Here is a 55,074-nt window from a genome sequence, read left to right on the forward strand (position 1 = left end):
TATCAGGGCCAGTAGCTCAGCTCGGTTAGAGCGTCCGCCTGATAAGCGGGAGGCCGGTGGTTCAAGTCCACTCTGGCCCATAAATTTTGCTTGTAAAAATGAATATATATAGTAATATATATATATTTAATGTTGGGAAGGTCCCGGCAGAAAGTAAAGTAGAAGGTTCTTAATCAATAGCTAAGAGAACCAAAAACCAAAAGGAGGGAAAGGTATGAGAAAACTTCTTATAGGAGTGCTTCTTACCCTGACAGCAGTCGCCGGTTACGCGACACAGTCAAGGATTAATGTCCTTAACATGGCTGGTTACATGTCGGACATCATGTCCTGCTGGTCTAACCCCGGCTACATGGTAGTCTACCACAATGATTTAGGCAAAGACGCGGTCGGAATGGAATTCGGATGGGACAATCCCGCGAACAACGCCGACATGAACAGGTGGGGATACGTCCACTACGGAAACGCCAACCAGTACCTCGGCGTCGCCGTCAACCGCCCCGGCTTCCAGGGAATGCTTCCCATGAACCAGTGGGGTCTCAATCCCGCCGGTATGATGGCTGGTTCCATGGACTACATCAACGACACTCTCGTAGCCCCCAACAACCTTCTCGACATCATCTGGTCGAAAAAATGGGGACCGAAAGCCGGACTCGGAATCAACCTCAACTTCGGCATGTGGGGATATTCTACAAAGACAGCCGCTTATGAACCCACGCTCAACTCAATGAAATTAGGACTCCTCATCGGCTACTCCACCATGCCCATGGACATCACAGTTGGTTTTGACTACCTCACTTCCAGTGCTGAAATCAAAGCCATCGGTGGCGGCGTAACCACCACAGACGATATGGACAATTCCAACATGGCAGTCGATCTCGGATTCAGATACAAAATGTATCCCAGCCAGACGACAACAGTTATTCTTCCTCTCATCGGCGTGAGCTATGAAACAGGAAACGCGAAGTTCAACCCCAGCGGCGTCGACTTCGATCCTACCTACGACGGAAACGAACTCCAGTTCAATATCGGAACCGGAATAGTCTGGACAGGTGCGACCTGGCAGGCCGGTCTCGCTGGCGAACTCGGTTACTCAACCGAAAAAATGACATGGGAAAAAGATCAGGCAAACGACCGGGACGGTGAAATGACGGAAAACACAATCACCTTCCCCAGGGTCAAAGCCGGTGCCGAATCCCAGGTTTTCTCATGGCTTACAGCCAGAGCCGGAATGACCTACCAGCTCAACATGGTCACCCAGAAATGGTCTGAGACAACCGCCGGAACCACTGTTGAAACCGAAAGAAGTTCAAAATTCGAAAAGAACATGAACGTTCAGGTCGGCCTCGGCGTCCATTTCGGACCAAACTTCACGATAGACACAGAAGTCAGCGAAGACCTTCTCTACAACGGACCATATCTCATCTCCGGAGCCGCCAACGGCACCAACCCGATGAACCTTCAGGTCTCGGCTGTCTATCATTTCTAATTTAGTTCATTCTTTTAGGCGGGAATTCTTTTCCCGCCTTTTTTTTTATTCATTTCATCTTTCGGAATTTTCTCAGGAAAATAATTCATCCAGAAATCTTTCTGCATCAGAGCTCTTGCCCTCACCCGAAGTTTAAAATAAATATTATTAGAAAAATTTTATCGGAATTACCCTTCGATAAGAAATATGTGTTCATTTTTCTCAGTGCAGGAATAAAGCTATTCTACTTCGTGGTAGAAATATTTCTTCTTCTATCTTTTGATATCAGAGAAAAAAGAATTTTCAGAACTACTGGTTTATCCACTCTTCACGGCGGATATATTTGAATTTATTTCAAATTTTTTCCGTCTATATTTTCTTTCTGGTCCTGACCTTTTCTTTTATGCGCTGAATATGCCCTCTTCCCATTCCCTTGACTTCGCACCCTAGTTCAAAAAGCTCTTCAATTTTCTCGTCGGAAAGTATTCCGAAACAGTCGATAACAGCGACAGGGCCGCCCGTCATCGACACAATGTCCTCGGCAGAGAGAATAAGGTACTGTTCGTGGGGTACTGCAAGAATCAAAGCGTCGGCTCCTTTGAGAGACGGGGCGAGATCTTTTTCTACTGCAATGTTTTTCAAATCTTCCTGATTTCTGAAAAAATGCCTTCTCGAAGTCTGAGCGGAAGGGTAGTCTTCCTGTTTTTCTATTTCATACCAATGCTCGACGTAGGGGTCGTGCACCCGAATATCCGCGCCCATCTCGGCGAGTTTTCTCACTATGAGTTCGCTCCCGCTGTATCTTGTGTCTCCGACATCCTGCCTGTAACTCGCTCCGCATAGAAGAATTTTCGCGCCAGCTGTATTCTTGCCCATGTTCCTCAGTGCGTCTCTTGTCAGCTCTGCCGCGTGAAGGCCTCTTGTGTCGTTTATGTCTATCGCGGTCGGAGTTATCTTGAAAACATCGTCCCCGTCTTCGAATCCGAGAATGTGTTTGTAAGACCAATATCCGAGACCGCCGTCTTTAGGAAGACAGTAACCTCCAATACCCGGCCCAGGAAAAATTATGTTGTTGTGGGTCGGCCTCACCTTTATCGCCTTGATGACTTTGATAAGATCGACTCCGTTTCTCTCGGCGAATAGACTCCATTCGTTTATAAAAGCGAGAATTGCCGCTCTGTAGGAGTTTTCAACGATTTTCGTCGTCTCCGATTCTATCGGTTTGTCCATGACTGTCAGTGGAAAGTCTTTTGTGTTCAGGACTTCTTCAAGAAATTTTACCACTCTCCTCTTCGCCTCTTCGTCGCAGCCCGAACAAACTCTCCAAAAATCTCTTATGCTCTTTACGTATTCCCTGCCGGGCATGACCCTTTCAAAACTGTGAGCGAGCACCGGTTTTCCTTCGATTCCTCTTTTCTCGAATGCCTTTTTTAAAATTGGATACGCGACGAACTCGGTCGTACCGGGCGCCACGGTCGTCTCGATGAGAACAAGGCATTTTTCCGGGATTTTTTCTCCAATCAAACCGAGCGTCTCTTCGAGGGCTTTCATGTCTGTCTCGCCCGACTTCATGTTGCTGAGTTCTCTTTTGATGAAATCGCACTGCACGTCCACGATTACGACGTCCGCCAATTCAAGACAGTCGCTGTTGTATGTCGCGACGAGGTTTTTCTGATCCAAAACGCATCTTTTTATCAATTCGTCGACCGTGGGGTCTTCCGCTTTCACGGGAGATTCACCTCTGTTTAAAACTTCAATTTTCCAATAACTCCTCACGCTCGGTCTCTGACATCCGATTACGAATTTTTCGGGTTTTCCCAGCTTTCCCTTCGAATCGGCTACGATAGCGGCCATGACTGCGCCTACAAAACCGACGCCCATAACCACCACGATTTCTTTCCCTTCTCTCCTCGCCTTTTCTACAAGTTCTTTTATCTTCTTATGCTCATTTTTGTAATCTTCATTTTCAGGAAGAAGAAATTTTTCTCCGTTAGGGCTAATCGAAAAATTCTCTTTCTTCTGGCCTTCCATTATACCTCCGACTATTTTAATGTTTTTTTGGTGAACCGATTATTTATTTTCCGAAAACAATTTTTTAACAGGTTCCCGGGTCAATAAAATTATCGTGAAAACGCCCAGAACTGTGCCGTAGGGCATCATAAGGCACAATATTCCGGCGATGACAAGGCAATAACCGTATTTTTTGGCATTTCTCAAATACCTGCCGCTGAGAAAAATCAAAAAAGCAAGAGTCCAACCCAGAATGACCACAAAACCGCCAATTATTATGAAAAGAATACCAACTGCGGCTGGAGGAGCTTCATCCTGATTTTCAAAAAAACCGTTTGCGGAAAATACAAGAAGCAGAATTCCTATCGTCACATGAATCAACGGAAAACTCGAGACAAAAGCCGTAAAACCACTCATGATGAAATGGAAAATTGAAAGTGTCTTCAGGTTGTTCATTTCTTCTTGCAAAATACACCTTCTTTCATGAAAGAGCCCGGCTCATGATTACCCTTAAAAATCCAATATTAGCGTTTTCATCGGCGACGATAGCACCTGCTTTTTTAGGTGTTTTCATTGAAATGAAAGTCTGGTTGCCCGAGGATATTGAAAAATACATGGCGGTCTGTCCTCTCTCTTCTTCCAAATACGGCAGAACTTCGAAAATTATGCCTTTTAAAATATCTTCTTCACCAAGTTCGTTTTCGATTTCTTCCCTAGAGACGCCATCAGGGAAAATATACGCTTTTTTGACCCCGGTCTGCTGTCTTATTGCATCTATGCTGGTCATAATTTTTCTCTCGCCATTTCATGAATTTTCGTCATTTCAATTTTTACCAGACCCGTCTTTTTCTTTTCGCATAGAGCTGTCGCTGAAAAATCTTTGTCGATAAAACCGAGTATCGCTTCATCTTCGAACTCAGCCGACCAATATGGTTTATCCATTGATAAGCTTTTCACGTTCTCTACAGCCCCCCTGACCAAGTCCGAAAATGTCTTGTCTCCGTTTTCATAGAAGACAGAACCTCTCTCCATCAGAATGTATATGATTATTTTTCTTTCGAGCATTGATTTAATCTGGTTCTCGCAATCAGATAGATCAATGTCCGCGCTTTTTTTCTCTTCTTTAAGGGTTCTAACTATGACGTCGAGAGCTTCTTTGTTCAACCCGGATTTTACCGGTTGATTTGCTTCCTCTATTTCTGTTAATTTTCCTATTTCAACCGGTGGTGTTTCTTTTTCCTGAAAACTGAAATCCGGTTCTAAATCTTTCAATATTTCGTCGAGTTTCTCGTCTTCGGCTTCCGGTATTTTGCTCTCGGCCTCCAATTGCTTGGTTTTTTCCAAAAAATCTTCCGGGGGAGGAGGCAGGGGCAAATCTTGCCAATTTTTCTTCACCGGTCTTTTTTTATTATCTTCTCTTTCCTCCAAAACTTCCACCTTTCTCATTATGTGAGAAATCAATTTATCAGGATCTGAATTTCTGACAAAAAATTTGTCTTCGGGAAGACCGTAAACCCTGATTTCATTGTACGAAGGCGAATCAGGGTCCAGAAGGAGGGATTCATAAAACGCGATTTTCGCCAGATCGATTTTTTTTTTTGGACAAGATATTTTCCCATAGAATGCCAAGCGGAGGAGTCAAATGGATCTTTTTTAAGAGCGTTTTCCAGCTCTTTGATATCTTCTCTGCTATTGTCCATTGTATCGCGTCATAAAATTATACATATATATACCATATCGCCGCTTTCATTTACAAGCTTGCATTTACGTCATTTAAACTTTTCGTCTCTGAATTTTTGAATCCATATGTCAATGCTGTCAAGAATCTTTTTGACCGGCTCCTGGAATTTTCTCTGCTCGTATGGTTTCAACGAGAAAAAATATTTTTTCAGCAGTCCCTCAACCCCTGCGGTATTTCCATGGTTAGAAGGTTTTTCCGCCAAAATCTTTTGGATTTCATTCTCGATGTCGTATCCTTCTTTTTCCGGTTTTCCGATTATTTCAGTTAGAAATTCCCTCGAATCCTTTTCAGAGGCGGGTTCGAATATCTTTGATGTTTTATAAACTCTGTATTCAGCGTTGATAAAAGTGCCATTTGATTCAAAAAGAGATGAACACGGCAGGAAAACATCTGCCTTGACTGCTGTCTTCGTCAGAGATGTGTCGCATACCACCAAAAACTTTGTCTTTTCAAAATGCTTTTCGAGGTCTGCGTCAGAAAGGGGGTCCTCCTTGAAAACGAACGACGTTTCAAACCCTCCTTTTTCCATCAGCTTGGAATCCGGCATTTTTACGAAATCTCTTTCTCTCAAGTTCTGGTACGCGATGCTGTTTGAGTGAGACCCTAAAAGCAACAATCCATTTCCCGCCGAAAACAGTTTACCTGTCAGTATAAAATAAGCGCAAATCAGGTTTAAAGCATTTTTTTTGCCGTATTCGTCGAAGTTTATTACAAACACTGTTTTTTTATCAGGGCAAGCCAAAGCATCCGAGATTTTCTTCAGGTTTCTTCTCAAAATTCCGGTCCTGCGAACTGTTTCCTCCACAGTCCATTCTTTCAAAGATTTTTCAAATTCCCCGAAACCTGAAGTCAGTCTATCCGCGCTTTCGGTTTTCAAAAATCCCTTTTCCATCAATGCGTTCATGGCAGCCGCCATGATACACCCGTCTTCTTCGACAAAAAATGAAACATCGGCTTTTTTTGCCAAGGAACCTTTTTTACCTGGGTTTATGAGGAAAACCTGCGCTCCCTCGGTTTTTCTTTTGTTTATCTTCATCGCGGCTACAGGGTTGTATTCTTCAATGTCTCCTACAGACACTATAGTTTCCGCCCTTTCGAGGTCTTCAAATGTAGCGGTAGAACGCCTGTAAGCTTTGGGCAATTCATCCAGAGATCCGAAACCGGCGGAATATAGGTCTGATAAACTTCCGAAAAAACCGGCTCCGAATTTTTGGGATACCGACTTTAAAAGAAGCATTTCTTCGATGCTCGATTTTTGAGAGAAAAATACACCGCTTGTTTTTCCGCTGTGTTTCTTCATCCCGGAAACCGCTGCTTCAACAGCTTCTCCCCAACTTGTCTCGACAAGAGACCCGCTTTTATTCACCATCGGCTTTATAATTCTCGATTCTGCCTTTGCGTATTCATGTCCGAACCTTCCCCGTAAACAGAGCAGTCCATTTGAGGGGGCACCGATCCTTCCGTTTCTGTCTGAACCGATTTTCCAACTTCCCATGGGGCCTATCTTGACCAACAGGTGACACCCCACAGAGCAGAAAGAACAAACAGACTCTTTTTCCTCAACAATTCTCGGTACCGGTTTTTTCCCCGCTTCGACATACGCTATCGCCCCTGTCGGGCAGACGTCTATGCAGTTTCCGCAATTGATGCAATCCGTATTCAGCAGTCCCGGTCCTGGAATCGGTAGAACTTCGGTGTTGAAGCCTCTGTCTACGAAGCCGTAAACAGCCGGACCCACTATGTCGTTGCAAGTCCTGACGCATCTGCCGCAGAGAATACATTTGTTTTGGTCAAGAAGAATAAAAGGATGCGTCCTGTCCACTGGCCAAATTTTAACCTCTCCCAGATACTTAGTTGTGTCAACGTCGTATTCCGTGGCGTAATCCCTTAAAGCGCACGAATCCTGGACTGTGCAGCCGCATTCAAGACAACGGGCGGCTTCTTTTGGAACGTCTTTTTCGTCTATTCCCTTTTCTACTTCCCTCTCGTCGGATATTCTCTCTACAGGGTCTTCTTCCAGCATAGCGCTTCTTTTGAAAGAGTTTGCGAAACTGTAATAAAACTCAGGAGCTTTGCCGAAAACTTCCCGCTTTGACACAAATTTCTGTTTCGCTATCCTCGTTTCACCCGAAAGGTATTTGTCCATGGCTCTTGCCGCTTTTTGCCCTTGAGCTATCGCGTCTATGACGACAGCCGGGCCGAGCACGACATCCCCTCCGGCGAAAACGCCTTCCAGATTCGTATGAAGGGTTTTCTCCTCGGCTGCCAAGGTCTCCCTTTTTGTTTTTTCAAGGTCTATCCCGAAAAGGTCGGGTTTTTGACCTATCGCGGAAATTAAATAATCGCATGCCATATCGAATTCTCCGCCTTTTACGGGTATAGGTCTTCTCCTGCCTGAATCATCAGGTTCTCCGAGCTCCATGGTCTGGCATCTCAGAGCTTTGAGCTCTCCGGCTTCTCCGGTATTGAATCCCAAAGGAGCAGTGAGAAACATCGTTTTAACACCTTCTTGTTCGGCACCGTGAACTTCGATGGGGTCAGCCGGCATTTCGTTTTTCGTCCTTCTGTAGACGAGGGTGACTTCTGTGACGTCTTTTTCCCTTATGGCGGTTCTCGCGGCGTCTATCGCCGTGTTTCCTCCCCCCACTACTATGACTTTGCCTTTAAGCATAGGTTTTTTAGTTATCTGATGCTCCCTGAGATAATCAATTCCCGCTACGACTTCTTTTATTGTCTCTTCGCCTTCAATTCTCATGTTCTGACTCGACCAAGCGCCGAGGCCCAAAAATACCGCTGAAAAACCGTCCTTTTTCAAGTTTTCGTATGTAAAGTCTTTTCCGAACCTCACTCCCGTTTTTACCTTAATTCCGAGGTCCAATATAAAACCAATTTCTTGGTCTAGCAAATCCTTCGGCAGTCTGTATTCTGGTATGCCGTAACGCAGCATCCCTCCTAGTTTTTCCATCATGTCGAAAATCGTGACTGAGTAGCCTTCTTTCGCGAGAAAATACGCGGCTGTCAACCCTGCAGGGCCTCCGCCTATCACCGCCACCTTTTTCCCTTTAGGAGTTTTTGGAGTTTCCTTTACATGGCGTTCCCTTTCATAATCAGAAGCGTATCTTTTCAGGTAGTTTATCCCCACGGGTTTCTCGTCCACTTCTTTTCTTCTACAGTTTAATTCGCATTTTCTAACGCATATTCTTCCGCATATAATCGGAAGCGGATTTTTTTCCCTAATAGTCTTGACGGCTTCTGAATATTTTCCGTCGGATATCATGGCTATGTAAGACTGGACATCGACGTTAGCGGGGCATCCCTCGGAACAAGGAGCTACGCAGTCCGCGTAGTGGTTTGATAGCAAAAGTTCAAGAGCCATTTTTCGAGTCTGGTATATCCGCTCGTTGTTCGTGGTGACTTCCATCCCCTCGGCGACCGGAGTCGAACAGGAAGGGACGAGCTTGTTCAGCCCTTTAACTTCCACTACACATAAAAAACAAGAGCCGTATGGAGGAAGTTCGGGGTCGTGGCAGAGTGTCGGAATATCGGCTATTTTGTTTTCTCTCACTGCTTCGAGAATAGTGCTGCCCTGCCGGGCTTTAACCTTTTTTCCGTCTATTGTCATATTGACAGTGGTCATCATTTTCTCCTATTCTTTATAAACCGCGTCTTTTGGACAGACTTCCATGCATTTTCCGCAGGATATGCATTTTTCAGAGTCTATCACGTGAACTTTCTTAGGTGCTCCGGATATAGCTCCCACGGGGCATTTTTTGGCGCAGATCGTGCAGCCAATGCATTTATCTGGGTCTATGACGTATTTGACGAGAGCCGGACAAACCTTCGCCGGACATTTTTTATCGTAGATATGCGCTTTGTATTCATCGAGGAAATATTTCAAAGTTGTGAGAACTGGATTCGGCGCGGTCTGGCCTAATCCGCAAAGAGAAGCGGATTTGATCTTTTCCGCCAATTCATAAAGTTTCGGTATGTCTTCCTCTTCTCCTCTGCCTTCGGTGATTCTCGTGAGTATTTCCAGCATCCTCTTGGTGCCTATTCTGCAGAAAGTGCACTTGCCGCAGGATTCTTTCTGGGTGAAACTCAGGAAGAATTTCGCGACGTCGACCATACAGGTTTCCTCGTCCATGACTATCATACCCCCTGAACCCATAATCGCCCCGGTCTTCACGATTTCCTCGTAATCTATCGGGGTGTCGCAGAGTTCAGCCGGAATACAGCCTCCGGACGGACCTCCCATTTGAACCGCTTTGAGTTTTTTGCCGTTTTTAATGCCTCCGGCTATGTCGTATATGATTTCGTTTATAGTCAAACCCATCGGTACTTCTATGAGCCCGCTTCTTTCAATCTTTCCGGCTAGAGCAAAAACTTTTGTGCCTTTGCTCTTTTCGGTTCCCATGGATGCGAACTTTAAGGCTCCGTTGGTTATTATCCACGGAATATTGGCGAAAGTTTCCACATTATTTATGTTGGTCGGTTTACCCCAAAGACCGCTCACGGCGGGAAATGGAGGCCTGACTCTCGGCATTCCTCTTTTGCCCTCGATAGAAGCTATCAAAGCAGTCTCTTCTCCGCAGACAAAAGCTCCAGCGCCTTCCTTGATCTTGAGGCTGAAATTAAACGAACTCTTGAGTATGTTGTTGCCCAGGTAACCCCTTTCTGTCGCGTCGCTGATAGCTTTTTTAAGCCTTTCAATGGCTCTGGGGTATTCAGCTCTGACGTATATGTATCCTTCTTGGGCTCCCACTGCGTAGGCACAGATCAGCATGCCTTCCAAGACAGAATGCGGATCGCTCTCGAGGACGCTCCGGTCCATGAAAGCTCCGGGATCGCCCTCGTCGGCGTTGCAGATCACGTATTTTTTTTCTCCCGGGCTCATCTTCGTAAACATCCATTTCTTCCCAGTCGGGAATCCACCTCCGCCCCTGCCCCTCAAGCCGCTGATGGTCACTTCTTCTATCACTTGTTCAGGGGTGTAGTCGAAAAGGGCTTTTTCCAAAGCGGTATACCCACCTTTGTCGATATAATCGTCAATATCCTCCGGGTTAATTATTCCGCAATTTCTCAGAACAATTCTTTTTTGTTTGGAAAAAAGATCCGCTTCGCCTTTTTTGCCGTAATCATAAACCACCAAATCTTCGACGGTTTTACCTTTGAGGACATCCAATTCGAAAATCTTGGCGGCTTTTTCAACATCCACCTCTCCGTAAATGGTTTTTGAACCGTCGTCGTGCCTCACTTCTACAAGCGGTTCTTTGTAACACATTCCTATACAGCCGGTTTTTTCCAGTTTGACTTCGCTCCAAAGATTTTTCTCTTCGACGAGCTTCAAGAGATGGTTCCAGACTTTTTCCGCACCGGCGGATATTCCGCAAGTCGCCATTCCGACCAGGACTGTTTTCATTTCTTTTCTCCTTCGTTTTTCCTGTACGAATCGAGTATTCCGCGGATTGAATCAGGCGTCAGTTTTCCGTAGGTCTCATCGTCGATCATCACCGCGGGGGAAAGGCTGCAACAGCCCAGGCAGGCTACCGATTGAAGGGTGAACAGTCCGTCGTCCGTGTTTTCATCTTCTTTGACGTTGAGATGCTCTTCAACGGCTTTCATGATTTCGTTCGCTCCGTTGACATGGCAGGCTGTCCCCTGGCACACTTTGATTATGTGCTTGCCCACTGGTTTGAGCCTGAATTGCTTGTAAAAAGTGACTACGCCATAAATACTGCTCTGCGGTATTTTTGTCGCTTCAGAAATCATAGATATAACTTCTTTTGGAACGTAAGAGTAGATTTCCTGGGCGGCTTGCAAAAGAGGAATCACGGCTCCTCTCTCGTTTCCGTATTTTCTGAGCTTTCTGCTGAACAATTCGTCTTTGATTTCTTTCGACGAAGATACCATCTGACCTCCATAGTTTTACAATTTCTGGGCGGCGATGTATAATCCCGCTGAACATGATTTACAGAATAAAAAATATTCTCTACCTGTTCAGAGATTTTTCAAAGGAAACAAACGGAGAAAAAGCGCAAAAAATTTCTTTTGCTGTTTTCATGTTGCTTTTTTTCGCCGCTCCCCTGTTTTCAAAACATAGACCTCTGACAAGTGGTGGAATTTTTGTCTGTGCCTTCATTGCCACATCGTGTCTGGTAATTATTTCACACTTTTCGGTGCTTGACAACATCCCTCGATCCATAATTTTATCGCTGATTTTTGCCCTTTTTTGCGCGGTTTCATCACTGTTTTCAAAAGAAATCGAGCTTTCACTGACCCAGACTTCTTATGTGTTTTCCTGGTCCGCGGCTTTTTTGTGCGGGTTCATTTTCAGGAAGAAAAGAAAAGTTATATTGTCAATTTTAATCTTCTCTGCAACAGCCGTTTTGGCCTATTCGGCTTGGCAGTATTTCGTTATTTTCCCCGCAATGAAGGAGTTTTTCGCTGCAAACCAGAATTCTTTGACAAAAGCCGCTTCCGTCATTTCTTACGGCAGAGTTTTTTCCTCTTTCAGGTATCCCAACTCTTTCGCGGGTTTTATCTTGCTCGTATCCGGTCCTATTTGGGTTATGATTGAAAAATCAGGCAAAACACTGAAGATTTTGCTAAGCGCGGTATGGTTCTCTCTTGTTTTTTTTCTCTACCTTACTTCTTCAAGACTCGCTCTCGCCGTAGGTTTTTTCGCGACCCTTGGAGCTCTTTTTTATTTTTACAAAAAAGACAAAAGGATGTTGTTCTTCATTCTGATACCAGCTTGTATAGCCATTTTCGCCGCCGGAATAACGAACAAATCAAGGACTGTACTTCCAACGACTGAAGTCCACGATAGAATAGCGACAATGGGGACGGACGCGAGTTCGAAAATATCGACTTTCAGAGGTTCCGTCATGATGACCCTTGACAACCCCGTTTTCGGAACCGGTCCAGGAACTTTCAAAAGAAACTACCCCCGTTACAGGCCTGAAGGCCAAAGCGACGTACCTTCTTCAGCTCACAATATTGTCCTCGATTTATCAGCCACAGCGGGTATCATACCGTCGGCATTATTCACTTTTGTTCTAATCATGATTCTTTTGGAGTCATTTTCTACCCCTCTTCTTTTTATTTCTTTTCTCGCTCTTGTGGTTCATTCTCTCGGAGACTGGGACTTTGAAAACATTGGATTGACGCTCGTGTTTTTCTCTTTGGCGGGAGCTTATTCAAAGCCGGTTCAGCTTCGCAATAGTCGTTTTTTCAGACTCGCCTTTCTCGCGCTCTCCATTCCTGCCCTTTTCTTTTCAGTTAGGTCAGGATGGGCGGGTTTTTTCTATGAAAAGGCTCATTTCTATTTTTCATTTGGAGAGCCCGATTCAGCTCTCCTATACAGCAGAAAAGCCATAGATATAAATCCTTTCAGAACCGACTACTATTTTCTCGGAGCTCTCTCCTCAAGGGATTTGCCACGCGCCGAAAATCTTTTTATCGAGGCCGCAAAGCGTTCGCCCAATTGGTTTGAACCATATTACCACCTCGGAATGATAAGCCTTTCAGAGAAAGATACATCATCAGCTTTCGAATACTTTCTAAAGGCGAATCTGCTTTTTCCGTCTTCAAAAGAAATAAAAACCATTCTGGATTCTACAGGGCGACATCTTCAAGACACATGAACAATTGGATTAAATTTCACCCTTCTATTCTGTATAATAGACATGATGACATCCCGTAATTCACGTGTACTCGTCGCGATATTAAAAAACATAGAGGACTTGGATATAGCCAAAAATCTTCACTGGTACAGGATACCGGTGGAAAGCGCTGAAAAGTGGCTTTCCCGTCACTGGCCTCCGTATTGGCTCGCTTTTTATCAGCCAAAAATTTTCAAAGGGCAGGAATTTTCGGTTAGGTACTACGCTAAAGTCCTTAGAATCGAAAGAGCTAAGAGATGGCAGCTTTTCCCGCAAAAACGAGTGTTGGTGAATTCAGAAAAAGAGTATGACCAAATCAGGGTTTCAAAACTTTTGGAACTTGAAAGACCGATCATTAGTTTGAGGAAAAGAAGAATAATTTTCATCAACACAACTTATTTCAAGCTTCTCAACGCTTTGGAAATCAACGATTTGTATAGAGGCAGCGAAATAGAGGAGGCACTTTGGCGAAGATTGAAAAATTCCGGAATAACTGCAGAAAGACAGGAACTGATCAAGGTCGGCAAAAAGAACTATTTTCTCGACTTCGCCATTTACTGCAGAAATGGAAAGATTGACGTCGAAGCCGACGGCGACTTTTGGCATCACAATTCAAAAAAAGCCCGAAACGACAACGAAAGGAACAACGATCTTTCTTCTTCTGGATGGCATGTTCTGCGCTTCACCTCCGAGCAAATTTTCAAAGAGAACGGCATAAAATGCGTAGAAAAAATCGGACAAACCATGGAATTTTTAGGGGAAAAAAATGTGCTTAAGAAACCCGCGAGACCAACGATTACAAAAAAACTGGAAAGGGGGAAGTGAAATTGAAAAGAACTCTCTGTTTATTAACTGCTGTGCCGCTGTTTTTCGCCGCCTTCTGCAGCAAAAACACCCAAGCCAGGGCAGATACTTCCGCGTCTGACAGCTCTGTGGAAGCTACTGTCCCAGAAGAGCAAATGTCGCCAGGAAAATTAGGCGATAGCATCGGAATTGTTTATTTAAAAGCTATTGAAGACGTAACGCTTATGATAGAGGGAAAACCGAACCCCGGCCAAATCAGACCCGACGTCGAGGAGCTGAAGGAAAAGTACATCCAGATTCTCGTCTCGCTTGGGAATCTTCGAGAAGCTTTCGACGAATCAGACAGAAAACTGGTAGATCAGGCGATAGTGTTGAAGTTGAACTCTTTGGCAAACGTCGACTGGTATGAAACATACACTCAATGCCTGCAATCGTACACTTCTGACCATGATTTCTATGACCTCTTGCTGAGTTTCAACATAATAGGCCAGTACGCGAATTACGATCTTCTGAAAAAACAGGAACCAGAGGAAGCGCTTAGGCTGGGTATAGAGTAAAACCACCCCAGTGTTTTTTGTTTAAGGGGAACGGGGAATTTGCAGGTATAAAAGCGATTTTTAGATCAGCCTTTTTTTTCGTTCAAAAGTTTTTTGTATTCATCAAGCGCTTTTCTTCCGGTCTCATTTATCGAATAAACACCTCTGCCCTTTCTGTCAAACCAACCGTAAAAATTGTTGTACAATACGCTCCGGGTATTTTTGGCGCAACCCAGCTCAACGAGTTTACAGGGCTGAGACACCCCGAATTCTTCGAGAAAAGACGCTATTTTTAGCGCTTCGAGCCTGTACACCGTGTATTTTTTTGCCCTGCCTGAACTGCCCGAGACGTTGAGTTCCGCACTTCTGTTGTCGATCTCTTTTATCAAGTCAAACAATTTCTTTTTCGATTTCCTTCCCTTGTAAGGTGCCGGGTGCAACAGGATTTCGACCTTCGCGCCTTTCTCTGCCAAAAACACCGCTATAAACCCCAATTCAAGCCTTCTCAACAGCTTTTTGACTTTTCTGAAACGGTGATCCCACTTTGAGCCTGATTCGAGTCCAACAGCAAGATATACCGATTCCGTGATCTCTTTGCGCCTTATACCCTGGACTAAAAGAGAGACGGACAGCTTCGTCTTCGTCTCGATTATGACGACTTCATCTCCTTTTCTTGCGACGATATCACAGTCAGTCACTTCAGAGCTGACAGAATACCCTCTTTTTTCAAGAAAATTTTTCAGAGGTCTGTAGAGTTCCGTCTCTCTCATTTCACACAAAAAACCATATTTTCAGTCCTAAATCCACATCCAATATTTTATATGTACAAAAACCGTAGCTTACCATGCGACGATTTTCTGAGGACCGTCCCCTATTGCCCACCTCCCTACAATGGAGTCACCCTTTAACTGCACGACGCTGTCGGCTCCGAAAGACGCTACAAAGACGCTCCCATTCCAGTATTCTACGTCCATGACGCCTTCGGGGACAAGTATGGGGTTTGACTGTCCTCTCAAAATTTCACCGCTTGAGCGGTAGAGAAATACGTTTCCATGCCCGCTCCAGCCACCCGCGGCGACATAGACGCTGTCTCCGCCAGCAGAACTGAGCGCTCCCGGAGTACCTTCGATCAAAAAACTGTCTTGGACTGTCAAACTCAGAGGGTCAATGACGTATATTCTACCGTTGGCGGTCACTCCCCAGTCACCTGTGCAGGCAACGTGTATTTCACCGCCTACCCGGGCGAGGTACTGCGGGTTTTTCCCGACCATTATGCTGTCTGTCACCGAGTCCGTTGTCGTGCTTACCACGTAGACATATCCCTGTCCGAAACTATAGTTCGTGTTGTCGAAAGCGGTGCAGGCGACAAAAGCGCGTTGCCCCGAGACAAGAACGCCTTCCGGAGATTTTCCTACCGTAATTCTTTTTTTCACCTCAAAAGGATTTGAGGAGACCACGATCAATTCATTCGACATGAAGCATGAGACGTAAGCCTTGGAACCTTCGCAGTCAATAGAAAATGGGTTGACAGTGGAACCTAAATTCACCGAACCATCGTGGATTATTCCGGCGCTTCCCTTTGAGTATCTGTCCAGCGTCGATGATGTTGAATTGACGACGTAGAGGTATCCTCCCATTGTGTCTGCGTCGTTCGGTACCTGACCGGTTCCGGCCGCGTTAGCTACCACGCTCCAATCCGAAGTTTTTATGAGTGAAACTGTTTCTGCCAGGTTGTTTATTACGGCAAGATAAGTTTCTGTCGGCTGTGTTCCAGGTCCGGTGGGGTCGCTCGTTGATTTCGAGCAGGAAAACGCCCCCAGGGCTAAAACCGCCAATAAAATAATCTTCTTCACCATGTCACACTCACCTCCGTTTTGATTGTCCTGCCCTCGACGGGCATCTGCTCGACGATGTAATACCTCTCGTCGAATATGTTTTCTAAATGCAGTGAAAAACTTAAAACCATTTTTTTTAAATCTATCAAACGTGTAACGTAAATATTCGTTACCCTGTAAGGTTCGAGCGAAGTTCTGGATAAACCGTACGGATCGGTGTTCGCCTCCCTCGTATAGCGCCTTGCGATTTGTCTGAACTCAACTTCAGAAAAAAAGTTTTCCGATTTAAAACCAAAAGCGGCTGAAAACCTGTAGACCGGACGGTAGGTGAGATAGTTTCCGCAGTTTATATCTTTGTCAGTTCTGTTTTTGACGCTCTGCAGAGAAATTCCCGAAGTCAAAAACACTTGCCTGTTAAAATCGAGCCTCGCGTAAAAATCGCAACCCAAACCATCCGCTTTTCCAAGGTTTTGAGGCTGATATTGGCCTTTGAAATTCCTTCTCCAGACTATCATGTCTTCGAGAATGCTATAAAAAGCTCTGGCGGAAAACAAAAAGTTCTGTCCTTTTTTCAAATCAAAATCCAAGTTCAACGTATGGGATTTTTCTGGTTCCAAATATGGGTTCCCAGCGGAATATGCGCTCTCGACGGTGTGAGTCTGGGAAAAATTCGGAAAATAGGCGTTGTGGGAAAACCCTATACCTCCTGACGCGAAAACGGCTCCTGGCTTTGAGAAAACATTCAAGAAAGAAGAATACGTCATCAAGAAATCTTCTTCAGATTCATTTGACGTAAAAACAGGCATTGCTTCAAGTTCAAGCCTCATTCTCGATTCGCCTATAAAATCTGTGAAAACAGCTTTTGCGGATATCGAATGATCGTATCTCTTCGCGTAAACCCGAGGCATTGATTCTCTTAGCAAATCCTCGAAAAAATAGTCCTGCCTCTTGAACATTCCGCTGAACACTATCTCCAATTTGCTTTCGAATTTTCTGGAAAGTGACAGGGAAAGTTCTGTCGAGTTGCTGCCTGTCTTTGAATTTTCCGGAAAAAAATATCCGCTGTCGCTCTGTCCGGGAATCGCCTGTCTTTGGGGACAGAGGTATTGCCTTGAATTCATACCGTGAGAGACCATGGCAACGTAAGAAATATTTCCAAGAGATCCGGTAAGACTCGCCCAAGCCGTGAGGTTTAATTCTGAAAGTCTTGAAAGGGTCATCACGGATCCGTCGGCTTGACCGGGCACACCCCTTTTCCTCCAATTGCTTAACAAAGATATCTCCAACGGAGTTCCGTCTCCTAAAAACAGCTTTACAGCAGAGCCAATTTTTCTCGAATCGTTGTTTTCAACCGCGCCTCCAGGATAACCTTCCGCCGGGTAGCCTCCGTTATAGGACTCGCATGAAAAATCCAAAGAGAGATATCTTTCTTTGAGAAATACATGGGGTAGCGCGTGAATCTGAAGAGAATAGAAATCGAAAGAACCTGCCGAGGTCCTGACTTTATTCTCTTCAGAGTTCGGCTTTTTCAAAAAAATATGCAGCTGACCGCCGGGGTCAGAACCCGCTCCCGGGTTTTTGATAATCACTATTTTTTCGACTGATGAAATGGGGATTGAAGAAACATCGAAATTCCCTGAAGAAGGGTCGTTTATTCTGATTCCGTCGATGTATATCCCAACCCTTCCGGCGGAGGGTCCGCTGAGGTACACGTTCGCATAATCTCCGGGATTCTGTCCCGTTACCGTCACTCCGACTATATCTTCAATCGCTTCCGAAACATTCAGGCTTCCCGACCTTTCCAGCTCTTCCCTTCCTATCACTATGCCGCCGTGATATTCGTCCGGACTGCCGAAAACCGTCATACCGGAGAACTCTATGGGCTCGCAATCCATGAAGATGAAAAGATTCTTAGCCTCGGTCTGCTCGATGGAAATCGTAATTTCAAGGCTCTTGTATCCGAGTCTCTGAAAACGGAGGGAATGAACTCCCGACTGTACATTTTGGGCTGAAAATTCACCGTCTGCACCAGTCAGGCATACAAGATCACCGTCGAGAAAAACCGTCGCCGCGTTCAAGGGAGTGAAATCGGCTGCGTCTTTCACCACTCCATGAACCAAAGCGCCTTCAGCTGAAAGCCTGACGATTGCCGCAAACAAGAAACCTAAAAAAATAAACCCCTCCAGTTCATGGAGAGGTCATGCACAAGCTTTTGTGCCCGCACACGAACCCCCCGTCGTCGCGAATTCAAATTCTTTCGGCGCCAGGTCTTCTGACTCTCGCATCTTCCTCTGGCGAACCTTCCCGGATTGCCCAGTGGTTTTTTCGCCTTCGTCCGCGATCACAGCGGCGGGGACTGTCTCCGTTTATCGGAACTTCCCTTGTCGCCGAAGAATTTTTAAGGCAAAATTAAAACATTTGTGATAATAAATGTCAATGATTAAAGGCGGTTTTTTTGTCTAAAGTAATTTCAATAACCAATCAAAAAGGCGGCGTGGCGAAAACCACAACAGCTGTGAACCTCGGAGCGTCATTAGCAGCCGCGGAAAAGAAGGTTCTGATAATTGACGCAGACCCCCAGGCAAACGCCACTATAGGGCTCGGGGTTGACTCAGCCCTCGCAAAAAACCTCTACGATATATTTTCCGGAAAATACGCCCCACTTGAAACCATAATAAAATTCGACTATCTGCCGGTCTTCCACCTCATACCTTCTTCACAGCACCTATCGGCGATGGAAGTCGAATTGGCCGGGGAAAACGACAGGAACGATTTTCTGAAAGAGGCTTTGAAAGAACTAAGGGACATTTACGACTACATAATACTCGACACCCCTCCGACCCTCGGTATTTTGACAGTCAACGCCCTTGCCGCCGCCGACAGCATTTTAATAACAATGCAGCCGGAATTTTACGCTTTAGACGGATTGAGCAAATTGATGAGGACTTACCAGCTCATCAACCGCGAGCTCAACCCTTCGCTGGCTATAGAAGGCATTATTTTCACCCTCGTCGACCCGAGGTTGAAACTGGTCAAAGAAATAATGGACGAGGTAAGGGAACATTTCCCGGAACTCGTGTTTTCAACCTATGTTGCGAGAAACATAAGGCTCGCGGAAGCTCCGAGTTTCGGCAAACCGATTCTCCTGTACGACGCCGAATCTACAGGGGCTAAAAACTATGTCTCTCTCGCTTTGGAGTTTTTAAAAAGAGAAAGGCTTGAATATGAAAAAAAGACTTGGTAAAGGTTTTGACGCCCTTATAGGATCCGCAACTTCTCTCAAGACTTCAGAAGACGAACTCGTCGAGTTAGACGTAAACATTTTAAAAAAAGGAAAGTTTCAGCCCCGGACTTATTTCGACGACGAAGCTCTTGAAGAACTTTCAAAGTCAATAAAAACGGACGGTATAATCGAGCCTCTCATTGTGCGTCATTCATCCGACGGCGCTTACGAGATAATATGCGGCGAGAGAAGATTTGAAGCCGCGAAAAAAATTGGCTTGAAAAAAGTACCGGCAATCGTGAAAGACGTCCCGGATTTGAAGGCGCTTGAAATATCGATGATTGAAAACCTCCAGAGAGAGAACCTCAATCCAATCGAAGAAGCAGAGGGCTACCACATAATGGCTAACAAATTTCACCTAAGCCAGCAAGACATATCTCAAAGAGTCGGCAAGAGCAGGTCTACTGTTGCAAACTCAATGCGGCTCCTCGATCTTCCGGAAGAGGTCAAACTGCTCGTCAGAAAATCCGGCATATCAGCAGGTCACGCGAGGACGATTCTTTCTCTTAAAGAGAAAAAACTCATGATAGTGGCGGCTCAGAGGATAGTCGATAAGAATCTCTCCGTGCGAGACACAGAAAACTACGTCGAGGAAATAAAGAGAACCCATAAACCTATCAAGAAACAGAAAAAAATTCACTCAAACCCTGAAATATCTTCCATCGAGAGCAAAATGTCCGAAAAAATCGGCAACCCCGTGAAGATAAAAATGTCGGGTAAAAAAGGGCGTATTGTAATAGAATTTTTTTCACACGAAGAACTCAACCAAATAATGGAAAAGTTCGGCGTCACCGAACTTTCATAGCATATTGTCAGGAGGGCTAATGAAAAAAACCGAAGAACGACTTAAAGAATTTTGCGAGATCCCTGGTCCAACCGGTATGGAATCCGCCGTGGCGAAAATGTTCATTGAAAAAGCGAGCTCTTTCTCCGACGAAACATACATTGACCACATTGGGAACGCAGTTGCCGTGAAAAAAGGTAAAGGTAAAAAGAAAATTATGGCCGCCGCCCACATGGACGAAGTGGGGTTAATCGTGACGAAAATACTCAAAGGCGGATTTCTCCGAGTCTATCAAGTAGGAGGGGTTGACAGATCCATTCTGCTGGGACAGGAAGTTGTAATACATTCTTCCGAAGGTGAAATCGAGGGCTTCATAGGCTCCAAGCCGCCTCATCTGATGTCCGGGGAAGAGACCAAAAAGCCACACACATGGGAATCCCTGTTCGTAGACACCGGCTTGGATGAAAAGGAGATACTGTCTAAAATATCGGTTGGTGATTTCATTTCCTACAAAGCGAAAAGCGTCAAGCTACTCTCAGATAATTTTTCATCCAAATCCATCGACAACAGATTCGGCGTCGCCGTTTTGGTGATGGCTCTCGAAAGGCTTTACAGGACTGAAACCGACTGGAGCTTTTACGCGGTAGGTACTGTTCAGGAAGAATGGACAGGGTTGGGCGCGAAGAGCTCTGCTAATATTATTAACCCGGACGTTGCCGTCGCGCTCGACGTCACGCACGGGAACCTGCCGGGTTTAAAGGATTCCGAGACTTTCAATCTCGGAAAAGGCATAACACTCTCTGTAGGGCCCAACATTCACAGGGGGGTTCTGTCCAAAGCGAAAAAAATATGCGAATACGAAGAAATTCCTTTTTCTTGCGAAATAGCTCCTTACGGAACAGGAACGGACGCCTACACTATACAGCTCGTTAAAAACGGCATCCCCTGCATTGTCGTATCCGCTCCCGTCAGATCAATGCATTCGCCGGTGGAAACCATTTCGGGTAAAGACGTGGAACGTGCGTCAAGACTTCTCTCGTCTCTTGTCAAAGAAATTGAAATTTCCGACCTCGACATAGACATTCCGGAAAAAGAGGAAAAGGAGTAGGCAATGTACCTTGAAAAACTTTCAAATTTATGCGGTGTCGCCGGTTATGAGCACAACGTGAGGAAGTTCATTAAAGACACCGTTTCCAAATACGTGTCTTCCGTGGAAACCGACGCCCTGGGGAATCTCATTTGCTTCGTAAAAGGAAAGGACAAATCGCAGAGGCTGCTCATGGCGGCTCACATGGACGAAGTCGGTTTTATCGTCGAGAGCATAGATAAGGACGGTTTTATCCATTTCACTCCGTCAGGGGGCGTAGACCCTCGAGTGCTTCCGGCGAAAAGAGTCCTCATAGGCGATAAATCGATACCCGGCATTATATGCTGGCCTCCGCCTCATTTGATGAAGAAAAAAAACGACTCAGTTCCCTCTGTTTCAACCCTCGTAATTGACATTGGAGCGGAAAATGAAAAGGCGTCCAAGGCGAAAGTTTCCGTAGGAGACTTTTTGACCTTTGACACAAAGTTTGGTTTTTTGACAAAAGACAGAATAAAGGGAAAAGCTTTCGACGACAGAATAGGCTGTTCTCTTTTGATGGACATACTAAAAAAGAAAGAAGAGTATCCTTTTGACCTTTTCGTCGTATTCACTGTTCAGGAAGAAGTTGGACTCAGAGGCGCAGGTGTCTTGGGCGAGAGACTTGACCCTAAAGCGGCGTTAATTCTCGAAGGAACAGGCGCGGCTGACTTTCCTCCCGACGATGACGAAATCGATCTGCCGCAATACCCCTCTCTCGGCAAAGGACCGGTGGTGACGATTTCAGACCGATCGATTTTCGTCGGAAAGAAAATGCTCGACCTCATAGAGAAGACAGCGAAAGAAAACAAGATCAAGTATCAGTTCAAACAACCGCAGGTCGGAGGCACAGACGCGGGAAGAATTCACGTATCGAGAAAAGGAATTCCGAGCGCGATAATCAGCGTCCCGGCGAGATACATTCATTCGCCTGTTTCTATTTCGTCACTTTCCGACTACAGGGAAACTCTCAAGCTGGTCGAAAGTATTATGCCGGTGATAGCAAAATCATTTTAGAAAAGAGGAGATTAAGATGAGAGATATCGCAGAAAAATTCACCCAGGCTTACGGTCCTTCAGGAAGCGAAAACAAAATTCGCAAGCTGATAGAAGAAGAAGTAAAGCAATACGCCGATGAAATAAGAACGGACAGCCTCGGGAACCTGATAGTACGGAAAAAAGGTCCTGGGAAAAAAATTCTCGTAGCGGCGCACATGGACGAAATCGGAGTTATAGTTAACTATATCGACGAAAGGGGTTTCCTGAGGTTCGCCCCGGTGGGAGGTGTTTATCCTCTCATAGCAGTCGGTCAGAGAGTGGTCTTTGAAGACGGCACCCAGGGAGCGGTCGGAAGCGAGACAAGAGACATAACTCCAGGATCGGTCCCTCCACTTTCGAAAATGTTTATTGACATAGGCGCCAAAGACAAAAAAGACGCCGCGGGAAAGATCGAGATTGGCGCTAAAGCGGGTTTTTCCCAGGCTTTCTCGGTCAATGGACAGAGATGGATATCAAAAGCCATGGACGACAGAATAGCTTGCGCTGTAATCGTCGACGCTCTCAAAAAAATCAAGAAACCCGCAAACGATTTGTATTTCGTCTTCACCGTCCAAGAAGAAGTGGGCTTGAGGGGCGCGAAGACTTCAGCTTACGCGATAGATCCGGACCTCGCAATAGCGGTCGATGTCACAGGCACCGGCGACACACCCAAAGGATTCGTCATGTCTGTTGAACTGGGAAAAGGACCCGGTCTAAAAGTGATGGACGCCTCAATCGTCGTCACAGAAAAGATGAAAAAATTCATGAAGAGCACCGCTGAAAAGAGAAACATACCTTTCCAGAATGAAATACTCGTCTACGGAGGAACCGACGCCGGAGCTTTCCACTTGACAAAATCGGGAATTCACTCGGGCTGTATTTCTATTCCGGCGAGATACATTCACTCTCCCAGCGAAATGATAGATTCTCAAGACGCGGAAAACGCTTCCAAATGGCTTGTTTCAATATGTGAAACTGACGCCGCGGCTTCGGGATTTTAAAATATGCAAAGATTTCAAGCCCGGTCATCAGATTCCGCAAGAAAAATTGAAATAATCGCGCCTTATCAAAAAAACGTACCGGGCTCGTGTCTTTGCAAATACGGAGACACTTGGGTCTGCTGTTCGGTCTCGATTTCCGAAGGCGTTCCGGCTTGGCTCAAAGGGAAAGGTCACGGGTGGCTTTCTGCCGAATACGGCATGCTTCCCGGATCATCCCCTCAGAGAGTCAAGAGAGAACGCATGTATTCCAATTCGAGATCTCTGGAAATAGGCAGGCTCATAGGAAGGTCTCTGCGTGCTGCTATTGACGTCAAATCTCTTCCCCAGAATACTTACACCATCGACTGCGACGTCATTCAGGCTGACGGTGGAACAAGAACCGCTTCCATAACCGGTTCGTGGGTCGCGCTTGTCATGGCTGTTGAAAACCAGAAAACTCTGCACAGGCTGAAATCCGATCCGGTTATAAGGCAGATTGGAGCTGTCAGTGCCGGCTTCTGGCAGAACAAGCCGCTCGTCGACCTCGATTATTCCGAAGACAGCTCGGCGGATTTTGACGCGAATTTCGTTTTCACAAAAGACCTTGACATAGTTGAAATACAGTCTTCCGCAGAAGGATACACGATCACAAGAAAAGAATTTTCCTCTCTTTTAGACATGGTCACCAAAGCAATGCCTCCAGTATTCAAGGCTCAGGATGAAGCACTGAACTCTCTCGGCATCCCGCTTAAATGCTAAACGGCAACATCTTCTCCAAAACTGTCGACACCCACAGACAAAAGGTCCGTCTTGATTCATACCTTTCGGCTTCAGGAGCGCCTACTAGCCGATCAAGGCTCAAAAAGCTCATTGAACAAGGGTTTGTTCAAGTCAACGGCGTAAAAATTACCACACCGCATCATTTCGTCAAAAGAGGAGATCTGCTCACCGTGACCTTTCCAAAAGAACCTGTCATGTCGCTCGAACCCCAGGAAATAGAAATAAAAATTGTCTACGAAGACGAAGACATCATTGTCATAGACAAACAACCCGGCATAGTTGTCCACCCAGCCAAAGGCAACAGGGAAGGTACTCTTGTCAATGCTCTGCTGTTTCACTCCTCTCTGACAAAAGCCGGATCAGACGATTACAGGCCAGGGATTGTCCACAGACTCGACAAGGACACCTCCGGTCTCATGGTCACCGCGAAAACAGAAAGTTCCTACAGAAATTTACAGCAACAGATATCGTCAAGGGAGATGAGTAGAGAGTATCTCGCCCTCGTCTGGGGAGAGCCGCAAAAGACCGGTTTTGTCGAAGCACCGATAGGCAGGAGTAGAGTGGACAGAAAAAAAATGGCGGTGACTTCTTACCTTTCTAAAGAAGCGAAAACTCATTTCAAAACCCTGGTCTGCTACGGAGCCGTGTCTTTACTGCTCTGCAGACTTGAAACAGGCAGAACCCACCAGATTAGAGTCCACATGAAGCATATAGGCCATTCTGTCGTTGGAGACAGAGATTACGGCGGAACAAACGTATATCCAAAAGGAGTTTCAGTAAAGTGGTCTTCCCAGATCCAGACCATAAAAAAACTGGCTTCAAGACAGGTGCTTCACGCCGCAAGGCTTTCTTTCAGACACCCAAGGGAAGGGGTGAATGTAAAATTTTTCTCACCCTTCCCCAAAGACCTGTTTCCTGTTTTTCAATTCCTTTCTAAAGAGAGAATCCGCTATTTTTCCTCAACGTAGACGACTGTAACCAGCGTTACGCCTTCTTCGTGGTTTGTAGCTACGGTGACGTTTAAGTCTTCTTGGTTGATCTCAACAAAAAAAGAACCGTCACTCGCCGTCTCACCAAGCACTTCGTATCCACTGAGGTTTTTGTAGTATTCAATGGCTTTTTTGGGGCTGTCTTCTGTTTCGAAAACCAGGGAGTAATGGTCAAATTCGTCGTCTCCGGAGTGCATGACGCTCTTCGGTTTTCCTCCGGGGTATATCAAATCTTCGTGAATGTCGTATTCGTCCAGATCGACTTCGCTTGAATAATGATACGAACCTGTCGAATCTTGTATCGTTATGCTTCCGTCGGAAATATCAACATCATCTCCTGTAATCTCTTCTGTTATCTGTTCGCCGATTTCCTCCCCAACCCGCTCGGAAATCTTTTCTCCAATATCACACGAACCGCAACAGCCATGGATGAACACGACCAAAGTCGCTAAAGGCAGAACAGACGTAAAAAGTTTCTTCATTTCCCCTCCGTTTCAGAATCTTTGGTTGTTTGACTCTTCTTTACCTTTTTCTTCTTTATTATCCCGATCAAGGTAATTATGAACAGATCAAGGCCCAACACCACTAGAGCCACGGGCCAATCCCTTTTAAAACTGAGATAACCAAAGTTGGAAAGCCAAAAAAGAACTCCGGCCAAGATAAGGATAATGCTGAAATTCAAAGCGATTTTCATATCCCCCCCTTTCAAGCACTTTTTTTATATCATAATTGCCCTTTCAAGGCAAAACAAGATCTTGCGCTAGTCTCGTGCAGACTTTAAACTTAATCAAAACGAAAGGAAAAAAATGCCATCAAAATACAAAATTATATGGATTGACGACGAAGTTGAACTCTTTGAACCACACATCAAACTCCTCCAAAAGCAAAACTACGGAGTGACAACCGCCAACAACGGTCACGACGCGGTTTCAATGATTGAAAGGGAATCTTTCGATTTGGTGTTTCTCGACGTTATGATGCCCGGAAAAGACGGCATAAGCGTTTTAGACGACATAAAAAGCCTTAAACCCGCCCTTCCGGTCGTAATGATAACGAAGAGCGAAGATGAAATAACCGTGGACGAGAGCATTGCCCTCAAGGCAGATGATTATGTCGTAAAGCCTGTTCATCCGAGCCAGCTCATAGCAGTCTGCAAAAAGTTCCTCGAAAGATCCAGGCTTATGGACACGAGAATTCCACCGAGATACACCGAAGAGCTCAAGACTCTTAAATCGCAGATCGAAAGCGAAGACCCTTTGGTATGGATAGAAGTCACGAAAAAAATCAACGCCTGGACGCTGAGACTTCTGGAAAGTTCCGATTCTCTTTTGCGTGAAATACATTCCGATATAAGAAAAGAGGCGAATATCGGGCTGTCTTCATTTTTCCAAAAAAACTACAAAGACATGATAAACCAAGACACCTTTTCCGTGATGTCGCACACATTTATGAGGAATGTCCTTTTACCCGTCTTGGAGGATCCTTCTCCTCTGCTTCTGATAATAATTGACTGTATGAGATCTGACCAGTGGAAGGAAATTTCAAAATTCCTCGAAAAATATTTTTCCATCAGCACAAGCCATTATTTTTCCATCCTGCCTTCGGCGACTCCTTATTCAAGAAACTCGCTTTTCTCCGGCATGACTCCGCAGGAGACAGTCCTGAAATTTCCTGAATTTTTGAAAATACTAGAACAGCCTCACCAGAACAAATTCGAAAAAGATTTCCTCCTCTCTTTTTTCAGAGACGTCAGGGGGTTTAAGGACCAAGACATTTCATACAAAAAAATCCTCAACAAAAATGGAGAAATCAATTTCCTGTCTGAAATTCAGAAAACAGTAAAAACCAAATTTTCAGCGGTCGTTGTAGATTTTGTCGATATTTTATCCCATTCGATTTCGCGTAATCCGATACTCGAAGAAATGATTCCGGACGAAACCGCCCTTAAGAGTGCCGCTATTACCTGGTTCGAAAACTCCCCTCTTATGCAGGCAATGATAAAAGCCGGTGAACTAGGCGCCACAATAGTAGTCACGACCGACCACGGTTCAATTCAGGTTAAGTCTCCTTCGATACTCAAAAACGCACAGGGCGAAGTATCTTCGAACTTGAGGTACAAATACGGAGAAAAGCTAGGGGTTATTGACAAACACAGAGAAAGAGCAGTAGTAATAACAGACCCCTATTCCTGGGGGCTTCCTTCACACAGGAAAAATTCAAATTACGTGATCGCTGTTCATGATTCATTTCTCGTCTATCCCACAAACCCCGAACAATATACAAAAGACTACATGAACACTTTTCAACATGGCGGAATTTCAACGGACGAAATTATAATCCCCTACGCAGTTATGAAACCCCGGTGAGTCCTATTTGCTTTGAGTGACTTTTAAAATTGATCCCTGATCATCGATCGTCACCCTTGTTATTTTCTGGTTTTCTTCGTCTCCCAAAGAAATCTTGGTCATGAACGTGAAAACCTTCATCTTTCCGGGTTTTCCCTTCGGAAGTCCTATTCCGAGTTTTTTGTTGAGCTGGATATCCGGGGTAGCATCTATTTCCTTGACTTCGTGCTCCGAATCAGAAAGCTCCGGCATTTTGTTGAGGATCCTTTTCAGCAATTCACTGTTTTTCATCCGAATAACGCTCCTTCACAAGACATACTTTTCTCCAGCCATGCCGTAGGCGACAAATTGCAAAAGAGTTTTTTTGTCGTCTTCGTCGAGATAGCCCTGGGTTCTAATCATTTTCCTCGAAAAATCGGTTTTTGCGTTTTTTAGTGATTGAGCCAGAGGAATTTCTTTCATGAAATACTGCAGAAAATATTTCACTATGAGATCCGCTTCTTGGTTCGGTGGCTGTTTAGGTCCATAAGAAATTGTCGTGGAGCCGACGTAAGCTCTTGCGCCTTTTTTCAGAAATGCCATGGGCATACTGTCTTTATGACCCCTTTTATCCGTGAGAGCTCCATAGCAAGCTTCGGTTGCAACTACGCTGTTTTCAGCTCCCGTGATGTCTGAAGAACTCATGAGAACAGGATAATAAGATGCTTCTTGTCCATACCAGAGATTTGTTTTTTTGTCTCCATGGACGTTGAAATACAGAAGAGCCTCGCTCGAAGACACAATTTCTCTCTCCAAATCTCCTCTTTCCACAGGTGGGGAAAGGACAAGCGGATTGCCGCTGTCGACCGTTTTGTAAACCTCCAGGGAAGCTTTCTCCCATTCTTTGGCTGAAACGCCTCTCTTGTCGCCTATCTCTAAATGCTTTCGCTCTTTCTCAATGAATTTGACAATAAAATCAGCGTCTTTTTCATCCGAGGGTATCCTCGATACGGGGAAATCCGGCACGAGAAATTCCCCGTCCCTGCATCCGTATGGATTGTCAGAAAGGACATGGCTGTCGGAATCTGTAGCGGGGTTTTCAATCCTGAAAAAAGGGATACAGCCGTCGTTCCCCAACAAAGTCACACTGTCGAAAAATGGCATAATATTTTCGATTATGCCCGTTCTCAGTTCTTGGCAGGAAAAATCCTCTTTCGCCGAGATGTCTTCGGCCTTGAATACTTCTCCGCGAAGCCGTATCGCCTTCAACAGACTATCCACGTCCGTGCCTGCAGCTTTTAATCTCTGCAAAGGGATAATAAATGCTGTCTTCACTTTATTTTAATCCGATAAGAGGTTATAATGAAAGATACAATTGATTGCGAAAAGAGTAAATAGTTGAGTTTGTAAATCATAAAGGAGCAAGTTCGATGAAGAGAATCCTCTGCGGAGTTCTTCTGTGGTTTTTGGTTTTCTCCGGAAGATCAACCCCCCTATCCGACGGCGCCGAGAACATTGACAGAAAATATTTCGACGATTATTTTCCTTCCATCTTTCTCAGCACTGAATCCGGAAACATACATATAGTTAGCGACGATACGCTATTCGTTGAAATCGTCAAGACAATCCGAAACATAAATCCTGATTCCGCTCTTGTACTTTTAGATTACGCCGAAATCGAATTTGACACCTCCGAAGGAAAGCTTTCTTACTCGTTCTCGGGAACTTCAGAAGGTTTTCCCGAAGACGTGAGCTGCCAGGTAAGTTTTATTTGCCACGTCCTTCCCAGCACTGAAATCCACGCTTTTTCCGGATCGGGAAACATAGATATTCACGAGATTTTCTCCAAAGTTTTCTGCAACGTCGAAAACGGAAATATTAACATGGCTGGCGGAAATGGAACAGTCGAACTCAAGTTGGGAAAAGGCAACATAAATCTAAGGTGGAGCATGAGAAACACCGACGCCCTTCTGATAGAATCCGGCCAAGGAAACATAACCGTTTTACTGCCCTTGTCTCTTTGCGCTGATTTATCGGTGAAACTCGCTCAGGGAAATTTCACGATATCCGGTTTTGAACAAATCCTCCAGAACTCCTCAACCGAACAAGGTCTTTACACCTTTACGCTGAGAGACGGAGGGACAAAGGTAGATATAACGAACAACCAGGGAAACATTACTATCTTAGGATACTGAGTTGAAATTCCCCAAGGGCAATCTAATAATAGAAAACACCAAGTTGAGTTTTGTGGATTTCGACAAAGTTCTAAATGCTTCCAAACAGGAGAGAGCCTATAAAATATCAGGTTACATTTCAATAATTTACCCTGAATCGATAGATCTGCTCCTCGTAAAAAACGGGGAACCTTACAACGCTATAACGTTTTCCCATGAAAAAAAATCCGTCATAGGCATCTCGGAAGTAGTCGACAGGGCGAAAAAATCCATGATGGGAATAGTAAATTTTTACGAGGTACCCGAAGAACTCCTGCTTTTCATTCTGATATCCGCGACGAGAAAACCCGTATTCAGCGCTATCGGCTGGGAGAAGGTGGAAAAGATAATCAGCAACAAAGAGACGTTGATCTCGAAGTTTTTCTCCATAAATTTCACCGGTTTTCTCGAATACGCCTTCGACATCGAGCATAATTATCTGAAAATCATAAACGGCGAAATAGTAAAAGGCTACTATGCCTCGAAGACATCGACCCAGTCAAGCTGGCCGGAATTCATCATTCAGTTAGAGGAAAATTTCAAAAACAAAAAAGGCAACATCCGAATAGAGGGATACCTCTGCAAGACAGACGACAAGGAAGTTCAAGCCTCACCCGCCCAGATAGCACTTTTTTTCAGCTCCATAAACAGCACTTTCTCGAAATTTTCGGATATCCTCGGGAAGACGATAGTGGTTAACACCGCTGAGACAAGTTACAACAGGGTGAAAGAGCAATTTTCTTTCATGGATTCGACAACCTTCGAAAACATTACAATTGAAGGTTCAATCGTCACCACTCCAAAAGAATTGGTCAGGGCTTTCGTGGTGTGGTTCGACTTGGTAAAAACCTCTTTTTCCTCCATAATCGGGGACATTGAAACTGAAAACATAATCCAGCAAGCCATCCACGAATACAGGTTCGCTCTTAAATCCATCGGGTTTTTCGAAAAAAGTTCTCTGGCTTTCAAAGAATGAACCGCGGTTCTCTTTACGTAGTCTCCACTCCCATCGGCAATTTGGAAGACATTACTTACAGAGCCGTAAGGATTCTGTCTGAAGTCGACATTGTAGCCTGCGAGGACACTCGCAGGACATCTATTTTGCTGAATCACTATGGAATAAGAAAAAAACTCGTATCCTTCAACGAGGAAAATAAAAATTACAGAACAGAAAAATTGATTTTGTATATGTCAGAATCCAAGTCGGTGGCTTTAGTCAGCGACGCCGGAACCCCGGTTGTCTCCGATCCCGGATACTCTCTCGTAAGGAGATGTTCCGAAGAGGGAATAAGAATCATACCTGTACCCGGACCTTCAAGCGTGACTGCGGCGTTGTGCGTCTCTGGATTCCGAGCGGAAGAATTCATGTTTTTCGGTTTCCTTCCACGAAAGAAATCCAAGAGAGAGAAAAAAATACTTGCGATTTCTGAATCGAGTGTCCCTTCGGTTATTTTTGAATCTCCGATGAGAATCTCCAAAACCTTGGATGAAATAGCCCAAAGGTTCCCGGAAAGGGAAATATTCATAGCCAGAGAGATGACAAAAATAAACGAAGAGCTTCTGCTTGGAAAACCCTGGGATATCGCCCAAAAATTTTCAAACCACGTGGTCAAAGGCGAAATAGTCCTTGTAATCGGAGGAAAGTAATTTGATAACGAAAAACACGGCCGAAAGTTTCAGAAAAGTGGTGAGACCGGTGGTCTCTCTTATGAAGTTTCTGCATTTGACACCGGACTCGCTGACAATCATAGGGCTTTTGATGACAGCTGTTTCAGCTTTCTTTATCGCCAGTGGCAATTTTCTGTTTGGCGGAATAATGCTTCTTTTTTCAGGCCTTTTCGACACGCTGGACGGTGAACTCGCCAGAGCGACTTCAAGAGTTTCTACAAGAGGCGCTTTTCTCGATTCGGCGGTCGACCGACTGGGCGAATTCATCACTCTGGGTTCGTTCGCTTACTGGTCTTTGTACACCGAACCTTTTTATTTCACGGCTTCACCTACCGATAAAAATTCTTTTATTTTGATTCTATTTGGTGTATTATTTGGCTCATTGCTGACAAGTTACCTCAGAGCGAGAGCGGAAGGTCTTGAAAACGACGCGAAAAATGCTTTTTTCGCCAGACCGGAAAGGGTTATTTTCACGGCGTTGATAGCTATTATCGGAAAAAAGACCATTTTCTGGGGAATGGCAGTTTTTTTGTTTTTAGTCGGGATCACTTGCATTCAAAGGTTTTATTCAATATGGAGGAATTTTTCAGGAGGTAAAAATGGCTGATAAGAAAGTCAGGGTCGGAATCATAGGAGTCGGGAACTGCGCTTCTTCACTGGTGCAAGGTGTTTATTATTATAGAAACACCCGGGAAAAAGATTCTGTACCTGGGATTATGCACGTAAATCTAGGCGGATACCACATAAGAGACATTGAATTTTCCTGCGCTTTCGACGTAGTTGAAGGCAAAGTTGGAAAAGACCTTTCTCAGGCTATATTCTCATTTCCCAACAACACTTACAAGTTCACCGACGTCCCCAACCTCGGAGTCAAAGTACACAGGGGAATGACCCATGACGGAATAGGAAAATATCTGAAAGACATGATCAAAAAGGCGCCAGGTCCTTCAGACGATGTCTTGAAAATCATCAAAGACACGGGAACAGACGTAGTCATCAACTACCTGCCCGTCGGGTCCGAAGAAGCCACAAAATGGTACGTAGAGCAGATTCTCGCGGCAGGCGCTGGAATGGTCAACGCAATACCGGTCTTCATAGCTACTTCCGAATACTGGTCTAAAAGATTCGTGGAAGCCGGACAGCCGATTATAGGCGACGACATAAAAAGCCAGGTCGGCGCAACAATAACGCACAGAATTCTCACTCAGCTGTTTATCGACAGAGCGGTTAAACTTGAAAAGACATACCAGCTCAACGTCGGCGGAAATACTGACTTTCTCAACATGCTCGAGAGAGAAAGGCTCGAATCCAAAAAAATTTCAAAGACCCAAGCCGTAACTTCCCTGTTGCCTTTCAAGATGAACGAAGAAGATATCCACATCGGACCTTCAGACTACATACCTTGGCTGAAAGACAGGAAATGGTGCTATATCAGGATGGAAGGCAAGACTTTCGGCGACGTCCCTCTCAACCTCGAGGCCAAACTGGAAGTATGGGACTCCCCAAATTCCGCCGGAGTCGTCATAGACGCGGTGAGGTGCATCAAACTCGCCAAAGACAACGGAATAGCCGGACCTCTGACTGAACCGGCCTCTTATTTCATGAAATCTCCTCCGAAGCAGTATCCTGACAGTATATGCAGAGATAAAACTGAGGATTTTATAAGGAAATATTCAGATAAAACCAACAAGGACAAAAAACCGGAAAAGCGCTCCGGCAAAAAATAACTTTTCAAATGCCTCTCTTTATATCTTTCGAAGGCGTCGAAGGCAGCGGAAAAACGACGCAGATATTGATGTTGAAATCTTATTTCGAAGGCAGCGACAATCTCTGCACGGTCACAAAAGAACCCGGGGGAACGGAAGTCGGCTCAAAAATCCGTGACATACTTCTGCAGAACAAATTTGACGTATCGAACTACACCGAACTTTTTTTGTACATCGCCAGCAGAGTAGAAAACACCGAGAAAGTCATCATCCCTTCCCTAAAAGCCGGAAGGATTGTCATATCCGACAGGTACGCCGACTCGACGGTGGCTTACCAAGTTTACGGACGCGGACTGCCAGAAGCCCTCATTGACGACCTCAACATGATCGCGACGAGAGGCATTAACCCTAACTTGACTTTTCTGCTGGACTTCGACCCCGGAAGCGGTCTGGAAAGAAAAGGTCTGAAAAAAGACAGGATTGAGAAAGAAAATATAGATTTTCACATTAGGGTGCGCGGTGGTTACAAAACCTTGGCTAGAAAACATTCCGACAGGATAGTGGTGGTGGACGCAAATCTTCAACCAGAGGAAATACACAGGTTGATAGTAAAAACTATCCATAAGAAATTTCCAAATTTTTAAAATGACAACCACAGGAAATTCAAGGGGGATTCATATGTCGCGAAAACAGCTTTTTATTATCATTTTTGTATGTTCTCTTCTGAGTTCTTTCGCGGGAGCTACTTTCGGCATCTTTGCCAGAACGCACACTTCTCCTCCGGGAAACATCAGAGAAGACCTTGAATACTTTTCACAATCCCTGGACATGATACTTTCAAATTACGTTATAGACGTCCAGTCGAGAGACCTCATAGAGTCTTCCGTCAAGGGCATGCTCGACGTGCTCGACCCTTACAGCGTGTATTACGATTCGGTTGAGTACGCGAGAATGCAGGAAAACACCTCTGGAAATTTCGGCGGTCTCGGCATAGAGATAGGCCTCAGAGGAGAAGTCCTGACTGTGATAGCGCCTATGGACAACACCCCAGCCGAGAGAGCCGGGTTGTTAGCCGGCGATCAGATTCTAGAGATCAACGGAGAAAAGACAGAGGGGATAACTGTAGACGAAGCGGTGAATAAACTGAGAGGAATACCCGGAACTGAGGTCGAGGTCAAAATACTTCACCCAGGGCAGACAGAACCCGTCGACATAACAATCGTCAGGGAAATCATCCACCTCAAATCGGTTCCTTACTCAGAAATAATAAAAGGAACAGATATCGGTTACATCAAGCTCTCAAATTTTTACAACGACGCGGGTTTGGAAGTCTCCGACGCTGTTCGGGATTTGATGGAAAGAGGAGCAAAAAAATTCATCCTCGACCTCAGGGGAAACCCCGGAGGGTTGCTCAGAGAGGCGATTGTCATTTCCAACGTGTTTTTGCCGAAAGGGGCGACTGTGGTTGTCACCAAGGGAAGAATCGGAAGCGACAGGTTTTTCTCTCAGAACGAGCCCTTGGCTTTAAACGCGCCTTTGATTGTTCTTGTCAACTTCAGCAGCGCTTCAGCTTCGGAAATTGTCGCCGGCGCAATTCAAGACCACGATAGAGGGCTGATTATTGGCTCCAGGACTTATGGAAAAGGCTCCGTTCAGAACATTTTCCCTCTTGACCGGGGTGTTAGGGGAGCGATAAAACTGACCACAAGCAGATACTATACTCCATCGGGCAGGCTTATAGACGCAGGACATTCAAGGACGAGACAGCAAGTTGAAGACAACGTCTCCCTCGCAGATTCAGGCCCTTACACGACTTTGGGTTCTCTGAAAAGAGAAGTATGGGGAGGAGGCGGGATATACCCTGACTTCCTTTACTACGCTTCCCTTTTGACCGACGATGAAATCGCCCTTTCCACAAAAGGAGTTTATTTCACTTACGCCACCGAGTATTCACTCGAGCATTCCTCTCTTGGAGTTGATTTTGTCCTCACGGAAAAGGACATGGAAGATTTTTACGCTCTATCGGCGGACTCAGGCATATACATTGACGAGACGACGCCGGAAAATGTACGCAAAAACATTATTTCCCATCTCAGGGTGACAATAGCGACTTCTTTGTTCGGACCGGATAGCAGATACTACGAAGCTCTGAAATCTGACGAACAGGTCTCATTAGCTGTCAGGCTTCTTGAGCAGTCAAGCCAACCCATGGACATATTCGATGTGGCAGAGGATCATCTTGACTGGCAGTTCATTGACGAAAAAGCGCTCGCTTACGAAGACAGTATCAGGGCAATTATAGATGAATGAAATCCTCGCTGTCGGTTCAGTCGCACTCGACACCATTGAAAACAGCAAGGGAAAATTCAAGGACATCCCAGGGGGCTCACTTTCTTATTTTGTAAGCTCAGCCGCTCTTTACGTAAAGGTGATCCCCCTCGGAATAGTGGGAGACGACTTTCCCCCCTTTTCGGAAGCATGGGGCGGCGGCAGGAAAATTGACGGGTCCAACTTCTCTATCGCCAGGGGGAGAACTTTCCGCTGGTGGGGAAAATACGACGAGGATCTCGATTTCAGACAGACCCTTTACACCGACCTCGGAGTTTTTGAAAACTTCAAGCCCCTGCTGACGTCATCAGCTAAAAAAGCGCCCTACGTATTTCTTGGCAACATATCCCCGGAATTACAGCTTGAAGTGATCTCCCAGACAAATAAAACATCTTTCAAAGCCCTCGACACCATGAATTACTGGATAGACGGATTTCGCGACGCCCTTATGGAAGCTGTATCAAAGGTCGATCTTCTCATAATAAACGACCAGGAACTGGTTCATCTGACAGGTAAACAATCCGAAATATCGGCTTTGATGGATTTGTTCGACATCGGGCTTAAATACGTTGTCTTAAAAAGGGGAAAACACGGAGCTCTGGTCTTTTCAAAAGAAAATTTTAAAAACTGCGGAATATACGAACACGCTCAGGTCGTCGACACCACCGGCGCTGGAGATTGTTTCGCCGGCGGTCTGATGGGTTATTTGGCTTCGACCACAATAAGATGCGAAATCGATACCCCCGTAGGTTGGAAAAACATGAAGTCATCTCTAAAAAGGGGCGCGGCAGCAGCGTCTTTCGCCATAGAGGGTTTCGGCTTGTCTTCGCTTATTAAGGCGAAAAAGAAGGACATTGAAGCGAGAACCAGGGAAATAAAAAAATGAAATATCCCAGGGAGTTCTCGCTGGTTCTCAGGCTTGCCGGCGTAGCCTTTCTCCTCATATTCCTTCTCTCGGGAACTTTTCAACTGACTCCAAACCTTAAAAACCGTCTGATCAGGACAGCTGTCATCGCGCTGTCCGTCATCGCACTGAGGTACGCTGAAGAAAAGAAAAAAGGCGAAAAAGCATTTTGGGTTCTCGTATTTTTCGCGCTGCTTTTTGCAGGAATCTTCAACGCATTTTTCCAGTTTCTGACTGTATGCGCTGTAGTGTCGGTTGTTTGCCTGATACTCTTTGTCTTTCTGGCGACAGTTAAAATTCTTTTAATATACAGAATCGGGAGAAAACGCCGGGCTGAACTCTTTTTTTACCCGTCTCTGGGCATTCTCTCTTTTTTATCCCTGGCGGCATAAGATGATCAGAGTAGGCGCTTCTCTTATTTCTTCAGATCTTCTCGATCTCGGAAATGTCATAAAAAATCTCGAAACCTCCGGAGTCGATTTTTTCCATTTCGACGTCATGGATGGGCATTTCGTTCCGAACCTGACTTTTGGACCGGACCTCGCATGCCAGATCAAAAATTTCACAGATCTTCCTCTCGACGTCCACCTCATGACCGACCGCCCCGAAGAAACAGCCCAATGGTTTCTCAGGTGCCATCCAGACTACATTTCCTGGCACGTCGAAATCGAGGCTGCCCACGAGCGCATATCCTCTATGTTGAGAAAAAACTCGATTCGCCCAGGAATGGCGATAAACCCCGGGACACCTGTTGACAAGATTTTCCCTTTTCTGCACCTTTTAGATTTTGTCCTTATTATGAGCGTCAACCCCGGATTTGGAGGTCAAAAATTCATCGACAAAGCCGCTGAAAAGGCTTTGGAGATAACAAAAAAGAAAAGAATCGAATTATTCATAGACGGAGGAATAAACGACAAAACCGCACCCATCGCAAAAAAATTCGGTATAGAAAACCTCGTCTCGGGCTCGTACCTCGTCAAATCAGCGGACATCTCCCAAAGTTTAGAAAAGCTGAAGTCCTGCTGAAGACATTCAGACTCCCAAACGCACTTTTTTTGTGCAATTTTATATGACTCCGATCCAATAATTTTCTGTACAGTGCGCAAATTCATATCATAGAGCAGGTTGTTCTATTTGGCATGATATATGCAAACATCATTTTTGGAGGAAAAATATGAAGAAAATGTATATGCTGCCAGTTCTAGCGCTTTTGTCAATGGGCTGTAGTCAAAGGCCGTCTATGGTTCAAAACGCTTTCACCGTGACGGGAGACGGCGAAATACGTTTGTACTGGGATCCAAACACGGAATCAGACATCGATTTTTACAGGATTTACAGGTCATACACCCAGTCAGGATTTTACGAATTGATCGCAGAAACCCCTTTTGAATGTTTTATAGACTATGCCGTATCAAACGGCGTCACATATTTTTACGCCGTCTCCGCGGTAAATGGATACGGTGAAGAAGGACCTCTGACAAACTACCTGATATACGACACACCCAGGCCGGAGGGTTATTATGCTTCTATTCTCGACATCTACCTGGACCCTTCTCTCGCCGGCTGGGATTTCTCGTCTTATTCAGTGTGCGACGCGCAATCAGTTGTATGCGACATCTACTACGAGGTCTACAACGGACAAGGCTACATAGTCTGCGCAGACCTCAACACAGACATTCAAGATATGGGCTGGGTCCGCTGTTTCGATGAAATCTCTTACGCTCCGACGCAGGGTTGGTCTCCTACCGGAGATGCCGTCGCAATACCCAACCACGTCTACATAATATGGACGAGAACCGACAACTACGCCAAAATATTCGTCCGCGAAACAAACGGCGACGAAATTGTTTTCGACTGGGCTTACCAGCTCGAACCAGGAAACAGAGAACTCGGAATAAATCCGGATGTGTATACCTCGCGGGAAACAAAATGAAAATATTTGTGATTTTTATGTTCCTGACCCTCCTACTTCCTCGCCCGTCTCTCTTGTCCCTCGGAGAGACGGGCCATGAGGGATTTTTTGGTCCTTCTCCGGTTATGCCGCCCACGCAGGTAAACAGCCCCGGATCGTTAAAAGGGGCTAAAACCGTCCAGAATTCAATGTCCATAAAACTTCTGGTTTCGGTCATCCTGAAGTTCGACTTTTTCTGGGACGAAAACAACGACGGAGAGGCATATATACCTGTCTCGACAATAGAACCAAACCGTCTGTTTCAAAAATATTTAAAAGGCAAATCCCCAACAGACCCTTTATAAGCCTTTCAATCTGAATCTGCCTCTTGTAAGATAAAGCTGTTTTTGCGATAATACTTCCATGTCCAAATACAAAGACATTATCTACATCAAAAAAGCTATCGACATCGCCAGGGGCAAAGACAGGGCTGTTGCGCCGAATCCTACCGTGGCATGCCTTTTAGTAAAAAACGACAGGATAATTTCAAAGGCTTTTCACAAGGGTCAGGGAACCCTTCACGCCGAAAGGGCGGCTCTGATTAAAGCCGGAAGAGAAGCGGCGGGATCGACACTTTACGTCAACCTCGAACCTTGCTGTCATTGGGGGAGAAATCCTCCCTGCACCGACATAATAATTGAATCCAAGGTAAAAAGGGTCGTCTATTCTCTCAAGGATCCAAACGAAGAAGTCAACGGAAAAGGAGCGAAACAACTCCAAAAGGCAGGCATAGACGTATCTTCGGGAATCTGCGCTGAAGAGGCTTTCGACGTGAACGAAAGCTATTTTGTCAGCCGTATTTTCAAAAGACCTCTTGTTTCAATTAAATTCGCCACCTCCGCCGACGGTTTCGTCCGTGACAGGAAAGGCGTTTCAAAATGGATAACAGGCGAAAAGGCGAGACATCAAGGCAGAAGACTGCGTTCTCTCCACGCAGCGGTCACCGTCGGAACCAAAACCATCTTGGAAGACGATCCTCAGCTGACCGCAAGGATTCTTCGACAAAAGGACCCCCTGAGGGTTGTCTTAGACAAAAGTCTTAGAATTCCCGGGGACAAAAAAATTTTCGCCGATGGAAACCACATCGTCTTCACCTCATCTGAAAGAGATCTGCCCAAAGCCGAAAAGTTGTCCCCCAAAGATTTCAACCTCAAGAACATATTGAACATACTTTATTGTAAACATAAGATAATCTCTCTTCTCGTAGAAGGAGGTCCGGTTTTAGCTTCATCTTTCATAAGGGAGGAATTGTTCGATTACGTCTACCATTTTATCGCCCCTTATTTTCTCGGGGAAGGTTTGAAGATGTCAAACGAATTGTTTTCTCTTGAAGACCGCTTAAACCTTGCAAGAAAAAGAGTTCAACCACTCGACGAAGATTTTCTGATAGTATATAAAAATCTTCGCAACAAAATTAAAATTCTGGAGGACGGCTGTTTACAGGCATCATAGAGGAAACCGGCGTTTTGAAAAAAATCGAAAGGCGCGGCCAATTCTGGGACATAGCGGTCTCTTGTGAAAAGGTGCTTTCAGATCTAAAAATAGGCGACTCAGTCAGCATTGACGGGACTTGCCTGACAGTCACCGAAATCAACCCCGGCATTTTCCGTTCGCAGGTCTCGCTTTCCACCTTCAACACGACAAAGATCAAACATTGCCGGCCCGGCGCTGTCATCAACCTTGAAAGAGCTCTGCGGGTGAACTCAAGGGTCGGAGGTCACTTTGTTCAGGGACACGTCGAGACCACAGGAAGAATCCTGAAGTTTCTGAGATCCCCCGGAAACTCGACCCTCGAAATACACATCCCGAAAAACTTCCTCAGCGGCATCGCTGTCAAAGGTTACGTCGCCGTTGACGGAATCAGCCTGACCGTCCGATCAAAAAAACATTTGTCAATAGACATCATAGTAATTGAAGAGACGTTCCGCAGCACAAACCTTAAACACGCACGGCCAGGGCAGTATGTCAACATAGAGAGAGACTATATGCCTTTGACACATGGAGGAACGAAATGATCCACACCATAGAAGAAGCATTGGATGACATAAGGAAAGGTAAAATAGTCATCGTCGTCGACGACGAGGACAGAGAAAACGAGGGCGACATGGTTATCGCCGCTGAAAAGGCGACGCCCCAGGACATAAACTTCATAACAAGGCATGCACGCGGTCTTCTCTGCGTCTCCATGACTGAGCAGAGGATGAACGATCTGGGTATTCCCATGATGACCCAAAACAACACCGCGCCTCTTCAAACAGCTTTCGGGGTATCTGTTGATGCTTCTCACGGAGTGACAACCGGCATCAGCGCCAAAGACCGGGCTAAAACAATAAACCTTCTCGCTTCAACCGCTTCAACCTCAGCCGACTTCGTCATGCCGGGTCACGTATTCCCTCTCAGGGCTAAAAAAGGCGGCGTGATGAGAAGGGCGGGTCACACTGAAGCAATCGTCGATCTTGCGAATTTGGCGGGTGTGTATCCGGTAGGTGTTCTCTGTGAAATCCTCGCCGAAGACGGTTCCATGGCAAGGCTTCCGGAGCTGGAAAAAATTTCCGAGGAATTCGGATTGAAGATAATCACTATAAAAGATCTCATCTCCTACAGAACAAAAAAGGAAAAACTCATTCACCGAAGTGCCGAAGCCCACCTTCCTACGAAATGGGGAGATTTCGAACTGATACTCTACGAGACACAAATAAACTCAGATGTTCACGCCGCTCTCGTCAAAGGAAAATTCGAGAAAGACGAGAGTGTTCTCGTCAGGGTTCATTCAGAATGTTTTACCGGAGATATTCTCGGATCGCTCAAATGCGACTGCGGCGATCAGCTTCACGCCGCCATGAAATTGATAGAAAAAGAGGGTAAAGGGGTCATACTATACATGAGGCAGGAAGGAAGGGGGATAGGTTTGGTCAACAAAATCAAAGCCTATTCTCTTCAGGAAAAAGGGCTGGACACTGTCGAAGCGAACCTATGCTTGGGCTTCAAAGCAGATGAAAGAGACTACGGAATCGGAGCCCAAATACTCTCGGATCTAGGCCTGTCCAAAATAAAAATCATGACGAACAACCCGAAAAAACTTATAGGTCTTTCGAGTTTCGGCCTTACCATAACTGAAAGAGTGCCGCTTGAAATACCGCCCAACGATAAAAATTTGAATTACCTGAGGACAAAAAAAGAAAAACTTGGACACATTTTAAAGGAGGTCTGAATGCCCATTGTCAGGGAAGGCAAATATTCAGGAAAAGACAAGAAATTCGCTTTGGTAGTTTCTCGGTTCAACTCCACAGTGACCGCCCGCCTTATCGATGGAGCGCTCGACGCTCTTCGAAGGCACGACGTCAACGAGGAAGATATACACGTCATTTGGGTGCCCGGAGCCTTTGAGATTCCGGCGGTTGCGAAAATCACCGCCTTTTCGGGCAAATACGACGCCGTGATCTGTCTGGGATCCGTCATAAGAGGAGACACTCCTCACTTTGATTACGTGGCGGCCGAAGTCTCAAAGGGCGTGGCTTCTGTCGGCATATCGTCCAAAGTTCCGGTCATATACGCAATAATAACCGCAGACACACAGGAGCAGGCTCTCGACAGATCCGGGATCAAGTCCGGCAACAAAGGTTTCGACGGAGCCCTGTCCGCTCTCGAAATGGCGAACCTTTATTCGGCACTGGAATGACCTTTGCAGAGTCTTCACTATCTGAGAAAACTGATAATCAAAAAACTCTATAGGGACGAATTCTGTGAAGAAGACGACAGTCTTTTTTTCGACTTCTACTGCAAAGCTCTCAACGGTGAAGACATTGCCTGGCTTGAGGATAAAATCAAAAAAATAAAAAATAATCTCGAAAAAATCGACAAGTGCATAAAAAGCAATTCAAAGAACTGGAACATTGAAAGGGTGGGTCTCGTTGAGAGGCAGATCCTGAGGTTGTCCATAGCCGAAATATTTTTCTACCCAGAGGTTCCGGTCGCTGTTGCGATGGACGAAGCAATAAAGCTCGGTAAAGAATTCTGCGGCTCAAAGGCTTCTTCTTTTATAAACGGAATCCTCGAAGCGGTCGCGAGGGAAAAATAAAAGCGGCGATATTTTCCGACATCCACGGCAACCTTCACGCTTTTGAAGAACTCAAAAAACAGATTTCATCCGTTTCCCCCGACAAAATCATTTTTCTTGGAGACGCGGTTGATTACTGCGCTTTCCCAAACGAATGCGTGGACGAGGTCGAGAGTCTATCAGACTTAAAACTCCTCGGAAACCATGACGCGGCCGTTCTGGGAAAGATATCAGATGAATATTTCAACCCGGACGCCAGAAAATCGCTGTCTTGGACTCGAAAAGTTCTGAAACCAGAAAAACTAAAGACAATATCAGAATGGAAAATGACAGAACAAGAAGTCATCGACGGCTGGCACATCGCTTATTCCCACAGCTCTTATTCATCTCCGGAAAAATGGACCTACATTTCAGATTCTGAAGATGCGTCGGACGAAATCAAAAAGACAAAAGAAAATAATTTTGATATAATTTTCATAGGACACACTCATATACCGATGGTTTTTTTTCAAAACGAAAAAATGAGGCTTTTGCGGATGAGAGAAGAAACGGAACTGGAGCTTGGCAGAAATTGCCGTTGTATAGTCAACGTCGGGAGCGCGGGTCAACCCCGAGACGAAAACAAAATGCCGGGTTTTGTGGTTTTTGACTCTTCTTCGGACAAACTGACCTTCAAGCGTTTCGAGTACGACTACATGTCGGCTTTCAAAGCTGTATCGACAAGCGGCCTCCCTAAAAGCCTCGCTTTGAGGTTGCTGCTGGGAAAATGAAAAGATTTTTAACGTTAGCCCTATCAGCGGCTCTTTTTTCCTGCACCGACAGCAAGAGGGTGGAAATTCCTCTCATGGAAGACAGCTCGGCTTTTCGGGACGCGGCGGTCTCAGAGACCGTCGTCGCGGTTCTGGACTCGGGAGAATACCTCTCTTCGCTGATTTCGAGGTCATCTCCCCCATACATAAATTCAGGAGAAGTATCCCTCGTTTTCAACAGCCTTTTCAGGACAGATCTGTGCAGGCCCGGTGAGACCCTTTTTGTCTACATAGACAATGACACCGTGACTGACATGCTCTTCAAGAGAAGAGAAGACCAAATATACCGGGTTTTCAAAACAGAATCCGGGTGGAAGGGAGAGACGGTTGAAGTTGCCGTGACATACGTTCCTTTGCTCATAAGGGGAAAGATAGACCAAGAAAGCCCCTCACTTTGGCAAGGCATTATAAAAGCGGGGGGAAACGACGACCTCGCCGCCACCTTCTGCAACCTACTACAATACCAGGCTGATTTCACCTTCAGCTCCCGCGTCGGAGACTCATTCGAAATACTCGTCTTCAAAAAATATTTGGATGGAGAGCTGATAGGCAGAACTCCTATATTTTCAGGAATATACTGGGGAAGCAAGACTTTCGGCGACGCCTATTTATATTCGCACTCAAGATTTTCGCACTTCAGCCGCGACGGACAGAGTTCCGAGAGAAAGTTTTTATCATCCCCTGTTTCATACACGAGAATATCCTCTCATTTTTCTCCCGCGAGATTCCACCCCATTCTACATTACACGAGGGCTCACAGAGGCGTGGATTATTCAGCCCCGACAGGCACGCCTGTTTCCGCCGTATCAGGAGGGACAGTCTCCCTTTCGGGGTGGGCTGGAGAAGCGGGAATTGCAGTCAGAATCCAGCATTCAGGCGGAATAGAAAGCGAATACTATCATTTGAGCAGAATCGCAGACGGCGTCGTCAAAGGCAAAAGGGTCGAACAAGGTCAAGTAATAGGATTTGTCGGTTCAACAGGCCTTTCGACAGGACCTCACCTGCACTTCGGCATCAAAATCAACGGAACCCACGTCGACCCTCTTCCCGTTCTGGAAAGAGCTTCGGGTGAAGAACTGCCCCAATCAGAAAAAATACTTTTCCACAAAGCACTCAGGTATTACTCACTAATCGGCGAGATCACCGAAGATTTGAGTTTCATAGAAATCGAGACAAGCGTTAATCCCTCTCCCTGACTATGGATAAAGCCGTCGAAATCAAAGAACTGAAAAAAACTTACAGGACGGGCTTTATACCTAAAAAAATAAACGCCCTCAACGGGCTCTCTTTCTCTGTTGAACAAGGATGCATTTACGGACTTCTCGGTCCTAACGGGGCGGGGAAAACAACTACGATGAAAATTTTGACCGGCATTTTGAAGAAAGATTCCGGAGAAGCTCTCGTGTTCGGTGAAGTTGCGGGAAGCATGAAATCCAGGTCCATTACAGGTTTTCTCCCTGAAAATCCGGTTTTCTACCCCCATTTGACCGGGGAGGAGTTCATGGAACTGGCTTTCGACCTGGTAGGAAAAGGTAAGGACGTAAAACACACTGAAGAACTGCTCGATTCCGTGGGGCTGAGAGAATCTTCGAAAAACTCGATAAGGACTTATTCCAAGGGAATGCTTCAAAGGTTGGGTATCGCTCAAGCCATGGCAGGAGAACCAAAGCTTCTAATACTGGACGAACCCCTTTCAGGAGTCGATCCTGTGGGTAGAGCGGAGATAAAGGACATGATAAGAAAGCAGAAAGTTTTGGGGAAGACAATTATATTTTCCACCCACACACTTCCGGACATAGAAGAACTCGCCGACGAAATCGGCATAATAGACAAAGGAAAACTTGCTCTTCAGGATTCACTCCTGAACATAACTTCAAAATACCGCAATGTCCATACTCTAGTGATACAATCGAAAAAAAACGATTTGAATTCCCTGGGAGTTGAAAGTCAATTCCAGAATTGCGGAGAAAATTTTTGGAAATTCGAAGGTTCTACAGAAGAGGCGGAAAAGCTTATGAAAGAATGCGGTTCGGCAAATATAAAAACCATAAAGTTCGGACCTTCACTTTCGCCTTTGGAACAGATTTTTGTCGACCTGATAGGATCGAAATGAACAAAATCAGAGCTCTGACCGTCGTCACCGTCAAAGCGCTTCTCAGGGAAAAAACACTTTGGTTTATTTTGATTTTCCCTCTTCTCATGAGCCTCACCCCGATTATTTTAAAGCCTCTCGTGTTGGGGGAATTTGAAAAAATCCTCTACGACTTCGCGAACTCGACTTTTCTTCTAACCGGAATCCTTCTTTCGGTTGTGTCGGGAACCTCCGTTATACAGGCGGAGCTGAAACAAAAGACAATTTACCTGCTTTTGTCCAAGCCCGTCAGAAAAGAACAGTATCTTCTCGGAAAATTTTTCGGAATGTACGCAAGCGTTTTCATCGTCGAATTGGCTGTCGCTTTTCTTTTCCTGGCAGTTTTTCTTCTGACCGGCTCTTCTTTGCACCCTAATTTTTTTCTGACTTTCGCTTTTGTCCAGCTTCAGTTGATAATCGTCTGCGCTCTCAGCGTATTTTTCTTCACTTTCACCACGCCCATAACGGGAGCGGTTTTCACTTTTTTAACTGTCGTTTCAGGTCTTATGCTTTCCTCCGCTTTGAATTTCAGCGACATAAGCGACAAACTAAACCCATTGACCAAAACTATGGTCTCGTTTATTGGCTATTTTCTGCCGGCTTTCTCGGAAATAGACATAAACATCCTCGCCTATCACAGGATACCTCTTGGGGCGGATTTCATACTCGCTTCGGTCTCTTACGCGTTTTTTTATTCCCTTTCCTGTCTCTCCCTGTCTTTCCTGATATTTGAAAGAAGGGAATTCTTATGAATTTTCTGGAAGCTCTAAAATCCTATCCTTCTTTTCTACTCGCCGTTTACTGGTCTTTTTTCGGAGCGTGTCTCGGCTCTTTCGCGAATGTATGCATCTACAGAATTCCCAGAAAAATTTCCATAATCAGACCCAGGTCCTTCTGTCCTCGTTGCGGTCACAAAATACCCTTTTACCTGAACATACCCGTTTTGTCCTACTTTTTTCTGAGGGGAAAATGCCGTTTCTGCGGCGCTAAAATTTCCATAAGATACCCTCTCGTCGAAACTGCGGTAGCCCTTTTGTTTCTTGCGGTTTACCTGATGTTCGGGACATCCTGCGACACACTCAGATTTTCTTTCGCTTTTTTCTTTCTTTTCACGGTGTCGGCTACGGATTTTGACAGGTTCCAAGTTCCCGTAAGGCTGACAGCCGCGGGAGTTTTGACGGGTATTTTGACTTCTTTTCTGCCTAATCTTTTCACATCGCCCCTGGAGAGTTTTTTGGGGACCGTTATCGCGATAGGTTCCGTGGTTCTTTTCAACGACATATTTACCGCGATATTCTCCAGAGAAGGCCTTGGAGACGGCGATGCAAGCGTGGCCGGACTGATAGGAGCATACGCCGGCTGGAAAGCATTCTTTTTCTCTCTTTTTTTCGGAGCCGTTTTCGGAATAATTTTCAGCGTTGTACTTTTCTCCGTTGTAAAAGGCAAACATGATTCGGACTGGAGGGACCCTCAACCGAGGTGGAAAAAAATGCCTTTTGTTCCTTTTATGTTCATCGGTTTCGCCGTTTGGACTTTTTTAGCACGGTTTATGCCCGGCTATTTGCCTTTCTGACCTTTTTTAGCAGATACTTCAATACTGCCTTTCTTTTCATCCACCAAAATGGTTTCGTGAACGCGTATTTCTCCCCCGATAATTTTCTCAGCGACGACATTTTCTACATGCCTTTGGAGGTATCTCTTTATTGGTCTCGCGCCGTAAACCGGGTCGTATGCTTCCGACGCTATGGTCTTTCTCGCGTCTTCTGTCATCTCGATTTTCATGTCGGACTCCCTGAGCCTTTGGGCTATTTGACCGATCTGAAGATCGATGATCTTTTCCACCTGTTCTATAGTCAGAGGTGTGAATATCACGACTTCATCTACCCTGTTTAAAAATTCCGGTTTAAAGTGATTTCTTAGAGCGTCGAGGACGTCTTTTTTTCTCTCATCGAAAAGGTATCCGTCTTTTCCCATGCCCTCGACCAGCAATGTACTCCCTATGTTTGAAGTCATTATCAGAATTGTGTTTTTGAAATCGACTGTTCTGCCTTTGCTGTCGGTCAGCCTGCCGTCGTCCATTATCTGCAAAAGGGCGTTGAAAACGTCAGGGTTCGCCTTTTCAATCTCATCGAACAGAATCACGCTGTAGGGTTTTCTCCTGACAGCTTCGGTGAGTTGTCCTCCTTCATCGTAGCCGACGTAACCCGGAGGAGCGCCTATGAGTTTTGAAACCGAGTGCTTTTCCATGTACTCGGACATGTCTATCCTTATCAAATTTTCCTCGGTGTCAAAGAGCACTTGCGCCAGCGCTTTAGCAAGTTCTGTCTTGCCGACTCCGGTAGGGCCGAGGAAAATAAAATTTCCAATGGGCTTCGCGGGATCTTTGAGACCCGCTCTCGCTCTCAAAACTGCTTTCGACAGAATAGCCACGGCTTCGTCCTGACCTATCACCCTTTTGTGGAGCAGATCTTCCAGATGTATCAGTTTTTCCCTTTCGCCTTCGAGAAGTTTGTTGACGGGTATCCCTGTCCAGAGGGACACAACTCCCGCTATCTCTTCTTCTGTGACATCTTCTCTCAGCAGCCTGTCCTCTCCTTTTCCGGAAGAAGCCTCGAGTGACGCCAGCTCTTTTTCCAGATTCAACAGCTTGCCGTACTTGAGCTTGGCGGCTTTGTTTAGGTCGTACTCTCTCTCGGCTTTCTCGGCTTCGAGTCTGACCTTTTCCACCTCTTCCCTGATCTTTCCTACTCTGAGTATCTCATTTTTTTCCTCGGACCATTTTTTCTTCAACTCGCCGTATTTTGCCTTGTCCTTTTCTATGTCCGCTTCAATGTCCGCGAGTCTTTTTCTGCTACCTTCGTCTTTTTCTTTTTTTAGCGCTTCTCTCTCGATTTCAAGCCGTGTGATCTTTCTGTTGAGGTCGTCAATGACAGACGGCATGCTGTCTATTTCTGACCTGATCTTCGCCGCCGCTTCGTCTATGAGGTCTATTGCCTTGTCCGGAAGAAACCTGTCCGTTATGTACCTGTGGCTCAAGACCGCCGAAGCGACTATAGCGTTGTCTAAAATTTTTATCCCATGGTGGATTTCAAATTTTTCTTTCAACCCCCTTAGTATTGAAATTGTGTCTTCTACCGAAGGTTCATCGACGAGGACGGGTTGAAACCGCCTTTCCAGAGCCGCGTCTTTCTCTATGTGTTTTCTGTATTCGTCTATTGTCGTAGCTCCTATGCAGTGGATCTCCCCTCTGGCAAGAAGCGGCTTGAGCATGTTTCCGGCGTCGAGTGAACCCTCTGCCTTTCCAGCTCCCACGACAATATGCAGTTCGTCGATGAACATCAGTATCTTGCCACCAGATTGCTGCACTTCGTTCAGAACCGCCTTTAACCTCTCCTCGAATTCACCCCTGAATTTCGCGCCGGCTATGAGGGAGCCCATGTCGAGGGCGAATATTTTTTTGTCTTTCAAGCCTTCCGGGACATCTCCCCTATCTATCCTCTGGGCGAGACCCTCCACAATAGCCGTTTTTCCGACGCCTGGGTCTCCTATGAGGACTGGGTTGTTTTTTGTCCTCCTCAGAAGAATTCTCAAAACCCTTCTTATCTCTTCGTCTCTGCCTATTACGGGATCAAGTCTGTTGGACCTGGCGAGTTCGACAAGTTCCCTTCCGTATTTTTTCAACGCGTCGTAAGTCGTTTCTGGATCGGCGCTCGTGACCTTCTGACTTCCCCTTGCTTCCATTAGGATTTTGAGGAATTTATCCCGTTCGACTCCGAGCTCTTTGAGAATTTTTTTCGTTTTTTTACTCCTGTCCGAGAGCATCGCCAGCAAAATATGCTCTACGCTGACGAACTCGTCTTTCATCTGGGAGGCTTCGTCGAACGAATCCGCAAGAACGAGGTTGATGTCCGCGCCAATACCGGGAGAAGGCGCCCCCCCCTGTGCAGTCACCTGAGGAAGCTTTATAATCTGTTTTTCAATTTCGTCTTCGAGAGCGTCAACATCTACGTCCATCCTTCTCAAAATCTGAGGTATAAAACCGTTTTCCTGCCGGATAAGGCAGATCAGAAGATGTTCTGGTTCGATTATCTGGTTGGCTCTTCGTGAAGCCTCGATTTGAGAACACTGCAGGGCTTCCTGCGCTTTATTTGTCAATTTATTTAAATCCATAAACATCTCCTTTTTAATAAAAAAATATCTAATTTTGAGCATTTAGCAAGGCTTTCTCTTTAATTTCCTTGTCAGGCAGGGTTTAATTGGCTATATTACGTATCATGCAGGTAAAACTGACGGGAATATCATCTTACGCAGACCTCGAAAAGGCTAAACAAGCCGAAGCGATCGCCGCTTCCTTCGCCAGGTGCAGCAGGTCAAACCTCTCTCTATCCGAGTTGAGAAACCAGGCTCTTTCCGACGTCGAAAGCGCCAGAAAATCCAACGAAAAGATAGTTTTTCAGATGGGACACAAGTCCATAGCCGAACACGTCTGCATGAATTTTGACTTCTCAGGAGTCAGCAGATTAGCAGTAGAATACATTGAAAAACACAGGCTGGCTTCTTTCACGGAGAGATCTCAAAGATACACAAACATCATAGACAACGCCCTTTTGCCTGATGAATTCAAGGATAAAGACGCGAAAAGAATGTTCTTCGGTTTCACCGAGGCCTCCCAGGAACTATACGAAGAGCTTTCGGACAACATCGAGAAAAAAAACCCTTCAAAAGGAGATCCTTCAAGAGAGGATTCAAGATACGTCCTGTCTCTCGCCACGCCGACCCAACTTGGAATGACGGTAAACGCGAGATCACTTGAGCGTGTCATCTTCTCTCTGAGAGGTGTAGGGCTTTCAGAGACTCACAAAATAGCCGAACTTCTGGAGGCCGAAGGTAAAAAATACGTCCCGTCGCTGATAAAATACACCCAGAGGCCGCAAACCGCCGGGTCCGGCCTTTTTTTTGGCGAAGGCAAAGCCGGGGACAATGTCAAGTTGCTCTCTTTCACCAAAGACACAGACCTGGTAATAGCTTCGGGGCTGGTCTTCGAGCAGAGGGGTATTTTCCCTGAAAAGTTCGATGACAAATCAATGCAGGACATCTACAAAGGTGTCTACGAAAGCCTATCTGTCCACGACACTCTTCCGAGGGCTTTTGAACTCGCCGATTTCACTTTTCTGCTTACACTTTCATCCGCGGCTTTCGCACAGCTTAAAAGGCATCGAATGATGACGATTCTCTCGAGTTTACCCGACCCGAATCTTGGTATTGTCGTACCGGAATCAATCAATAGAGCTGGTTATGAAAAGGAATTCATGGATTTCGCCCAGAGGTCAAAATCCGCTTGGGAGCAAAGCGGGATGAAATTGGCATCACACTATTTTCTGATTAACGCCTTCAAAAGAAGGGTTCTCGTCAAGATGAACATGAGAGAATTATGCCATTTTTCAAGACTTAGAATGGACAAGCACTCCCAGTGGGAAATCAGGCGAACAGCCCATGAAATCGTCCGCGCAGCCCGTCAAAGAGCGCCGCTCGCCTCTTTCATGTTCTGCGGAAAAGACGATTTTGAAGCCCAAAAGTCTTTTCTGGATAACGAAGGCTTCAAATAACCCTTGGCTTTCATCCTCTACACGCCTTTGCCATCCTTTTGAAAAAAAACTTTTCGTGTGTTTTCAATCCCAAAAAGAATTTGTAAATCTTGTTTTATCAGTCGATAACCTCCGCTTTGACAAAGCATACCTTTTGTCATATCATCTCAATATAAACACCTTTCCCCCGGAGGTCTCGTGGAGAAGAAAAAAGTGTTGATTGTCGAAGACCAAAACCTTATTTCTCTGCGCATAAAACTCGTCCTGGAACAAAATTCATTCGATATTGTAGGCGTTGTCGATTCGGCTGAAGAAGCCCTTGAAATTCTCGAAAGGACAAAACCGGATGCTATCATTTTAGACATTGTCCTGTCAGGGAAAATGGACGGCATCACGGCTTCAGACATCATCAGAAAAAAATTCGGCATTCCTATCATTTTTCTGACAGCCTTAAAAGATCGGGAACAGCTGTCGGAACTTGCCCGGGACCAACACTACGCCGTTATCTACAAACCTATTCAAGAAAACGAAATAACCCAAAACCTGGAGAAGGTTTTAAGCAGGAACAGACAAAAACCTTCTGTCAGAGAAAAGACGGAATTTTCAGAAAATCACGAGATTTTTATAAAGGAAATAATCGACGAAAAATCTTTTGATTTTGTCAACTGTTTAATCCTGGTTCTCGACAAAAACGGCCGTTTGGTCAAGATGAACTCCAGGGCTGAACAGGTTTTACAAACCGCTTCACGAGAAGTCGAAGGGTTGAATTTCGACTCTGTTTTCAGTTTAAAAAGCCTGAAAAGCGGAAAAAATCCAGCCGATATCTTGAAAAGTTTTCTCAAAGACGGTGACGTCGAAATGTTTTCATCTTTCACCGAACTTAATTTTGAAGAACGTGCATTCGGGATTTTAAAAATGAGTTACGCTGTAAAAAATCCGCTTGGCGGATTCACATGCTTTATCCTCGCCATCAACGAAAAGCATCCTGAAGATACCATGGACAATTTCTACAGAATAAGTTCCGAAAGAATCAAGACAATCATTAACAATATTGGCGAAGGTATAGGTGTTGTCAGCGGGGATGAAGTTTTCATCTTTTCAAATCCTACCGCCGATAAAATTTTCGGCGTATACCCAGAAACCCTTATTGGAAAAGGATTGAAGAATTTTCTCAGCTTAGAACAATACCAAACCGTTTTATCCGAGACAGAAAAAAGGAAATCGTTGAATAAAACCACTTATCTTCTGGAAATATCGCGCCCTGACGGAGAAAAGAGAATTTTAAGCGTGACCGCCACGCCCGAGACAGACGAAAACGGATATTTTATTGGATCAATCGGAATTTTTGAGGATATTACGGAGAAAATCAAAAAAGAAAAAATTCTGATAGAAGAGCAGGAAAAACTAAAGCACCTAATAAACGGAAGCAAAGACATAGTCTATTCCATAGACACCTTGGGAAACATCGTCTTTATAGGACCGCAGACCAAAACTTACAATCTAACACCGGACGACGTAATCGGAAAAAACATACTTGAATTCATACACCCTGACGACAGGGAGAAAGCCATGAGCGATTACGCAAAAGTCTTGCAGACTGGGCAGTCGTTCCCTTCGGAGGTGAGACTCGTCGACATGCAAGGCGTAACCCATTGGTTTGAAGATTACGGAAATCCTTATTTCGACAGAGAAGGAAACATAATTGGGCAAATAGGCATGCTCAGGGACATCACCGAGAGAAAAAGAATGGACGATGAATTGAAGAGCGCTCTCAAGGAAAAAGAGATTTTGCTCCGTGAAATTCATCACAGGGTCAGAAACAACCTCGAGGTCATATCCAGCCTTCTTCAACTGCAGTCTTCATACGTAGGAGACGAAAAACTCTCCATTTTGCTCAAAGAAACCCAAAGTAGAGTTATGAGCATCGGCCATGTTCACGGCCTTTTATACCATTCCGAAAACTATTCGACGATAGAATTTTCCAATTTCATAGATACTTTGACCGAAGAGATTTTTCAGACCTTCAAAAAAACAATTAACCATATAGAGATAATAAAAGACTTGCAGAAAATCTCTCTGAGCATAGACAAGGCTATACCCGCTGGGTTAATCGTAAACGAGCTGATGATAAACAGCCTAAGGCACGCATTCGTCGGCAGGAAAGAAGGGGCATTGCTTATATCGCTACAACAAGACCAAACCAGCGACACCTATGGAGCAAGAAAAAAAACTTCGCAAGTATAACGGTAAAAGACAATGGAATCGGCATTCCAGAAGACATGGATATCGAGAGCGCTAAAACTCTCGGCATGACAATAGTCAAACTCCTCAGCAAACAGCTCAACGGAGTTATAACCATAAATAGAGAACTCGGCACTGAAATAGTTCTTCGCTTCCCCTTGTAGTCGCTTAAAATCTATTTTTATTCGATGTTTAATCTGAGTTTACTTTCCGGTTTAAATATATTTTCAACAATGCCGTTTGTGTTTTCGCACACATCAACTAATAAAATTATGCCGCGTCAGTGTCCGTCACTTAACAGCCTAAATAAATATACTACAGAATATAATTTACTCTCACGACCGGAACCAATTTGCCAGGGAATATGCAGAACGATGGCAGGCGTTCTGAGAAATGTTTTTTTTTAAATCGTAAAATACTTCAGGTAAAAAACCAATTCATCAGTTGAATCCCTGACAAGATAAGCTTCGACGAAGTATCCGTCCACATAAGCTTTTCTGGAGACAATAATTTCATCTGTGTCCGACAGCCACCACCGGAAATCGAAATTTCCGAAATTATCAGGAAAATCATCAATGTCTGTCAGTTCTATGATTTGTGCTTTTATTTCTTGTTCAGATTCTTCAGGAATTTGAATTTTTGCGAGAAATATAGGGTCAACTGGGGGTTTATAATAAAAATTGAGCCCTTTAGCATTGTCGGGTATGTCCAGGTTGACGGTCTCCTCGATGTATGTCATGGTCTCTTCTTCAAACTGAGTTGAATCCAATTCATGCTCTGAGAAATACTTGTCCCGACAGCCCGACAGGACTAAACCAATGATTATCAGGGAAGTTTTTCTGAACATATTCTTGCCTCCGATGAAATTCAAAAGAGTTTTACTTTCTTTCATTCCTGACTTTTTTTATGTACGGATTCAAGTCACGACAATAATCCTCGTAAAAGCTTGTCTTAACAATTTCCAAGCCAACACCTGTCTTTTTTTACTGCACATCAGGATTATCATCAACGTTTTTTACCTAACTTTAGCATAAGTTTTCAGTTATTTGTCAATCTTAGTGATTCTTGACTATACCTTTCACCAGTATTGGGATATTTAGCAATTATGCTTTCTATCTCTGAAATTTCGTCAGATGACAAATCCACATCTACGGCTTTAACATTTAATTCCAGGTATTTTCGCCTTTTGGTACCCGGTATAGGAATAACATCATTCCCCTGGGCAATCACCCATGCCAATGCCAGTTGGGAGGTTGTCAATCCTTTGTCGTTTGCGAAACTTGTCAATTCTTTCACCAGTTGTTTGTTGTTTTCAAGATGTTCTCCCTGAAATCTTGGCAACGTCAGCCGTATATCATTTATTTGGCTTATATCAAAGTTTTCAGTAAACATTCCTCTTCCCAAAGGCGCAAAAGGAATTAACGACATTTTGTGTTTCCTGAGTGTCGGTAAAATTTCATTCTCAATGTCGCGGCTTAACAATGAATACTCGCTTTGCAAAGCTGCGATTGGATGTATAGCATTTGCCTTTTCGATTGATTTGGCGGAAGCTTCCGAGACCCCTAAATATCTTACTTTGCCTTCTTTTACCAACTCAGACATTGCTCCAATTGTCTCTTCAACCGGGACTTTCAGGTCTATACGATGAGCGTAGTATAAATCAATACAATCGATCCCTAATCTTTGCAGGCTCAACTCTACCGCCTGTCTCATCCATGTCGGAGAACCATCCAATTCACTTGCTAAATGGTTTCCATTTTTTGAATACTTAAATCCGAATTTTGTCGCAATAAATACTTTGTCCCGGTTGGGTTTAAGCACTTTTGAAATCAACTTTTCGTTTTCGCCGCCTGCGTAAAAATCGGCGGTGTCCCAAAAATTTATTCCTAAATCCAGCGCTCTATTCAACGTTGCAATACTTTCATCATCATTTCTGTCGCCATAACCATGGGACATTCCCATACAGCCAAGACCTAGGGCTGAAACATTTTCCGACGTTTGTCCTAAGATTCTATACTTCATATTGTTTCTCCTTTTAAATATATTCTATTCCCATATTACAAATTTACCCCTAACCATCTTTTTTATGAAGCGGTTTGCTTCTTCTGGCAAAACATTTTCTTTAA

54 protein-coding genes, 1 tRNA gene and 1 riboswitch are annotated in these 55,074 nt (G+C 45.0%); of the genes, 38 read left to right on the plus strand and 17 right to left on the minus strand.

The features are described from left to right. The first annotated feature begins 5 nt into the window (after positions 1 to 5). Together JXA84_02580 and JXA84_02585 are read left to right on the plus strand one after the other, a co-directional pair. A tRNA-Ile gene (locus JXA84_02580) sits at positions 6 to 80 on the plus strand. Between the two features lie 134 nt (positions 81 to 214). After that, the gene (locus tag JXA84_02585; GenBank protein MBN1150089.1) at positions 215 to 1,486 is read left to right on the plus strand and encodes a hypothetical protein; all 1,272 of its coding nucleotides are present in this window, start codon (positions 215 to 217) and stop codon (positions 1,484 to 1,486) included. Positions 1,487 to 1,834: 348 nt separating this feature from the next. On the opposite strand, the gene JXA84_02590 is transcribed toward JXA84_02585, so the two are convergent. The 7 genes from JXA84_02590 to nuoE all read right to left on the minus strand — a co-directional run bounded on the left by JXA84_02590 (position 1,835) and on the right by nuoE (position 11,126). Further along, positions 1,835 to 3,496 (minus strand): nucleotide sugar dehydrogenase, encoded by a 1,662-nt coding sequence (locus tag JXA84_02590; GenBank protein ID MBN1150090.1) that lies wholly within the window; start codon positions 3,494 to 3,496, stop codon positions 1,835 to 1,837. A gap of 39 nt (positions 3,497 to 3,535) precedes the next feature. Continuing rightward, on the minus strand, positions 3,536 to 3,943 hold the full coding sequence (locus JXA84_02595) for a hypothetical protein (protein MBN1150091.1): 408 nt from the start codon (positions 3,941 to 3,943) through the stop codon (positions 3,536 to 3,538). 13 nt (positions 3,944 to 3,956) lie between these two features. After that, positions 3,957 to 4,262, minus strand: coding sequence for a hypothetical protein (locus JXA84_02600; GenBank protein ID MBN1150092.1), 306 nt, complete (start codon positions 4,260 to 4,262; stop codon positions 3,957 to 3,959). Continuing rightward, positions 4,259 to 5,104, minus strand: coding sequence for a hypothetical protein (locus tag JXA84_02605; protein ID MBN1150093.1), 846 nt, complete (start codon positions 5,102 to 5,104; stop codon positions 4,259 to 4,261). The genes JXA84_02600 and JXA84_02605 overlap by 4 nt, the downstream gene beginning before the upstream one ends. A gap of 140 nt (positions 5,105 to 5,244) precedes the next feature. Beyond that, positions 5,245 to 8,853 (minus strand): FAD-dependent oxidoreductase, encoded by a 3,609-nt coding sequence (locus JXA84_02610; GenBank protein ID MBN1150094.1) that lies wholly within the window; start codon positions 8,851 to 8,853, stop codon positions 5,245 to 5,247. Positions 8,854 to 8,862: 9 nt separating this feature from the next. Then, a complete protein-coding gene (gene nuoF / locus JXA84_02615) occupies positions 8,863 to 10,635 on the minus strand; it encodes an NADH-quinone oxidoreductase subunit NuoF (GenBank protein MBN1150095.1) in 1,773 nt (590 codons plus the stop codon). Continuing rightward, positions 10,632 to 11,126: an NADH-quinone oxidoreductase subunit NuoE gene (nuoE, locus tag JXA84_02620; protein ID MBN1150096.1), complete on the minus strand. Its 495-nt coding sequence runs from the start codon at positions 11,124 to 11,126 to the stop codon at positions 10,632 to 10,634. The genes nuoF and nuoE overlap by 4 nt, the downstream gene beginning before the upstream one ends. Before the next feature lie 53 nt (positions 11,127 to 11,179). Between nuoE and JXA84_02625 the strand changes: the two genes are divergently transcribed. Genes JXA84_02625 through JXA84_02635 form a run of 3 tightly spaced genes read left to right on the plus strand, consistent with a single transcriptional unit; the run spans position 11,180 to position 14,241 of the window. Then, positions 11,180 to 12,862 (plus strand): O-antigen ligase family protein, encoded by a 1,683-nt coding sequence (locus tag JXA84_02625; protein MBN1150097.1) that lies wholly within the window; start codon positions 11,180 to 11,182, stop codon positions 12,860 to 12,862. Positions 12,863 to 12,904: 42 nt separating this feature from the next. Continuing rightward, positions 12,905 to 13,705, plus strand: a complete 801-nt coding sequence (locus tag JXA84_02630) for a DUF559 domain-containing protein (GenBank protein ID MBN1150098.1) — start codon at positions 12,905 to 12,907, stop codon at positions 13,703 to 13,705. A gap of 2 nt (positions 13,706 to 13,707) precedes the next feature. After that, positions 13,708 to 14,241 (plus strand): hypothetical protein, encoded by a 534-nt coding sequence (locus JXA84_02635; GenBank protein MBN1150099.1) that lies wholly within the window; start codon positions 13,708 to 13,710, stop codon positions 14,239 to 14,241. 65 nt (positions 14,242 to 14,306) lie between these two features. Here JXA84_02635 and JXA84_02640 read toward each other — a convergent pair whose 3' ends face one another. The 3 genes from JXA84_02640 to JXA84_02650 form a co-directional block, all read right to left on the minus strand. After that, a complete protein-coding gene (locus JXA84_02640; GenBank protein MBN1150100.1) occupies positions 14,307 to 14,990 on the minus strand; it encodes a hypothetical protein in 684 nt (227 codons plus the stop codon). A 69-nt stretch (positions 14,991 to 15,059) separates the two neighbouring features. Continuing rightward, positions 15,060 to 16,076 carry a hypothetical protein gene (locus JXA84_02645; protein ID MBN1150101.1) on the minus strand — a complete coding sequence of 339 codons (1,017 nt, stop codon included), beginning with the start codon at positions 16,074 to 16,076 and terminating at the stop codon, positions 15,060 to 15,062. Further along, entirely contained in the window at positions 16,070 to 18,214 is a 2,145-nt protein-coding gene (locus tag JXA84_02650) for a TonB-dependent receptor (protein ID MBN1150102.1), read from the minus strand. The genes JXA84_02645 and JXA84_02650 overlap by 7 nt, the downstream gene beginning before the upstream one ends. An 85-nt stretch (positions 18,215 to 18,299) precedes the next feature. Then, a riboswitch (cobalamin riboswitch) is annotated at positions 18,300 to 18,478 on the minus strand. 32 nt (positions 18,479 to 18,510) lie between these two features. Here JXA84_02650 and JXA84_02655 point away from each other — a divergent pair. Genes JXA84_02655 through JXA84_02685 form a run of 7 tightly spaced genes read left to right on the plus strand, consistent with a single transcriptional unit; the run spans position 18,511 to position 25,010 of the window. Beyond that, on the plus strand, positions 18,511 to 19,299 hold the full coding sequence (locus tag JXA84_02655; protein MBN1150103.1) for a ParA family protein: 789 nt from the start codon (positions 18,511 to 18,513) through the stop codon (positions 19,297 to 19,299). Then, positions 19,274 to 20,143, plus strand: coding sequence for a ParB/RepB/Spo0J family partition protein (locus JXA84_02660; protein MBN1150104.1), 870 nt, complete (start codon positions 19,274 to 19,276; stop codon positions 20,141 to 20,143). The genes JXA84_02655 and JXA84_02660 overlap by 26 nt, the downstream gene beginning before the upstream one ends. Positions 20,144 to 20,162: 19 nt before the next feature. After that, a complete protein-coding gene (locus tag JXA84_02665; GenBank protein ID MBN1150105.1) occupies positions 20,163 to 21,230 on the plus strand; it encodes a M42 family peptidase in 1,068 nt (355 codons plus the stop codon). A gap of 3 nt (positions 21,231 to 21,233) precedes the next feature. Next, a complete protein-coding gene (locus JXA84_02670) occupies positions 21,234 to 22,262 on the plus strand; it encodes a M42 family metallopeptidase (protein ID MBN1150106.1) in 1,029 nt (342 codons plus the stop codon). Between the two features lie 16 nt (positions 22,263 to 22,278). Then, positions 22,279 to 23,283: a M42 family metallopeptidase gene (locus tag JXA84_02675; GenBank protein ID MBN1150107.1), complete on the plus strand. Its 1,005-nt coding sequence runs from the start codon at positions 22,279 to 22,281 to the stop codon at positions 23,281 to 23,283. Positions 23,284 to 23,286: 3 nt separating this feature from the next. Next, positions 23,287 to 24,021 (plus strand): ribonuclease PH, encoded by a 735-nt coding sequence (gene rph / locus JXA84_02680; protein ID MBN1150108.1) that lies wholly within the window; start codon positions 23,287 to 23,289, stop codon positions 24,019 to 24,021. Further along, entirely contained in the window at positions 24,015 to 25,010 is a 996-nt protein-coding gene (locus tag JXA84_02685) for an RluA family pseudouridine synthase (GenBank protein MBN1150109.1), read from the plus strand. The genes rph and JXA84_02685 overlap by 7 nt, the downstream gene beginning before the upstream one ends. On the opposite strand, the gene JXA84_02690 is transcribed toward JXA84_02685, so the two are convergent. Both JXA84_02690 and JXA84_02695 read right to left on the minus strand, forming a co-directional pair. Next, positions 24,992 to 25,513 (minus strand): hypothetical protein, encoded by a 522-nt coding sequence (locus JXA84_02690; protein ID MBN1150110.1) that lies wholly within the window; start codon positions 25,511 to 25,513, stop codon positions 24,992 to 24,994. The genes JXA84_02685 and JXA84_02690 overlap by 19 nt on opposite strands. Continuing rightward, complete coding sequence (locus JXA84_02695; GenBank protein ID MBN1150111.1) at positions 25,510 to 25,725, minus strand: hypothetical protein; 216 nt, start codon at positions 25,723 to 25,725, stop codon at positions 25,510 to 25,512. Before JXA84_02695 ends, JXA84_02690 begins: the two co-directional genes overlap by 4 nt. Before the next feature lie 112 nt (positions 25,726 to 25,837). Between JXA84_02695 and JXA84_02700 the strand changes: the two genes are divergently transcribed. Further along, the gene (locus JXA84_02700; protein ID MBN1150112.1) at positions 25,838 to 27,397 is read left to right on the plus strand and encodes a response regulator; all 1,560 of its coding nucleotides are present in this window, start codon (positions 25,838 to 25,840) and stop codon (positions 27,395 to 27,397) included. A 3-nt stretch (positions 27,398 to 27,400) separates the two neighbouring features. Here the strand turns inward: JXA84_02700 and JXA84_02705 are convergent, their stop codons facing one another. After that, positions 27,401 to 27,667: a hypothetical protein gene (locus JXA84_02705; GenBank protein MBN1150113.1), complete on the minus strand. Its 267-nt coding sequence runs from the start codon at positions 27,665 to 27,667 to the stop codon at positions 27,401 to 27,403. 15 nt (positions 27,668 to 27,682) lie between these two features. After that, entirely contained in the window at positions 27,683 to 28,666 is a 984-nt protein-coding gene (locus tag JXA84_02710; protein ID MBN1150114.1) for a hypothetical protein, read from the minus strand. Between the two features lie 119 nt (positions 28,667 to 28,785). Here JXA84_02710 and JXA84_02715 point away from each other — a divergent pair, with 119 nt between their 5' ends. The 22 genes from JXA84_02715 to JXA84_02820 all read left to right on the plus strand — a co-directional run bounded on the left by JXA84_02715 (position 28,786) and on the right by JXA84_02820 (position 46,695). Next, complete coding sequence (locus JXA84_02715) at positions 28,786 to 29,550, plus strand: DUF4097 family beta strand repeat protein (protein ID MBN1150115.1); 765 nt, start codon at positions 28,786 to 28,788, stop codon at positions 29,548 to 29,550. A gap of 1 nt (position 29,551) precedes the next feature. Then, a complete protein-coding gene (locus tag JXA84_02720; GenBank protein ID MBN1150116.1) occupies positions 29,552 to 30,544 on the plus strand; it encodes a hypothetical protein in 993 nt (330 codons plus the stop codon). After that, entirely contained in the window at positions 30,541 to 31,215 is a 675-nt protein-coding gene (rsmI, locus tag JXA84_02725; protein ID MBN1150117.1) for a 16S rRNA (cytidine(1402)-2'-O)-methyltransferase, read from the plus strand. Before JXA84_02720 ends, rsmI begins: the two co-directional genes overlap by 4 nt. 1 nt (position 31,216) lies before the next feature. After that, positions 31,217 to 31,843 carry a CDP-alcohol phosphatidyltransferase family protein gene (locus JXA84_02730; protein ID MBN1150118.1) on the plus strand — a complete coding sequence of 209 codons (627 nt, stop codon included), beginning with the start codon at positions 31,217 to 31,219 and terminating at the stop codon, positions 31,841 to 31,843. Next, positions 31,836 to 32,963, plus strand: coding sequence for an inositol-3-phosphate synthase (locus JXA84_02735; protein MBN1150119.1), 1,128 nt, complete (start codon positions 31,836 to 31,838; stop codon positions 32,961 to 32,963). The genes JXA84_02730 and JXA84_02735 overlap by 8 nt, the downstream gene beginning before the upstream one ends. Before the next feature lie 8 nt (positions 32,964 to 32,971). Continuing rightward, a complete protein-coding gene (gene tmk / locus JXA84_02740; protein MBN1150120.1) occupies positions 32,972 to 33,586 on the plus strand; it encodes a dTMP kinase in 615 nt (204 codons plus the stop codon). 34 nt (positions 33,587 to 33,620) lie between these two features. After that, complete coding sequence (locus JXA84_02745) at positions 33,621 to 35,252, plus strand: S41 family peptidase (GenBank protein MBN1150121.1); 1,632 nt, start codon at positions 33,621 to 33,623, stop codon at positions 35,250 to 35,252. After that, positions 35,245 to 36,156, plus strand: a complete 912-nt coding sequence (locus tag JXA84_02750; GenBank protein ID MBN1150122.1) for a sugar kinase — start codon at positions 35,245 to 35,247, stop codon at positions 36,154 to 36,156. Before JXA84_02745 ends, JXA84_02750 begins: the two co-directional genes overlap by 8 nt. Further along, a complete protein-coding gene (locus JXA84_02755; protein MBN1150123.1) occupies positions 36,153 to 36,566 on the plus strand; it encodes a hypothetical protein in 414 nt (137 codons plus the stop codon). The genes JXA84_02750 and JXA84_02755 overlap by 4 nt, the downstream gene beginning before the upstream one ends. Before the next feature lies 1 nt (position 36,567). Beyond that, a complete protein-coding gene (locus JXA84_02760; protein ID MBN1150124.1) occupies positions 36,568 to 37,200 on the plus strand; it encodes a ribulose-phosphate 3-epimerase in 633 nt (210 codons plus the stop codon). Positions 37,201 to 37,348: 148 nt separating this feature from the next. After that, a complete protein-coding gene (locus JXA84_02765; GenBank protein ID MBN1150125.1) occupies positions 37,349 to 38,107 on the plus strand; it encodes a hypothetical protein in 759 nt (252 codons plus the stop codon). After that, positions 38,104 to 38,430 carry a hypothetical protein gene (locus tag JXA84_02770; protein ID MBN1150126.1) on the plus strand — a complete coding sequence of 109 codons (327 nt, stop codon included), beginning with the start codon at positions 38,104 to 38,106 and terminating at the stop codon, positions 38,428 to 38,430. Before JXA84_02765 ends, JXA84_02770 begins: the two co-directional genes overlap by 4 nt. Before the next feature lie 58 nt (positions 38,431 to 38,488). Beyond that, complete coding sequence (gene ribD, locus JXA84_02775) at positions 38,489 to 39,577, plus strand: bifunctional diaminohydroxyphosphoribosylaminopyrimidine deaminase/5-amino-6-(5-phosphoribosylamino)uracil reductase RibD (GenBank protein MBN1150127.1); 1,089 nt, start codon at positions 38,489 to 38,491, stop codon at positions 39,575 to 39,577. A 14-nt stretch (positions 39,578 to 39,591) separates the two neighbouring features. Further along, positions 39,592 to 40,140 carry a riboflavin synthase gene (locus JXA84_02780; protein MBN1150128.1) on the plus strand — a complete coding sequence of 183 codons (549 nt, stop codon included), beginning with the start codon at positions 39,592 to 39,594 and terminating at the stop codon, positions 40,138 to 40,140. After that, positions 40,137 to 41,336 carry a bifunctional 3,4-dihydroxy-2-butanone-4-phosphate synthase/GTP cyclohydrolase II gene (locus JXA84_02785; protein ID MBN1150129.1) on the plus strand — a complete coding sequence of 400 codons (1,200 nt, stop codon included), beginning with the start codon at positions 40,137 to 40,139 and terminating at the stop codon, positions 41,334 to 41,336. The genes JXA84_02780 and JXA84_02785 overlap by 4 nt, the downstream gene beginning before the upstream one ends. Then, positions 41,337 to 41,804: a 6,7-dimethyl-8-ribityllumazine synthase gene (locus JXA84_02790; GenBank protein MBN1150130.1), complete on the plus strand. Its 468-nt coding sequence runs from the start codon at positions 41,337 to 41,339 to the stop codon at positions 41,802 to 41,804. A gap of 3 nt (positions 41,805 to 41,807) precedes the next feature. Continuing rightward, on the plus strand, positions 41,808 to 42,203 hold the full coding sequence (gene nusB, locus JXA84_02795; protein MBN1150131.1) for a transcription antitermination factor NusB: 396 nt from the start codon (positions 41,808 to 41,810) through the stop codon (positions 42,201 to 42,203). Then, complete coding sequence (locus tag JXA84_02800; GenBank protein ID MBN1150132.1) at positions 42,137 to 42,952, plus strand: metallophosphoesterase; 816 nt, start codon at positions 42,137 to 42,139, stop codon at positions 42,950 to 42,952. Before nusB ends, JXA84_02800 begins: the two co-directional genes overlap by 67 nt. Beyond that, positions 42,949 to 44,187 carry a M23 family metallopeptidase gene (locus tag JXA84_02805; protein MBN1150133.1) on the plus strand — a complete coding sequence of 413 codons (1,239 nt, stop codon included), beginning with the start codon at positions 42,949 to 42,951 and terminating at the stop codon, positions 44,185 to 44,187. Before JXA84_02800 ends, JXA84_02805 begins: the two co-directional genes overlap by 4 nt. Positions 44,188 to 44,189: 2 nt before the next feature. Beyond that, positions 44,190 to 45,104 carry an ABC transporter ATP-binding protein gene (locus JXA84_02810; protein MBN1150134.1) on the plus strand — a complete coding sequence of 305 codons (915 nt, stop codon included), beginning with the start codon at positions 44,190 to 44,192 and terminating at the stop codon, positions 45,102 to 45,104. Further along, positions 45,101 to 45,874, plus strand: a complete 774-nt coding sequence (locus JXA84_02815) for an ABC transporter permease subunit (protein ID MBN1150135.1) — start codon at positions 45,101 to 45,103, stop codon at positions 45,872 to 45,874. Before JXA84_02810 ends, JXA84_02815 begins: the two co-directional genes overlap by 4 nt. Continuing rightward, positions 45,871 to 46,695: a prepilin peptidase gene (locus tag JXA84_02820; protein MBN1150136.1), complete on the plus strand. Its 825-nt coding sequence runs from the start codon at positions 45,871 to 45,873 to the stop codon at positions 46,693 to 46,695. Before JXA84_02815 ends, JXA84_02820 begins: the two co-directional genes overlap by 4 nt. Here JXA84_02820 and clpB read toward each other — a convergent pair. Next, positions 46,680 to 49,292 (minus strand): ATP-dependent chaperone ClpB, encoded by a 2,613-nt coding sequence (gene clpB, locus JXA84_02825; GenBank protein ID MBN1150137.1) that lies wholly within the window; start codon positions 49,290 to 49,292, stop codon positions 46,680 to 46,682. The two genes, JXA84_02820 and clpB, sit on opposite strands and share 16 nt — an antisense overlap. 86 nt (positions 49,293 to 49,378) lie before the next feature. Here clpB and JXA84_02830 point away from each other — a divergent pair, with 86 nt between their 5' ends. The 3 genes from JXA84_02830 (at position 49,379) to JXA84_02840 (ending at position 53,112) form a co-directional block, all read left to right on the plus strand. Continuing rightward, positions 49,379 to 50,728, plus strand: a complete 1,350-nt coding sequence (locus JXA84_02830) for an FAD-dependent thymidylate synthase (GenBank protein MBN1150138.1) — start codon at positions 49,379 to 49,381, stop codon at positions 50,726 to 50,728. 177 nt (positions 50,729 to 50,905) lie between these two features. Next, on the plus strand, positions 50,906 to 52,951 hold the full coding sequence (locus JXA84_02835) for a PAS domain S-box protein (protein ID MBN1150139.1): 2,046 nt from the start codon (positions 50,906 to 50,908) through the stop codon (positions 52,949 to 52,951). Continuing rightward, on the plus strand, positions 52,855 to 53,112 hold the full coding sequence (locus tag JXA84_02840; GenBank protein MBN1150140.1) for a hypothetical protein: 258 nt from the start codon (positions 52,855 to 52,857) through the stop codon (positions 53,110 to 53,112). The genes JXA84_02835 and JXA84_02840 overlap by 97 nt, the downstream gene beginning before the upstream one ends. Before the next feature lie 239 nt (positions 53,113 to 53,351). On the opposite strand, the gene JXA84_02845 is transcribed toward JXA84_02840, so the two are convergent. Then, the gene (locus JXA84_02845; protein ID MBN1150141.1) at positions 53,352 to 53,840 is read right to left on the minus strand and encodes a hypothetical protein; all 489 of its coding nucleotides are present in this window, start codon (positions 53,838 to 53,840) and stop codon (positions 53,352 to 53,354) included. A gap of 146 nt (positions 53,841 to 53,986) precedes the next feature. Next, the gene (locus tag JXA84_02850) at positions 53,987 to 54,970 is read right to left on the minus strand and encodes an aldo/keto reductase (GenBank protein MBN1150142.1); all 984 of its coding nucleotides are present in this window, start codon (positions 54,968 to 54,970) and stop codon (positions 53,987 to 53,989) included. Positions 54,971 to 55,074: the final 104 nt, after the last annotated feature.

The sequence above is a fragment of the candidate division WOR-3 bacterium genome (assembly GCA_016926475.1).
GTDB lineage: Bacteria > SDB-A > SDB-A > SDB-A > SDB-A > JAFGIG01.

What these genes read in the sequence shown, in the direction of transcription:
- JXA84_02785 (MBN1150129.1), top strand. Translation starts at nt 40,137, where the DNA reads ATGATCCACACCATAGAAGAAGCATTGGATGACATAAGGAAAGGTAAA.
- JXA84_02745 (MBN1150121.1), top strand. Translation starts at nt 33,621, where the DNA reads ATGTCGCGAAAACAGCTTTTTATTATCATTTTTGTATGTTCTCTTCTG.
- clpB (MBN1150137.1), bottom strand. Translation starts at nt 49,292, where the DNA reads ATGGATTTAAATAAATTGACAAATAAAGCGCAGGAAGCCCTGCAGTGT.
- ribD (MBN1150127.1), top strand. Translation starts at nt 38,489, where the DNA reads ATGTCCAAATACAAAGACATTATCTACATCAAAAAAGCTATCGACATC.
- JXA84_02760 (MBN1150124.1), top strand. Translation starts at nt 36,568, where the DNA reads ATGATCAGAGTAGGCGCTTCTCTTATTTCTTCAGATCTTCTCGATCTC.
- JXA84_02695 (MBN1150111.1), bottom strand. Translation starts at nt 25,725, where the DNA reads ATGAAAATCGCTTTGAATTTCAGCATTATCCTTATCTTGGCCGGAGTT.
- rph (MBN1150108.1), top strand. Translation starts at nt 23,287, where the DNA reads ATGCAAAGATTTCAAGCCCGGTCATCAGATTCCGCAAGAAAAATTGAA.
- JXA84_02850 (MBN1150142.1), bottom strand. Translation starts at nt 54,970, where the DNA reads ATGAAGTATAGAATCTTAGGACAAACGTCGGAAAATGTTTCAGCCCTA.
- JXA84_02585 (MBN1150089.1), top strand. Translation starts at nt 215, where the DNA reads ATGAGAAAACTTCTTATAGGAGTGCTTCTTACCCTGACAGCAGTCGCC.
- JXA84_02700 (MBN1150112.1), top strand. Translation starts at nt 25,838, where the DNA reads ATGCCATCAAAATACAAAATTATATGGATTGACGACGAAGTTGAACTC.
- JXA84_02685 (MBN1150109.1), top strand. Translation starts at nt 24,015, where the DNA reads ATGCTAAACGGCAACATCTTCTCCAAAACTGTCGACACCCACAGACAA.
- JXA84_02675 (MBN1150107.1), top strand. Translation starts at nt 22,279, where the DNA reads ATGAGAGATATCGCAGAAAAATTCACCCAGGCTTACGGTCCTTCAGGA.
- tmk (MBN1150120.1), top strand. Translation starts at nt 32,972, where the DNA reads ATGCCTCTCTTTATATCTTTCGAAGGCGTCGAAGGCAGCGGAAAAACG.
- JXA84_02630 (MBN1150098.1), top strand. Translation starts at nt 12,905, where the DNA reads ATGATGACATCCCGTAATTCACGTGTACTCGTCGCGATATTAAAAAAC.
- JXA84_02690 (MBN1150110.1), bottom strand. Translation starts at nt 25,513, where the DNA reads ATGAAGAAACTTTTTACGTCTGTTCTGCCTTTAGCGACTTTGGTCGTG.
- JXA84_02715 (MBN1150115.1), top strand. Translation starts at nt 28,786, where the DNA reads ATGAAGAGAATCCTCTGCGGAGTTCTTCTGTGGTTTTTGGTTTTCTCC.
- rsmI (MBN1150117.1), top strand. Translation starts at nt 30,541, where the DNA reads ATGAACCGCGGTTCTCTTTACGTAGTCTCCACTCCCATCGGCAATTTG.
- JXA84_02590 (MBN1150090.1), bottom strand. Translation starts at nt 3,496, where the DNA reads ATGGAAGGCCAGAAGAAAGAGAATTTTTCGATTAGCCCTAACGGAGAA.
- JXA84_02640 (MBN1150100.1), bottom strand. Translation starts at nt 14,990, where the DNA reads ATGAGAGAGACGGAACTCTACAGACCTCTGAAAAATTTTCTTGAAAAA.
- JXA84_02765 (MBN1150125.1), top strand. Translation starts at nt 37,349, where the DNA reads ATGAAGAAAATGTATATGCTGCCAGTTCTAGCGCTTTTGTCAATGGGC.
- JXA84_02705 (MBN1150113.1), bottom strand. Translation starts at nt 27,667, where the DNA reads ATGAAAAACAGTGAATTGCTGAAAAGGATCCTCAACAAAATGCCGGAG.
- JXA84_02770 (MBN1150126.1), top strand. Translation starts at nt 38,104, where the DNA reads ATGAAAATATTTGTGATTTTTATGTTCCTGACCCTCCTACTTCCTCGC.
- JXA84_02600 (MBN1150092.1), bottom strand. Translation starts at nt 4,262, where the DNA reads ATGACCAGCATAGATGCAATAAGACAGCAGACCGGGGTCAAAAAAGCG.
- JXA84_02670 (MBN1150106.1), top strand. Translation starts at nt 21,234, where the DNA reads ATGTACCTTGAAAAACTTTCAAATTTATGCGGTGTCGCCGGTTATGAG.
- JXA84_02645 (MBN1150101.1), bottom strand. Translation starts at nt 16,076, where the DNA reads ATGGTGAAGAAGATTATTTTATTGGCGGTTTTAGCCCTGGGGGCGTTT.
- JXA84_02755 (MBN1150123.1), top strand. Translation starts at nt 36,153, where the DNA reads ATGAAATATCCCAGGGAGTTCTCGCTGGTTCTCAGGCTTGCCGGCGTA.
- JXA84_02610 (MBN1150094.1), bottom strand. Translation starts at nt 8,853, where the DNA reads ATGACCACTGTCAATATGACAATAGACGGAAAAAAGGTTAAAGCCCGG.
- JXA84_02625 (MBN1150097.1), top strand. Translation starts at nt 11,180, where the DNA reads ATGATTTACAGAATAAAAAATATTCTCTACCTGTTCAGAGATTTTTCA.
- JXA84_02805 (MBN1150133.1), top strand. Translation starts at nt 42,949, where the DNA reads ATGAAAAGATTTTTAACGTTAGCCCTATCAGCGGCTCTTTTTTCCTGC.
- nuoE (MBN1150096.1), bottom strand. Translation starts at nt 11,126, where the DNA reads ATGGTATCTTCGTCGAAAGAAATCAAAGACGAATTGTTCAGCAGAAAG.
- JXA84_02815 (MBN1150135.1), top strand. Translation starts at nt 45,101, where the DNA reads ATGAACAAAATCAGAGCTCTGACCGTCGTCACCGTCAAAGCGCTTCTC.
- JXA84_02750 (MBN1150122.1), top strand. Translation starts at nt 35,245, where the DNA reads ATGAATGAAATCCTCGCTGTCGGTTCAGTCGCACTCGACACCATTGAA.
- JXA84_02820 (MBN1150136.1), top strand. Translation starts at nt 45,871, where the DNA reads ATGAATTTTCTGGAAGCTCTAAAATCCTATCCTTCTTTTCTACTCGCC.
- JXA84_02735 (MBN1150119.1), top strand. Translation starts at nt 31,836, where the DNA reads ATGGCTGATAAGAAAGTCAGGGTCGGAATCATAGGAGTCGGGAACTGC.
- JXA84_02790 (MBN1150130.1), top strand. Translation starts at nt 41,337, where the DNA reads ATGCCCATTGTCAGGGAAGGCAAATATTCAGGAAAAGACAAGAAATTC.
- nuoF (MBN1150095.1), bottom strand. Translation starts at nt 10,635, where the DNA reads ATGAAAACAGTCCTGGTCGGAATGGCGACTTGCGGAATATCCGCCGGT.
- JXA84_02665 (MBN1150105.1), top strand. Translation starts at nt 20,163, where the DNA reads ATGAAAAAAACCGAAGAACGACTTAAAGAATTTTGCGAGATCCCTGGT.
- JXA84_02845 (MBN1150141.1), bottom strand. Translation starts at nt 53,840, where the DNA reads ATGAAAGAAAGTAAAACTCTTTTGAATTTCATCGGAGGCAAGAATATG.
- JXA84_02810 (MBN1150134.1), top strand. Translation starts at nt 44,190, where the DNA reads ATGGATAAAGCCGTCGAAATCAAAGAACTGAAAAAAACTTACAGGACG.